The sequence below is a fragment of the Psychrobacillus sp. FSL W7-1457 genome (genome assembly GCF_038593405.1).
Classification (GTDB): domain Bacteria; phylum Bacillota; class Bacilli; order Bacillales_A; family Planococcaceae; genus Psychrobacillus.
Map to the genome: position 1 here is coordinate 1901257 of NZ_CP151993.1, position 57671 is coordinate 1958927.

The 57671-nt window shown below is 36.9% G+C and carries 62 protein-coding genes (2 of these 62 only partly in view); 46 read left to right on the forward strand and 16 right to left on the reverse strand.

Going from position 1 to position 57671, the window contains the following annotated elements; translation table 11 throughout:
- From NSQ95_RS09105 to NSQ95_RS09120, 4 genes are all read left to right on the forward strand, one after another.
- Positions 1-203, forward strand: the final stretch of a protein-coding gene (locus tag NSQ95_RS09105; RefSeq protein ID WP_298469961.1) for an ABC transporter permease subunit. It extends 637 nt beyond the left edge of the window; only the last 203 of its 840 coding nucleotides appear in the window; its start codon lies beyond the left edge, outside the window; the stop codon is at positions 201-203.
- Positions 200-1240, forward strand: a complete 1041-nt coding sequence (locus NSQ95_RS09110) for an ABC transporter permease subunit (RefSeq protein ID WP_340883601.1) — start codon at positions 200-202, stop codon at positions 1238-1240. The genes NSQ95_RS09105 and NSQ95_RS09110 overlap by 4 nt, the downstream gene beginning before the upstream one ends.
- Before the next feature lie 313 nt (positions 1241-1553).
- On the forward strand, positions 1554-1946 hold the full coding sequence (locus NSQ95_RS09115; RefSeq protein WP_340883599.1) for a hypothetical protein: 393 nt from the start codon (positions 1554-1556) through the stop codon (positions 1944-1946).
- 512 nt (positions 1947-2458) lie between these two features.
- Positions 2459-3712: a UV damage repair protein UvrX gene (locus NSQ95_RS09120; protein WP_340883597.1), complete on the forward strand. Its 1254-nt coding sequence runs from the start codon at positions 2459-2461 to the stop codon at positions 3710-3712.
- Positions 3713-3772: 60 nt separating this feature from the next.
- On the opposite strand, the gene NSQ95_RS09125 is transcribed toward NSQ95_RS09120, so the two are convergent.
- Positions 3773-4276, reverse strand: coding sequence for a cytoplasmic protein (locus tag NSQ95_RS09125; protein WP_340883596.1), 504 nt, complete (start codon positions 4274-4276; stop codon positions 3773-3775).
- A 309-nt stretch (positions 4277-4585) separates the two neighbouring features.
- Positions 4586-5020: a GNAT family N-acetyltransferase gene (locus NSQ95_RS09130; RefSeq protein ID WP_340883595.1), complete on the reverse strand. Its 435-nt coding sequence runs from the start codon at positions 5018-5020 to the stop codon at positions 4586-4588.
- Positions 5021-5126: 106 nt separating this feature from the next.
- On the opposite strand from NSQ95_RS09130, the gene NSQ95_RS09135 reads away from it, so the two are divergent.
- The 4 genes from NSQ95_RS09135 to NSQ95_RS09150 all read left to right on the forward strand — a co-directional run bounded on the left by NSQ95_RS09135 (position 5127) and on the right by NSQ95_RS09150 (position 6967).
- The gene (locus NSQ95_RS09135; RefSeq protein ID WP_340883594.1) at positions 5127-5456 is read left to right on the forward strand and encodes an MFS transporter; all 330 of its coding nucleotides are present in this window, start codon (positions 5127-5129) and stop codon (positions 5454-5456) included.
- 54 nt (positions 5457-5510) lie between these two features.
- A complete protein-coding gene (locus NSQ95_RS09140) occupies positions 5511-5942 on the forward strand; it encodes a GNAT family N-acetyltransferase (protein ID WP_340883593.1) in 432 nt (143 codons plus the stop codon).
- A gap of 79 nt (positions 5943-6021) precedes the next feature.
- Positions 6022-6420 (forward strand): VOC family protein, encoded by a 399-nt coding sequence (locus NSQ95_RS09145; RefSeq protein ID WP_340883592.1) that lies wholly within the window; start codon positions 6022-6024, stop codon positions 6418-6420.
- Positions 6421-6451: 31 nt separating this feature from the next.
- Complete coding sequence (locus NSQ95_RS09150) at positions 6452-6967, forward strand: GNAT family N-acetyltransferase (RefSeq protein ID WP_340883590.1); 516 nt, start codon at positions 6452-6454, stop codon at positions 6965-6967.
- A gap of 179 nt (positions 6968-7146) precedes the next feature.
- Here the strand turns inward: NSQ95_RS09150 and NSQ95_RS09155 are convergent, their stop codons facing one another.
- Positions 7147-7893, reverse strand: coding sequence for an SDR family oxidoreductase (locus NSQ95_RS09155; protein ID WP_340883589.1), 747 nt, complete (start codon positions 7891-7893; stop codon positions 7147-7149).
- A gap of 184 nt (positions 7894-8077) precedes the next feature.
- Here NSQ95_RS09155 and NSQ95_RS09160 point away from each other — a divergent pair, with 184 nt between their 5' ends.
- The 5 genes from NSQ95_RS09160 (at position 8078) to NSQ95_RS09180 (ending at position 13326) form a co-directional block, all read left to right on the forward strand.
- Complete coding sequence (locus NSQ95_RS09160; protein ID WP_340883588.1) at positions 8078-9832, forward strand: ABC transporter transmembrane domain-containing protein; 1755 nt, start codon at positions 8078-8080, stop codon at positions 9830-9832.
- Entirely contained in the window at positions 9832-11616 is a 1785-nt protein-coding gene (locus NSQ95_RS09165; RefSeq protein ID WP_340883587.1) for an ABC transporter ATP-binding protein, read from the forward strand. Before NSQ95_RS09160 ends, NSQ95_RS09165 begins: the two co-directional genes overlap by 1 nt.
- Positions 11617-11707: 91 nt before the next feature.
- Complete coding sequence (locus NSQ95_RS09170) at positions 11708-12418, forward strand: cytochrome c biogenesis protein CcdA (protein WP_340883586.1); 711 nt, start codon at positions 11708-11710, stop codon at positions 12416-12418.
- 16 nt (positions 12419-12434) lie between these two features.
- Positions 12435-12800 (forward strand): response regulator, encoded by a 366-nt coding sequence (locus tag NSQ95_RS09175; RefSeq protein WP_340883585.1) that lies wholly within the window; start codon positions 12435-12437, stop codon positions 12798-12800.
- A 40-nt stretch (positions 12801-12840) separates the two neighbouring features.
- Positions 12841-13326, forward strand: coding sequence for a cytochrome c biogenesis protein CcdC (locus NSQ95_RS09180; RefSeq protein ID WP_340883584.1), 486 nt, complete (start codon positions 12841-12843; stop codon positions 13324-13326).
- A gap of 15 nt (positions 13327-13341) precedes the next feature.
- Here the strand turns inward: NSQ95_RS09180 and NSQ95_RS09185 are convergent, their stop codons facing one another.
- Complete coding sequence (locus NSQ95_RS09185) at positions 13342-13785, reverse strand: DUF2621 domain-containing protein (protein WP_169359200.1); 444 nt, start codon at positions 13783-13785, stop codon at positions 13342-13344.
- Between the two features lie 134 nt (positions 13786-13919).
- Here NSQ95_RS09185 and NSQ95_RS09190 point away from each other — a divergent pair, with 134 nt between their 5' ends.
- From NSQ95_RS09190 to NSQ95_RS09205, 4 genes are all read left to right on the forward strand, one after another.
- The gene (locus tag NSQ95_RS09190) at positions 13920-14135 is read left to right on the forward strand and encodes a DUF1659 domain-containing protein (protein WP_340883581.1); all 216 of its coding nucleotides are present in this window, start codon (positions 13920-13922) and stop codon (positions 14133-14135) included.
- 18 nt (positions 14136-14153) lie between these two features.
- On the forward strand, positions 14154-14366 hold the full coding sequence (locus tag NSQ95_RS09195) for a DUF2922 domain-containing protein (RefSeq protein ID WP_340883579.1): 213 nt from the start codon (positions 14154-14156) through the stop codon (positions 14364-14366).
- 167 nt (positions 14367-14533) lie between these two features.
- On the forward strand, positions 14534-14662 hold the full coding sequence (locus NSQ95_RS09200; RefSeq protein ID WP_169359197.1) for a YvrJ family protein: 129 nt from the start codon (positions 14534-14536) through the stop codon (positions 14660-14662).
- Positions 14663-14755: 93 nt separating this feature from the next.
- Entirely contained in the window at positions 14756-15343 is a 588-nt protein-coding gene (locus tag NSQ95_RS09205) for an SCO family protein (RefSeq protein WP_340883576.1), read from the forward strand.
- Between the two features lie 227 nt (positions 15344-15570).
- On the opposite strand, the gene NSQ95_RS09210 is transcribed toward NSQ95_RS09205, so the two are convergent.
- Positions 15571-15819, reverse strand: a complete 249-nt coding sequence (locus NSQ95_RS09210; protein ID WP_340883575.1) for a GlsB/YeaQ/YmgE family stress response membrane protein — start codon at positions 15817-15819, stop codon at positions 15571-15573.
- A gap of 533 nt (positions 15820-16352) precedes the next feature.
- On the opposite strand from NSQ95_RS09210, the gene NSQ95_RS09215 reads away from it, so the two are divergent.
- A complete protein-coding gene (locus NSQ95_RS09215; RefSeq protein ID WP_340883574.1) occupies positions 16353-16856 on the forward strand; it encodes a DinB family protein in 504 nt (167 codons plus the stop codon).
- Between the two features lie 116 nt (positions 16857-16972).
- Positions 16973-19681 carry an aconitate hydratase AcnA gene (gene acnA, locus NSQ95_RS09220; protein ID WP_340883573.1) on the forward strand — a complete coding sequence of 903 codons (2709 nt, stop codon included), beginning with the start codon at positions 16973-16975 and terminating at the stop codon, positions 19679-19681.
- 33 nt (positions 19682-19714) lie between these two features.
- Here the strand turns inward: acnA and NSQ95_RS09225 are convergent, their stop codons facing one another.
- Positions 19715-20038, reverse strand: a complete 324-nt coding sequence (locus NSQ95_RS09225) for a hypothetical protein (protein WP_342560738.1) — start codon at positions 20036-20038, stop codon at positions 19715-19717.
- A gap of 179 nt (positions 20039-20217) precedes the next feature.
- Here NSQ95_RS09225 and NSQ95_RS09230 point away from each other — a divergent pair, with 179 nt between their 5' ends.
- Both NSQ95_RS09230 and NSQ95_RS09235 read left to right on the forward strand, forming a co-directional pair.
- Positions 20218-21258 (forward strand): serine hydrolase domain-containing protein, encoded by a 1041-nt coding sequence (locus tag NSQ95_RS09230; RefSeq protein WP_342560739.1) that lies wholly within the window; start codon positions 20218-20220, stop codon positions 21256-21258.
- Positions 21259-21271: 13 nt separating this feature from the next.
- Complete coding sequence (locus tag NSQ95_RS09235) at positions 21272-21682, forward strand: GNAT family N-acetyltransferase (RefSeq protein ID WP_340883570.1); 411 nt, start codon at positions 21272-21274, stop codon at positions 21680-21682.
- A 625-nt stretch (positions 21683-22307) separates the two neighbouring features.
- On the opposite strand, the gene NSQ95_RS09240 is transcribed toward NSQ95_RS09235, so the two are convergent.
- A complete protein-coding gene (locus NSQ95_RS09240; protein WP_342560740.1) occupies positions 22308-23123 on the reverse strand; it encodes a VanW family protein in 816 nt (271 codons plus the stop codon).
- Between the two features lie 66 nt (positions 23124-23189).
- The gene (locus NSQ95_RS09245) at positions 23190-23732 is read right to left on the reverse strand and encodes a GNAT family N-acetyltransferase (protein ID WP_342560741.1); all 543 of its coding nucleotides are present in this window, start codon (positions 23730-23732) and stop codon (positions 23190-23192) included.
- A 117-nt stretch (positions 23733-23849) separates the two neighbouring features.
- Here NSQ95_RS09245 and NSQ95_RS09250 point away from each other — a divergent pair, with 117 nt between their 5' ends.
- The 12 genes from NSQ95_RS09250 to NSQ95_RS09305 all read left to right on the forward strand — a co-directional run bounded on the left by NSQ95_RS09250 (position 23850) and on the right by NSQ95_RS09305 (position 37055).
- Complete coding sequence (locus tag NSQ95_RS09250; protein WP_342560742.1) at positions 23850-27065, forward strand: BTAD domain-containing putative transcriptional regulator; 3216 nt, start codon at positions 23850-23852, stop codon at positions 27063-27065.
- 355 nt (positions 27066-27420) lie between these two features.
- Positions 27421-28638 (forward strand): substrate-binding domain-containing protein, encoded by a 1218-nt coding sequence (locus NSQ95_RS09255; protein ID WP_342560803.1) that lies wholly within the window; start codon positions 27421-27423, stop codon positions 28636-28638.
- A 113-nt stretch (positions 28639-28751) separates the two neighbouring features.
- Complete coding sequence (locus tag NSQ95_RS09260) at positions 28752-29519, forward strand: ABC transporter ATP-binding protein (protein ID WP_298473165.1); 768 nt, start codon at positions 28752-28754, stop codon at positions 29517-29519.
- Positions 29503-30210, forward strand: a complete 708-nt coding sequence (locus NSQ95_RS09265) for an ABC transporter ATP-binding protein (protein ID WP_298473162.1) — start codon at positions 29503-29505, stop codon at positions 30208-30210. Before NSQ95_RS09260 ends, NSQ95_RS09265 begins: the two co-directional genes overlap by 17 nt.
- Positions 30211-30223: 13 nt before the next feature.
- Positions 30224-31084 carry a branched-chain amino acid ABC transporter permease gene (locus NSQ95_RS09270; protein ID WP_298473158.1) on the forward strand — a complete coding sequence of 287 codons (861 nt, stop codon included), beginning with the start codon at positions 30224-30226 and terminating at the stop codon, positions 31082-31084.
- 7 nt (positions 31085-31091) lie between these two features.
- Positions 31092-32105 carry a branched-chain amino acid ABC transporter permease gene (locus NSQ95_RS09275; protein ID WP_342560743.1) on the forward strand — a complete coding sequence of 338 codons (1014 nt, stop codon included), beginning with the start codon at positions 31092-31094 and terminating at the stop codon, positions 32103-32105.
- Complete coding sequence (locus tag NSQ95_RS09280) at positions 32102-33124, forward strand: 3-oxoacyl-ACP synthase (protein ID WP_342560744.1); 1023 nt, start codon at positions 32102-32104, stop codon at positions 33122-33124. Before NSQ95_RS09275 ends, NSQ95_RS09280 begins: the two co-directional genes overlap by 4 nt.
- A gap of 2 nt (positions 33125-33126) precedes the next feature.
- Positions 33127-34020 carry an alpha/beta hydrolase gene (locus NSQ95_RS09285; RefSeq protein ID WP_342560804.1) on the forward strand — a complete coding sequence of 298 codons (894 nt, stop codon included), beginning with the start codon at positions 33127-33129 and terminating at the stop codon, positions 34018-34020.
- Between the two features lie 2 nt (positions 34021-34022).
- A complete protein-coding gene (fabG, locus tag NSQ95_RS09290; RefSeq protein ID WP_342560805.1) occupies positions 34023-34763 on the forward strand; it encodes a 3-oxoacyl-ACP reductase FabG in 741 nt (246 codons plus the stop codon).
- Positions 34764-34781: 18 nt separating this feature from the next.
- Positions 34782-36266: an AMP-binding protein gene (locus NSQ95_RS09295; protein ID WP_342560745.1), complete on the forward strand. Its 1485-nt coding sequence runs from the start codon at positions 34782-34784 to the stop codon at positions 36264-36266.
- 58 nt (positions 36267-36324) lie between these two features.
- Entirely contained in the window at positions 36325-36747 is a 423-nt protein-coding gene (locus tag NSQ95_RS09300) for a thioesterase family protein (RefSeq protein ID WP_342560746.1), read from the forward strand.
- A 2-nt stretch (positions 36748-36749) separates the two neighbouring features.
- A complete protein-coding gene (locus NSQ95_RS09305) occupies positions 36750-37055 on the forward strand; it encodes a hypothetical protein (RefSeq protein ID WP_342560747.1) in 306 nt (101 codons plus the stop codon).
- A gap of 76 nt (positions 37056-37131) precedes the next feature.
- Here the strand turns inward: NSQ95_RS09305 and NSQ95_RS09310 are convergent, their stop codons facing one another.
- The 3 genes from NSQ95_RS09310 to plsY form a co-directional block, all read right to left on the reverse strand.
- Entirely contained in the window at positions 37132-37482 is a 351-nt protein-coding gene (locus NSQ95_RS09310) for a YciI family protein (protein WP_342560748.1), read from the reverse strand.
- Between the two features lie 780 nt (positions 37483-38262).
- Positions 38263-38556 carry a HesB/YadR/YfhF family protein gene (locus NSQ95_RS09315; RefSeq protein WP_251553143.1) on the reverse strand — a complete coding sequence of 98 codons (294 nt, stop codon included), beginning with the start codon at positions 38554-38556 and terminating at the stop codon, positions 38263-38265.
- A 122-nt stretch (positions 38557-38678) separates the two neighbouring features.
- Positions 38679-39284: a glycerol-3-phosphate 1-O-acyltransferase PlsY gene (gene plsY, locus NSQ95_RS09320; RefSeq protein ID WP_251553142.1), complete on the reverse strand. Its 606-nt coding sequence runs from the start codon at positions 39282-39284 to the stop codon at positions 38679-38681.
- Between the two features lie 443 nt (positions 39285-39727).
- Here plsY and parE point away from each other — a divergent pair, with 443 nt between their 5' ends.
- From parE to NSQ95_RS09335, 3 genes are read left to right on the forward strand one after another with little or no spacing between them, the layout of a single operon-like run.
- Positions 39728-41698: a DNA topoisomerase IV subunit B gene (parE, locus tag NSQ95_RS09325; RefSeq protein WP_251553141.1), complete on the forward strand. Its 1971-nt coding sequence runs from the start codon at positions 39728-39730 to the stop codon at positions 41696-41698.
- The gene (parC, locus tag NSQ95_RS09330; RefSeq protein WP_342560749.1) at positions 41695-44127 is read left to right on the forward strand and encodes a DNA topoisomerase IV subunit A; all 2433 of its coding nucleotides are present in this window, start codon (positions 41695-41697) and stop codon (positions 44125-44127) included. The genes parE and parC overlap by 4 nt, the downstream gene beginning before the upstream one ends.
- Positions 44128-44143: 16 nt before the next feature.
- A complete protein-coding gene (locus tag NSQ95_RS09335; RefSeq protein WP_342560750.1) occupies positions 44144-45346 on the forward strand; it encodes an MFS transporter in 1203 nt (400 codons plus the stop codon).
- Here the strand turns inward: NSQ95_RS09335 and NSQ95_RS09340 are convergent.
- Positions 45328-45552, reverse strand: a complete 225-nt coding sequence (locus tag NSQ95_RS09340; RefSeq protein ID WP_342560751.1) for a hypothetical protein — start codon at positions 45550-45552, stop codon at positions 45328-45330. The two genes, NSQ95_RS09335 and NSQ95_RS09340, sit on opposite strands and share 19 nt — an antisense overlap.
- Positions 45553-45704: 152 nt before the next feature.
- Between NSQ95_RS09340 and NSQ95_RS09345 the strand changes: the two genes are divergently transcribed.
- From NSQ95_RS09345 to NSQ95_RS09365, 5 genes are all read left to right on the forward strand, one after another.
- Positions 45705-46241, forward strand: a complete 537-nt coding sequence (locus NSQ95_RS09345; RefSeq protein ID WP_342560752.1) for a copper resistance CopC family protein — start codon at positions 45705-45707, stop codon at positions 46239-46241.
- Positions 46238-47344 carry a CopD family protein gene (locus NSQ95_RS09350; protein ID WP_342560753.1) on the forward strand — a complete coding sequence of 369 codons (1107 nt, stop codon included), beginning with the start codon at positions 46238-46240 and terminating at the stop codon, positions 47342-47344. The genes NSQ95_RS09345 and NSQ95_RS09350 overlap by 4 nt, the downstream gene beginning before the upstream one ends.
- Before the next feature lie 126 nt (positions 47345-47470).
- Positions 47471-47977 carry an N-acetyltransferase family protein gene (locus tag NSQ95_RS09355; protein ID WP_342560754.1) on the forward strand — a complete coding sequence of 169 codons (507 nt, stop codon included), beginning with the start codon at positions 47471-47473 and terminating at the stop codon, positions 47975-47977.
- Positions 47978-48100: 123 nt separating this feature from the next.
- Positions 48101-48196 (forward strand): putative holin-like toxin, encoded by a 96-nt coding sequence (locus NSQ95_RS09360; RefSeq protein ID WP_222123056.1) that lies wholly within the window; start codon positions 48101-48103, stop codon positions 48194-48196.
- A 183-nt stretch (positions 48197-48379) separates the two neighbouring features.
- Positions 48380-48847: a GNAT family N-acetyltransferase gene (locus tag NSQ95_RS09365; protein WP_342560755.1), complete on the forward strand. Its 468-nt coding sequence runs from the start codon at positions 48380-48382 to the stop codon at positions 48845-48847.
- 13 nt (positions 48848-48860) lie between these two features.
- On the opposite strand, the gene NSQ95_RS09370 is transcribed toward NSQ95_RS09365, so the two are convergent.
- Complete coding sequence (locus NSQ95_RS09370; RefSeq protein ID WP_342560756.1) at positions 48861-49268, reverse strand: DUF2809 domain-containing protein; 408 nt, start codon at positions 49266-49268, stop codon at positions 48861-48863.
- A 153-nt stretch (positions 49269-49421) separates the two neighbouring features.
- Here NSQ95_RS09370 and NSQ95_RS09375 point away from each other — a divergent pair, with 153 nt between their 5' ends.
- The 3 genes from NSQ95_RS09375 (at position 49422) to NSQ95_RS09385 (ending at position 53583) form a co-directional block, all read left to right on the forward strand.
- Positions 49422-49913, forward strand: a complete 492-nt coding sequence (locus NSQ95_RS09375) for an RDD family protein (protein WP_342560757.1) — start codon at positions 49422-49424, stop codon at positions 49911-49913.
- 616 nt (positions 49914-50529) lie between these two features.
- Positions 50530-51981 carry a carbon starvation CstA family protein gene (locus NSQ95_RS09380; protein ID WP_342560758.1) on the forward strand — a complete coding sequence of 484 codons (1452 nt, stop codon included), beginning with the start codon at positions 50530-50532 and terminating at the stop codon, positions 51979-51981.
- Positions 51982-52362: 381 nt separating this feature from the next.
- On the forward strand, positions 52363-53583 hold the full coding sequence (locus tag NSQ95_RS09385) for an MFS transporter (RefSeq protein WP_342560759.1): 1221 nt from the start codon (positions 52363-52365) through the stop codon (positions 53581-53583).
- On the opposite strand, the gene NSQ95_RS09390 is transcribed toward NSQ95_RS09385, so the two are convergent.
- Positions 53530-54357 carry an AraC family transcriptional regulator gene (locus tag NSQ95_RS09390; RefSeq protein ID WP_342560760.1) on the reverse strand — a complete coding sequence of 276 codons (828 nt, stop codon included), beginning with the start codon at positions 54355-54357 and terminating at the stop codon, positions 53530-53532. The genes NSQ95_RS09385 and NSQ95_RS09390 overlap by 54 nt on opposite strands.
- Positions 54358-54464: 107 nt before the next feature.
- Here NSQ95_RS09390 and NSQ95_RS09395 point away from each other — a divergent pair, with 107 nt between their 5' ends.
- Together NSQ95_RS09395 and fosM are read left to right on the forward strand one after the other, a co-directional pair.
- Positions 54465-54950 (forward strand): tetratricopeptide repeat protein, encoded by a 486-nt coding sequence (locus NSQ95_RS09395; protein WP_342560761.1) that lies wholly within the window; start codon positions 54465-54467, stop codon positions 54948-54950.
- A 395-nt stretch (positions 54951-55345) separates the two neighbouring features.
- Complete coding sequence (gene fosM / locus NSQ95_RS09400) at positions 55346-55774, forward strand: FosM family fosfomycin resistance protein (RefSeq protein ID WP_342560762.1); 429 nt, start codon at positions 55346-55348, stop codon at positions 55772-55774.
- 596 nt (positions 55775-56370) lie between these two features.
- Here fosM and NSQ95_RS09405 read toward each other — a convergent pair.
- Together NSQ95_RS09405 and NSQ95_RS09410 are read right to left on the reverse strand one after the other, a co-directional pair.
- Positions 56371-57243 carry a DMT family transporter gene (locus NSQ95_RS09405; RefSeq protein WP_342560763.1) on the reverse strand — a complete coding sequence of 291 codons (873 nt, stop codon included), beginning with the start codon at positions 57241-57243 and terminating at the stop codon, positions 56371-56373.
- Between the two features lie 225 nt (positions 57244-57468).
- A protein-coding gene (locus NSQ95_RS09410; protein WP_340883517.1) for a lipoprotein BA_5634 family protein crosses the window boundary here: on the reverse strand, positions 57469-57671 show its 3' end. The gene runs 373 nt beyond the window's last position; the window shows 203 of its 576 coding nt (coding positions 374-576); the start codon falls outside the window, past its right edge — the gene reads right to left on this strand; the stop codon is at positions 57469-57471.

Genomic DNA, 57671 nt, shown 5'->3' on the forward strand with positions numbered 1-57671 from the left:
CGATGTGGTTTATGCTTTCCAACTTATTTATCCTAGAACGTATGTTTAATATGCCAGGTATTATGTTTTATTTGAGTGCTAATATAACTGGAGAGTTATTTTTTATAACGGTGTGTAGCTTCTTTTTCCCAGTGTTCCTCCTGTATAGCTTTGGTGAATGGTATTTTCTACGTCATGTGAACAAGGGGAGAGCAATAGGATGAAGCAAAAATCAATTTGGAGACAGCCTTATTTTGTGTTTGGATTTATTATATTAGCCTTCTTTTTATTAGGTAGTTTTATATTTGAATGGATTTTTGGACCAGATCCGAAGCAAACCTACTTTTTAATGGAGAATGGCAGAGTTATAGAAGCTGCGCCGTTATCTCCTAGCTGGATGCACCCACTTGGGACGGACCAGTATGGCTATGACATGTTTGCTAAAATCATGCTTGGTGCAAAATATACCATCATTTCGGCAATGGGTGTTGCAGCTGTTCGAATGCTCATCGCAGTACCGCTAGGGTTTGCAATCGGTACTTATTGGCAGAAGAGACGTACGCTTATTAACAGTGCTATTGATCCTCTACATTATATTCCTATGACGATATTCTCTTATCTAATGCTTTACCCTGTGTTATGGGAGCCGATGGAGGGATTTTCTACAACAGTATGGGAGCGAATTATTATTCAAGTAGTATTAATGGCAATCATTACGGTACCGATAGTAGCTTCACTTATAGGTAATGAGGCTAACCTTCTCTATCAGGAGGAATATGTTTTAGCTTCTAAAACACTGGGTGCTGGACGACCGAGAATTATTACTCGTCATCTATTTCCAATGATGAGAGAGAAATTATTTGTTTTATATGGCCAACAGGTAGTAGAAACATTAGTGGTGTTCACTCACCTAGGATTGTTGCAATTATATATTGGAGGTACGGCAGTTAGCTATGACCCTATGTTTGGAGACCCTCCAAAATCGATTGCCTATGAATGGGCTGGACTTTTTGGATCATCTTTCCGATATTTACAAGGTGTGCCTTGGCTCCCACTAGGTCCTGCAATATGCTTTGCCTTAGTTATTTTAGCCATTTCCGCCATGATAGAAGGTTATACTCGGGCTGTGAATGGACAAGTCAGAATTCCAAAGAGAAAGAAAGTGGCGTTTGTATCTGAGGACGTCGTGGAATGGAATAAGCAACAGCTACAGGATAAAATGCAACTTTTACATGAGGGGAAAGAAAAGCAGAAAGTTTAGGAAAACCTATTAACCTCCTCTCATGTAAGCCAGAGGTCACTAAGTAGAATGAATGACAGCTAGGCTCATAATAAAGACAAGTCTATGTTGTAACTAACGAGTTTACTTCAGAGGCGCAAACATAGTAAAACGCACTTGAATTCAAAATGTAATTCACAGTGCGTTTTTACTGTTTTAATTTTGGGGGATTAGTAGGTGAATTACACACTTAGGATAATGGATATTTATGTTAAAATGATATTACGGATCTGGAAAGATTGTAAAAGGGTGTCCTTGCGCTAACCGGGCAGGTTAATAAAATGGAGGGGAATTTTTGAAAAGAAACAAAGTACTAATTTTCATTATATCTGTGATTTTTTTATTGTGCTTAGTGTGGATTTTATTTCCTAATAAAAGTGCAGAAGTAAAAAGGTTCACCTATGAGATAGAGGAAAACAATGATGACCTTATTTTTGAAGTTAACTTTCAATTCATTAATTATACAGGTGATTTTAGTTATGCAACTATTGTTTTAGACAGTTTTTTTTATCAGCGACTTAAGAATCCCGAATCTGTTGAACCCATTTTTTTAAACGGTTTAGTATCTGGTTCTACAACAATAATTATTAACAAAGAGGATTTAACTCCAGACTTTATTGAATCGTTAAAATCAAAGGAAAGAAATCCTTTTCGTGCTATAAGTATCGGGGAAGAAATTATTTTGTAATAAATCGACTAACGGGGCGTTCGTTAAAATAGATAGAAAAGATCTGTGACATAACTAGTCAATAAATTAAAAGATGTGAGATCAGCAACTTGATTTCACGTCTTTACTTTTTTAAAGATAACTGATTTCTAATTAAAAATTATTTCTCTGTTCTCATTGTTTGGAGCAAAGCGACGTGAGGAGATTAAAATCGTGCACCGCAGAAAGCGCCCGCCGGAGCGGAAAACAGCTATATTGTATTTTGAAGAAACTTTTGTTGCAACCTTTTTTATCTGCGAAATATACTGTGATTTATTTTGTGAAATACTGTGTTTTTAAGACGGTGATTTTACGTTTGCACCTCACAAGTAAACCTGTAATTGTAACGAGTTTTTAAATTTAAAATGGCCATCCGAGCAAATGTCAGCCAGTCCGATACAACTCCTCCAATGGTCTACATTACCATTGAATAAGAACGTACGTTTGTATTATACTAAGAGGAACAAATGTTTCTTTTGGGAGGAGAAGCTTTTATGTATGAGGGCTTAGAAGATCGAAGCATTATTTGTATAGACATCCGAAGCTTTTTTGCAAGCTGTGCTGCGGCAGAGGCGGGGCTTGATGTGATGAATACGCCTATTGCGGTTATTGGAAACTTGGAGCAGAAGGGAAGTATTGTGCTTGCTGCTTCACCTCCGATGAAAAAAAGGTTTGGTGTTAAAACGGGGTCCAGATTATTTGAAATACCAGACGATCCTTCCATCCATCTACTAGAGCCGAAAATGGAGTTTTTTGTTCGGGTTTCAATGGAGATAACACGTTATTTAAATCAGTTTGTCCCAAGTGAATCTATTCATGTGTACAGCGTGGATGAATGCTTTGCTGATTTAGGGGGAACCGAAAAGCTTTGGGGACCAATTGAGCGTACAGTCAAACGTATTCAGGATGGCCTGCATTATCAGTTTCAGCTTCCATGTGCAGTGGGGTTGGGGCCGAATATGCTTGTGGCAAAGCTGGCACTTGATTTGGAGGCAAAAAAAACTGGCTTTGCCAAATGGACGTATAAAGACATCCCTAAAAAGCTGTGGCCTGTTTCCCCGTTAAGTGAAATGTGGGGGATAGGATCACGATTGGAAAAAACGTTAAATAATATGGGGATTTTCAATGTAGGGCAGCTCGCAAACACTTCCTTGGATCTACTGGAGGAAAAATTTGGGGTGATGGGAAATCAGCTGTACCACCATGCCTGGGGGATAGATCTCTCGGAACTGGGAGCACCCATTGTAGATGGTCAGATAAGCTATGGAAAGGGTCAAGTATTGTTTCGCGACTATCGAACGAAAAAAGAAGTAATGGCAGTCATACTGGAAATGTGTGAGGACGTGGCCAGAAGAACAAGAGAAGCTAATATGGTTGGACGCACTATTCATCTATCGGTCGGTTATAGTAAGGAAGTTTTTGGTGGTGGATTCAATCGTTCACGCTCTATAGATGAACCAACGAATGCGACCATGAAAATCTATAAAATGTGCGAGCAAATTTTTGATGACTTTTACGACCGCAGCCCGGTAAGGAAACTATCCATTTCGATCACCAATCTAGAGCCAGAGAACTCGATGCAGCTAAGCCTTTTTGAGGAAGGGAAGTGGAAGGAACGAAAGCTTGGGAAAACGATGGATTATCTTCGAAACAAGTATGGTTCAACCGCTGTTTTACGTGCAGTTTCCTATACGGAAGCTGGCACTGCTGTTAAGCGGGCGGGCCTACTTGGAGGACATAAGAAATAAAAAAGGGAGGACTTGGACGTTGGTCACAAGCCTCCTTTTTTACATACTAGAACCATTATTTTAGTCTAGCTTAATCATAATAGTGTCATGAGGCATTACTTTCATACTTGGCTTAATGCATTGGTCATTTACCAAAATAGAACCGCTTTTTATTTTATCAACGACAACAGTCCTACTCCAATCAGGTATTTGTTGAGAAAGAAGAGAGTCAATACGATACACCCCTTCTATAGACTTAATCATTATATGAACTTCCGATACTCGATTTTCTAGATAAAGATGAACGGGTATTTCTGTCAAAATGCTTTTTTGATATACAGGCTCTCGTCCATAAACCCTCTCATGTTTACGAAAAGCTTTATAAATGTCTAGCTTTTTATTCCAAGTGTGGTTTTTTTCGCATTTGTAAATAGCAAATCGGTATATATGCTTCCCATTAGAATTATGTCTTCGTATATTAGTGTCGGTAAACGTAGAGTTTTTCCCACACATTTTGCAATGCTTTATCTCTGAACGAACTGTTTGCTTCTTTAGAATTTCCCAATCATGACGTATAACGGTCATTTCCTTCACCTCATATAAGATAAAGGAACAATTGCATCCGTTTGGACATTGGTAGAATCGTTATTAATTTGTACAACAAAAAAGAGACCCCAAAAGGATCCCTAAAAGCATACGAAACTACTGGTTTGCTCTTGTTCCTTTGTAATGGTAGATGGGCAGACTAATCCCTTGGTTAAAATAATCAGGAAAAGTGCTATCCAATTTAGTTGATCCATTACAAAGTAAATGTTGGCATAAGAGTTTGTATCCTTTCTCCAAACAGATTTAATCGTATTGTAGCATAAATTTTTTATTTTTAGAATAGTTAAATTAATTTAAGTGTTTGGTCATTAAAAGGTGGGGAATACCATCCTCCATGAAAGCATCGGAGGCTGTGTGATAACCAAGTTTCACGTAGAAGCCCTCGGCGTGCGTTTGACCGTGAAGCTTAACCTTAGAAAGACTCATATCCTTCGCTATTTCCTCTAGGGAATGGATAATGACTTTTCCTAATCCGAGTTTACGGAATGGCTCTAAAATGCAGATGCGTTCTAGCTTTCCTACTCCATCGACCGCTCGAATACGACCCGTACCTACTGCTTTATGATCGATGGACACTAAAATATGCTGGCACTGCCCATCCAACTGATCAAATTGATCAAATTCATCCTCTAAAGGAACACCCTGCTCTTCAACAAACACACTTTTTCTTATATTAAAAGCATTTTTTAAAGCTTCTTCCGTTGTAATTTTCTCGACAGTCATTTGCTTCATTCCTTTACATAATAATATAAATCTATTATTTCATAAATTATGTTATTTCGAGAAGAAAAGCAATGGAAAACTATTGGGAGAAGGAGGTATTTAGCTAATGCAAAAAGAATATAAAGCTATGGAGGTGAACGTTTTGTATTTTATTGTTGCAATTATTATATTAATAACCTTTATAGTAACAACCTTCCTGTCCTTGCTCGTGTCAAAAAAGTGGGGGCGCCGTCATGCGATGCTAACGAGTTTTGGAGTAAATGCATGCTTATTAGGAATAGTGGCAGCTATATTGTATGAGATGGACGCAAAAGAATTTTTGAAGAATACAAATAGTTTTAACGTTATGCTGTTGGCGGTGCCTGTTCTTTCATGGATCAATTGCTTTGTTATTATGCAAAAAAGCAAAACTTACACATCTAATAGGATGCAGTGAACTACCTTTCATCAGTACGTTTTAGAGTAATAACCGTGTAGGGATGGTGTTTAATTGGATGAAATTGTAGGAAACCAAATAGACGTACATATTTTTAAGTTACTAGAGCATGCCACATCAACCGAAAGAGTAAGAGAAGAATATAATCTGTATCAACAAATAGAAACAAGAACGCTTTATGGCTGGCAAACCAATGACGTCTATGTTGCATGTATAGGAATAGAAATGATAGAGAGACATCATGCAGAAATAAAGCATATAGCAGTTACCCCGAATAGTCGAAAACAAAAACTAGGAAGCAGAATGATAGATTATGTCGTGCAGGAGTTAGGGCTTCATCGATTAACCGCGGAAACAGACTGCGAATCGGTAGGTTTTTATCGGCGTTACGGGTTTACTGTTTCGAGCCTTGGCGAAAAATATCCTGGGGTGGAACGGTTCTTGTGTGGGTGGGAAGTAAAGACCCTGTCTACCAAACCAAAATAGGTGTGTCCAACTATAAACTTATGAAGAAGGATGCAAACACGAGGGTCCATACAATCAAGTTAAATACGGAGGAATGCTAATGTTTTTTGAAATGACAGTCCAAATAAGAGTATCCGATTTCACAAAAGGTCATCAATGGTATAAAACATTATTAAAAAGAGAGGGAGATCTTATTCCTCATGATGGGTTTGTAGAATGGGAAATAATTTCAGGCTGTTGGCTTCAGGTTTCGGAAGGCACTTCAGCAAAGGGGAGTGGTCCGTTGCGTTTAGCTGTGAAGGATTTGGTTGCAGAACGTGACCGAGTGATGAAGGAACTTAATATAGAATACTTCGAAATTCACTCGAGGGAAGAAGTTGGGGCTAAATGGGCCACTTTTATGGATCCATGGGAAAACCAAATTGGCTTTTTTGAATACATTGATAAACAGGAAGAAAAAGAGCGAATACAGTTGTTGAATAAGAATCAAAGCAATTAATAGCTCGTCTTCAGGGAGAGGGAGTTTTTAAATGAATATTAGTATTGAAAGGCTAAAGATGGAGGACATAGAAGAGCTATATCTTTTTGAATCCAAAAACAGGACTTATTTTGAACAGACAGTACCTTCAAGGGGAGAAGGTTACTATCACCACGAAATATTTATGAGGAAGAATATTGCTTTGTTAGAGGAACAAGCAAGGGAAGAATCCTATTTTTTTCTCATCAAGGAAGGGAAATCTATAATAGGGCGTATTAATTTAATAGATATTGATAAACAACAAAAAAAGGCCAATTTGGGCTACAGAATTGGAGCAGAGCACTCAGGGAAAGGGATTGCTAGTCTAGCAGTAGCATTGTTGCTACAAACCATTTCATGGGAAGAAATTAATCAAGTGAATGCTAAAACCACAGCTAATAACATCGCTTCACAAAAGGTTTTAGAGAAAAATGGATTTCAAAAGGTTCAAGCTAAGGAAAATGGCTTCTACATAGATGGAGAAAATTTAGAGTTCGTTCATTATACGTTAATAGGTGGACATTTTTGATTCCCTATCAGCCCTAAGCAATCCATACATAATAACTTTTACAGAACAATAGCTTTACGCACCTACAATTAATAGTAAAGTCAGTACCTATTGTCATCCTCAAATAACATAAACGATAAAAATCCTTTCACTCTCTTATGTAAAAGAATGAAAGGATTTTATTAGTTTAGAAGAGGGACTCATGCCTCATAGATCATCTTTTTTGTCATGCCACCATCGATTGTTACATTTGTGCCTGTTACAAAGTTGTTAGAAGGATCCGTCAAATATAGACAGGCCTTAGCGATATCACTTGGTTTTCCTACACGACCCGAGAAATGCTGAGCATGGTCTACCTCCCGGAGGTCGTTATAGTCTCCAGTTTCAATCCATCCAGGAGATATACAATTGACTATAATATTGTCCTTAGCCAATGAGCTTGCTAAGGAATGGGTCAGCGAAATAATGCCGCCTTTAGTAGCAGCATAGGACTCGGAGTTGGACTCGGACATAAAAGCTCTTGTAGAAGCCATCGATACGATGGACCCACCGTATTCATTATTTCTCATAATTTTGGCTGCTTCACGACTACAAAGGAAAACGCTTCGTAAATTTGTATGAATGACGTCATCCCACTCATCCAATGATAAGTCGTAAGGCGAGCTCGGTTGAAATTTCCCTGCATTGTTAATCAGTATGTCAATCGTTCCGAATTCTTTAGAAGTTTGTTCCATTAAATTTATAACGTCTTTTTCCACTCGGACATCCGTTTTTATAAAAAGACAAGAGTACCCCTGCTGTAAAAGAGATTCCTCCGTTTGTCTACCAAGCGATTCATTGTTATCAGCTAAAATCACGTGAGCACCATTCTCTGCGTATACTTGCGCAACTCCTCTGCCAATACCCTGAGCTGCGCCAGTAATGATTACTACCTTGTCATCGAACATTTTAATGCCGCCTTCCACTGTGTTTTTATTAAATGTATCATAATTATAATTTCTTGTACGAACCCAAATGATATTATTTAATAAAATATTTCAGATTCCGAATTATTTTGTTTTTCCATCTTTCGTAATGTTCAAACATTTGCTAAACTAGTAAAGTCTTAATTTGTAATATGGGGGAAATATAGTGAAAGTATTCTTGGAGTTGGGCTGGTATTTTAAACAAAGGAAAAAGCAATATTTATTTGGCGTTTTAATGCTTCTATTTGTTGCATTTTTGCAGCTTTTTCCACCAAAAATTATTGGGTTAGTAGTAGACGAGATTCATGCGGGGACACTTACTAACGAGTTTCTATTTAAATGGCTTACTATTTTAGCTTTAGCAGCAATAGGGATGTATGTTCTACGTTATTACTGGCGTATTATGATTTTTGGTTCTTCTATTTATCTCGCTAGGTTATTGAGAGAAAAACTATTTAATCATTTCACCAAAATGGCTCCTTCCTTTTACCAGAAAAAACGGGTTGGAGATCTTATGGCACATGCGACAAACGATTTGTCTGCAGTGCAACAGACGGCTGGGTCAGGTGTTTTAACCTTGGTGGATTCCTTGGCAACGGGGGGCTTTGTTATAGCTGCAATGGCAATTACGATTAACTGGAAGCTTACAATCATTGCCTTACTGCCATTACCGTTGATGGCCATTTCTACTAGTTATTATGGAAAACTGCTCCACCAACGTTTCCGTTTTGCACAGGAGGCTTTTTCTAGTTTAAATGATAAAGCTCAAGAAAGTATTTCCGGGGTAAAAGTCATTAAAACATTCGGACAAGAAAAAGAAGATACAGACGATTTTGTTAATCTATCAAAAGAAGTTGTCGCTAAAAATATGCATGTAGCCAAGGTAGATTCTTTATTTGACCCAACGATTTCTTTAGTCGTGGGAATGTGTTTCTTCTTGTCTATTGTGTTTGGAACACGTTTTATATTAGCTGATGAGATGAGCATTGGAGACCTATTTGCTTTTACTTCCTATTTAGGATTACTAGTTTGGCCGATGCTAGCATTTGGCTATCTATTTAATATTGTAGAGCGTGGAAGAGCTTCCTATGATCGGATAAGAAATATATTAGAGGAAGAAATTGAAATCGATGACCATGTAGGAGCATTGGACGTTAAGCCTAAAGGTGATATTCAATTTAATATTGAAGATTTCAAATTTACTGGTGACGATCGTGTTGCTTTGCACAATATCCAATTTACCCTAAAGCAAGGTGAAACATTAGGAATTGTAGGGAAGACCGGCTCAGGGAAAACAGCGATTTTAAAATTGTTAATGAGAGAGTTTGAGGGGTATCGCGGTAATATTATGTATGGCGACCATTCCATAGTTGCCTATAAGAAGAGAGCTTTGAGAGAGGCGATTGGTTATGTTCCTCAAGATCACTTCCTATTCTCTACGACAGTTGCTGGAAATATAGCGTTCGCAAATGCAGATGCAACGATGGATGAAATCTATGAAGCAGCAAGATTGGCCAATATCCACGAAGATATCCTTCAATTTACGGACGGCTATAACACGATAGTAGGAGAGCGGGGAGTATCGTTATCAGGTGGACAGAAGCAGCGTATTTCTATTGCACGTGCCTTGATGATGAAGCCAGAATTACTAATACTTGATGATTCTCTTTCAGCTGTTGATGCGAGAACAGAGGAAGCAATATTAGAATCATTGAAGAAAAGCCGTACAGATGAAACGACTATTATTACTTCCCATCGTTTAAGTGCCATTGCACATGCACATCAAATTATTGTGATGAATGAAGGTACTATTAAGGAAAAAGGGACGCATGAAGAGCTAATGGAACTAAAAGGGATGTATTATGAAATGTATCAGTTACAGCAATTAGAGAATCTTGTGGAAAAAGGGAGGGATGTCTGATGAATGAAAAACAGCCAACACTGACTGGGAAAGACCAATGGCTAGTTCTTAAAAGACTGCTAACCTACTTAAAACCACATAAAAAAATGATTGCTTTTGCATTGTTTTTATTAATATTAACGGTTACTGGAGATATCCTTGGACCATATCTAATAAAAACGTTTATGGATAATTATTTAACACCCAGAGAATTTCCTACTGGACCACTCGTTGGTCTGGCATTGGGATATATATTTATCCAAATTGGAAATGTTCTCGTAAGTTACTTCCAATTGTTAAAGTTCCAAGAGATTGCATTAAAAATCATTCAACAGATGCGTATTGATGTCTTTTCGAAAGTTCATCGCCTAGGGATGCGTTATTTTGATAAAACTCCTGCAGGTAGCATCGTATCTAGGGTTACCAATGATACCGAGGCCATCAAGGATATGTTTGTTAGTGTATTAGTAGGCTTTGTACAAAGTGGGTTTCTAGTTATTGGAGTCTATATTGCTATGTTCTTACTGAACGTAAAGCTTGCTTTAATTACTACCATTTTATTGCCTATTTTGTTTGTAATCATCATTACCTACCGTCGATACAGTTCGGTAGTATACCAGGACTTGAGGGAACGACTAAGTCAGTTGAATGCAAAGCTGGCAGAGTCTTTACAAGGGATGACTATGATTCAAGCATTTAGACAGGAAGATCGTTTGCAGGATGAGTTCAATGAAATCAATGAATCACATTGGAAGGCTGGAAGAAGAAATATAAAGCTAGACAGCCTGTTACTACGACCAGCAATCGATATGGTATATGCTTTAGCAATTATTATTCTCCTCAGCTATTTTGGAGTCACTTCTATGGATAATATCGTGGAGGTTGGGGTGATCTATGCTTTTGTTACTTATATAGATAGATTTTTTGAGCCAATTAACCAGGTGATGCAAAGGTTATCGATTTTTCAATTAGCGATTGTAGCTGCATCTAGGGTATTTAAACTGTTAGACGAGAGTGATTTGGCTCCTACACAGAAAAATGTGGAAACAGCTACGATTGATAAAGGGAAAATAGAGTTTCAAAATGTTACTTTTTCCTATGATGGAAAAACGAATGTCTTAAAGAATATCTCATTTACTGCTGAGCCTGGCCAAACGGTAGCATTAGTAGGGCATACTGGAAGCGGGAAAAGCTCAATTATAAATCTACTTATGCGTTTCTATGAATTTGAACATGGAGATATAAAAATTGACGGGCACTCTGTAAAAGATTTTCAGACTGCTGAAATTCGAAACAAGATGGGGTTAGTGCTACAAGATCCATTCCTTTTTTATGGGGATATTGAGAGCAACATAAGACTTCATGGTCACAATTTGACTGACGAAGAAGTGAGAGAAGCAGCTGAATTTGTGCAAGCCGATAAGTTTATTGAAAAGTTACCAAATGGATATAAGCAGAAGGTGTCGGAAAGAGGTTCTACGTTCTCGAGTGGTCAAAGACAGCTAATAGCGTTTGCAAGAACTATCGCAACGAATCCTAAAATCCTTGTTTTAGATGAAGCAACTGCAAATATCGATACTGAGACTGAGGTTGCCATCCAAAGTAGCTTAGAAAAAATGCGTAAAGGAAGAACGACTATTGCAATTGCGCATCGTCTAAGTACTATTCAAGATGCAGAATTGATCCTCGTTCTTCACCATGGGGAAATAGTAGAAAGAGGTACGCATCAGCAATTATTGAATGAGAAAGGCCTATATCACAAAATGTACCTGCTTCAAAATGGGGTAGTCGAGGATATAGCATAAAAAAATTCAAAAAGCTGTCACAAGCTTTAATAGGGTAAAAGTAAAGGAAATTTGATACGATAGGAACAGTAATTTGGAAAGGAAGACTGCCGTGAGTACAGATCTTAACTTACTACTGGCGTTCGGTGCTGGGTTTTTAAGCTTTATATCCCCTTGCACTTTACCGTTGTATCCTGCATTTTTATCTTATATAACTGGTATGTCACTAGAAGAAATTAAAACAGATAAAAAGCTAATGCAAAAAAGAGGTATGCTTCATACATTATTTTTCTTGCTTGGTTTCTCTGCTATATTTATCGCATTAGGGTTTGCCACATCGTTAATTGGTACATTTTTTATCCAGTATGATGACTTAATCCGTCAAGTTGGTGCAATTTTTATCATTGTATTTGGATTAATAGTCGTTGGAGTTTTTAAACCGGAATTTTTAATGAAAGAAAAAAAATTACAGTTTAAAAACAGACCATCTGGATACTTAGGGACTTTTTTAATAGGTATGGCTTTTGCAGCAGGCTGGCAGCCTTGTACCGGTCCGATTCTAGCGTCTGTATTATTACTAGCTGGATCTAATCCTGGTTCAGGCGTCTGGTATATGCTTGCATATGTTCTAGGCTTTGCAATCCCATTCTTTGTTCTGTCCTTCTTTATCACTAGATTGAACTGGATTCGTAAAAATAGTAATCTGATTGTTAAAGTCGGTGGCTATATTATGATTGCATTAGGTATTCTATTGTTTTTCGACGGATTAACTTATATAATTCGTATATTAAGCCCGATTTTTGGAGACTTTACTGGATTTTAAATAAGGAGGCAATGATATGCCGACAGTTTTAGTAGTGGATGATGCAGTGTTTATGCGTACAACCATTAAACGAATGCTAGATGATCATCCATTTGAGATAGTGGGCGAAGCCTCTAATGGACTCGAGGCTATCGAACAATATAGAAAGTTAAAACCCGATGTAGTCACAATGGATGTTACTATGCCAACTATGACAGGAATCGAAGCAGTAAAGCATATTATTGCTGAATTTCCAGAAGCCAGGATAGTAATGATCACTGCACTTGGGCAGCAAAAGCTTATTGTCGATGCGTTGGAGTACGGTGCAAAGGATTTCATCACCAAACCGTTTGATCCAGATCAACTCGTGAACGTGTTACGTAATGTAACCGACATATATTAAATCTATTAAATGAAGAAACTAAAAGATATGGGGAATACCAATGTTAGAAAATATTCCGGCCAATGTTATGATCATTGTCTCAACAGTCATTGCGCTCGGTATGGGAATTCTAGTCACAACCTTACGGGCAAAATCTGCAAAAAAACCAGCAAGTGCTAAAAAAATTTTATTACCCCCTTTGTTTATGTCAACCGGGGCAATAATGTTTGTATTTCCTTTCTTCCGAGTAACGTTAGCGCAAATAGGTGAAGCTTTGTTAATAGGAATGTTATTTTCTATCGTTCTAATATGGACGTCTAAGTTTGAACATAAGGATGGAGAAATCTATCTGAAACAGTCAAAAGCATTCATCTTCATATTAATCGGGCTTTTAATCATTCGTTTAGTTGGTAAAATTGCTCTTAGCTCTTCCATTGATGTGGGAGCATTAAGTGGAATGTTTTGGATTTTAGCATTTGGGATGATTGTCCCTTGGAGAATTGCAATGTTCATACAGTTTAAGAAAATGCAAAAACAGCCAATATAAAAACGAGCATCCTTTTTAAGGGGTGCTCGTTTTTTTTCGATCCTCTGACAAAGCAAAATACTTTTCAAATGGTGAAACATCTACTTCCATTTCCTTGAGTTTCTTACGTAAAAACTTATGATCTCTTTTAGGAGTGGCGATGATATATCCACGTATCAACAGTTCCTGTGTGATAGCCTTGGCATTTTCTTTTAAAGCAATTTCTCCAATTTTCCCAGCTATTTTTTGTTTTGCAACAGGTCTGAATAAATCAGGTACTGGAGTAACTAGCTCGTTTAACAAAGCTTTCTGTTCATCGTTCCATAGGTGTATAGTTTTATCTACATAATATTCTTCCCAGTCGAGATCAGATTTACCATCTCTTTTAGGCATCGATTTGAGGAACTTTCGGAACATGAAAAATCCGCCTATTCCCATCAAAGACACTAAGACAACAACCCAAAAAAGTATAAACCACATAAACCATCCTTCTAACAATCTCTTCACCTCATTCTTCTATCTATTAGTATAAGGTGTTTGAAATAATTTTTCATCATGAATGTATCCTTTCGAGTAAAAACTTTCTATATAGAGAGTGAAGGGAGGTGATTCAGATGGCTAATTTAGAACACAAGCATTCCGTATTAAGAATTACTTTTGAAGCTGGTATGGGTGAAAACGGTAAGTTAAAAACAAAGTCAAAAACGTATCGAAATGTAAAGGCTAGTGCTACTGCAGACCAATTAGAAGCTGCGGTAATAATTCTCTCAGGCTTTTCCGCAAGTCCATTTATCATAGCTGAGAAAGTACAAACATCTAATTTAAACTAAAAATAGGGAGGGTAAAACATGGCTAAAACATTACAACTTCAATTTGAAACAGCTAATGGGAAGGAATTGACCCTATCAGTAGACGAGCCTCGTGAAAATCTGACACGTGAGGAAATAGAAGCTGGGATGCAATCACTCATTAACAGCAACACTTTTCATGTAGATAGCTTTAGTTTGAGCGGTATTAAAGGTGCTAAAGTTGTTGAACGTAATGTCAATTCAATAATCTAACATGGGTAAGGGGGGTATTAAGAGAAAACAGCTCTTAATACCTTTTCAAATTTAAAGCGGAGAGTGGAAAAAAGCAGAGAGAATGTTTGGAGAGTGGCTTGGATCTTCTAGTAAATAGTGTTATAGTCGCTTGTACTTTTGGAGAAGATGAAAAGGAGGTTATCCCTATGGACCAGTGGCTTTCGGTTATTCAAGATGTAGGCTTCCCTATTTTTGTGTCATTCTATTTAATGCACAGAGTAGAGAGCAAGCTTGAAGAAATTAAAAATGCACTGTTATCCTTGAGCAACGTATAGACACAAAACTGTTGAAATCTAAAAGACAGAGTAGTTGAACGTAATATCCACATTGGTTAAGATTAGGCTAGGATGTTATAAAGGAGTCATGCAATGAAAAAATTATTGGGTATTATAATGATAAGCTTATTGGTACTAGCCGGTTGTGGAAGCAGTGACTTTAAAGCCCAAACAAACTGGGAAATAGAAGAATTTGAATTTGACAATCAACGAGGCGAAGAAACTTCTTTAGAGGATTTAAAGGGAACGGTTTGGTTGGCTACTTTTATCTTTACAAATTGTGAAACAATTTGTCCGCCAATGACATTTAATCTTGCAGAAATACAAGGAATGTTAAAGGAAAAGGGTATAGAGGATTATAAGATTGTGGGATTCAGTGTAGACCCTGAGGTTGATACTCCGGAAAAATTACAAGAATATTTGGACATGTTTGATGTGCCTGATCAAAGTAACTGGGAGCTTTTAACTGGATATTCTCAAGAATATATCTCCCAATTTGCGGAACAATCGTTTAAAGCGCTTGTTCGAAATAATCCAAACGATGACCAAGTAATTCATGGATCTCGTTTTTATTTGATCGATCAAAACGGTATTGCAGTGAAAAATTATACCGGATTCGAAGATGTACCTAAAGAAGAAATTGTAATTGATATGGAAACATTGATTGAAGAAGGTAAATAAATTCATATTTAAAACCTATTAAAGATTCCTTGGAGTTTTTAATAGGTTTTTTTATGAACTAATTAGAGCGACCTTTCAGCTCAAGTTCAAATCAAACTATTTTAAGGATCCTTAGGCTTTTAAATTCAACAAAAAAGAGGCTGCCTCCAATTTTTGATATTAATCAAAATTTGGGGCAGTCTCTTTTTCAAAAATAACCTTTTAAATCCGTGTTAACTTCATTAAAATTATTTACGCATACTTTTCAAGATTAAACTTAAAATAGCAACTAGGATAATAGCACCGATTAAAGCTGGAATAATTGCCATGTCCCAAATTACTGGTCCCATATCAGGGAAAATCATTCCACCGATCCAAGCACCAATGATACCAGCTACAATGTTTCCTATAATTCCACCAGGGATATCCTTACCAAGAATTAGTCCTGCTAGCCAACCGATGATCCCACCGATGATTAAGTATAAAATTAGTCCCATTTTCTTTCATCTCCTCAAATATTTATTAATTCGATTACACTCTTTGTATAGCCAACATGAGATGACGTTAAACCTCTTGCTTTTAAATTTAAATATTCCGTCTTTATTTTCCCGTAAAATTCATGACAACTGATTTACTTCTGAGACTAATAACTTACTTAGAAACACACAAGCTAAAATAACATAATCATATTTCTCTATATACTTTCTAAGAGTATAATGTAACTGAATTACTAGGATAATCGGTTACTGACTTCTATAGAAGGTCCCAACTATGGAACAAAAAAACGATTAACACGCCATTATAAGAAAAACTAAATGATTGTGTTTCCATGGTGATTGCCTTATCGCATACCAATACCTAGAGTATCCGATCAAACGAAAGGGAAACAATTAATTCATCTATTGAAAAGTACATAGATACCAGTAGTAAACTAAGCGAAGTATAAAGAGTGAAAAGAAATTAGATTGCAAGGTTGTATAGTGGGTATAAGAATAGATATAAACAAAACATAGTGTAGTGGAGGTAAATAATGTTTCTTGAAAAAAACAATACAATACGTGCAGAGCTTTTTAGACTTGTAGATTCATTAAATGAGGAGGAGTTCAATCGAAAACCGGATAATAACTCTTGGTCACCAAAAGAGATTATGGAACACTTAGTCAAAATGGAGAATACGATTGTAAAAGGGATTAAGTCGGAGTTAGCTGATCCTAATAGTCCGCATGCGAAAAAAAAGCCGATTCAGGTTTCGACCCTTCGTTTGATCAAAGTTAAGGCGCCAAAGTATACCGTGCCGAAGCCCGATTACGAGACAAAAGAGGTGATGAAAAGTCAATTACATGCAGCTAGAATGGAATTATTAAAAGTATATGCTAATAATGATTATCAAGTTTTTCAAGATAAGTCACTAAAGCATCCCTTATTTGGCAGGGTACCGCTTGTGCAGTGGTTTCCATTCGTTGGTTTACATGAAAAAAGACATTTAAAGCAATTAGAGAAAACAATTAAAAAGATAAAAGGTCATAAGAATTAATTATTACTTATAATAATTTTAATGTAATTTACTTATCGCTAGAGTTAAGTTATGATTAATGGTGGAGAAAAGTTACTTGAATAGAGTCTTTTCAATAGATATTAGGAGGAATACAAATGGCAAAAGATAGCTTACACAATAGCCGTACTTCTTTCACGCTAAATGGAAAAGAATATACTTATTATCGTTTAGCTGCTTTAGAAGAAGCAGGAATTGCAAACGTATCACGTCTACCATACTCAATTAAAGTATTACTAGAGTCTGTGTTACGTCAACATGATGGATATGTAATTAAAGATGAGCACGTTGAACAATTAGCAAAATGGGGTAAAGATGCGGATCCAGAAGCAGAGGTTCCATTTAAGCCTTCTCGTGTTGTCCTACAAGATTTCACAGGAGTACCAGTAGTAGTTGATTTAGCAGCATTACGTTCTGCGATGAACGAAATGGGCGGAAATCCAGATAAAATCAACCCTGCTATTCCAGTTGACCTTGTTATCGACCACTCCGTACAAGTAGATAAATACGGTACGGCATCAGCTTTACAAGCAAACATGGATCTTGAGTTTGAACGTAATGCAGAACGCTACAATTTCTTGAAATGGGCACAAACTTCATACGATAATTTCCGTGCTGTACCTCCAGCAACTGGTATCGTTCACCAAGTTAACCTAGAGTACTTAGCACCAATCGTTCATGTGAACGAAAGTGCTGACGGAACACTAGAAACATTCCCAGATTCAGTAGTAGGTACTGATTCACATACAACTATGATTAATGGTCTTGGTGTACTTGGATGGGGTGTAGGTGGTATCGAAGCTGAAGCAGGAATGCTTGGTCAACCTTCTTATTTCCCAATCCCAGAAGTTATCGGAGTAAAATTAGTAGGAGATCTTCCAAACGGAACTACTGCAACTGACTTAGCGCTTAAAGTTACTCAAGTACTTCGTCAACGCGGTGTTGTTGGTAAATTTGTTGAGTTCTTTGGTCCTGGTGTATCTAAATTACCACTTGCTGACCGTGCAACAATCGCTAACATGGCTCCAGAATATGGTGCAACATGTGGATACTTCGCAATTGATGAAGAATCTCTTGAATACTTACGTCTAACTGGCCGTGAAGAAGAGCATATCGAAGTAGTTGAAGCTTACCTAAAAGCAAACGACATGTTCTTTGATCCAGCTTTAGAGCCTGTTTATACAGATGTAATTGAAATTGACCTTGGAGAAATTCAAGCCAACCTTTCAGGACCAAAACGTCCACAAGATTTAATTCCTCTTACTGATATGAAATCTCGTTACCGTGAAAGCGTAGTAGCTCCTCAAGGTACACAAGGCTTCGGATTACCAGAGAAAGAATTTGATAAATCTGCAACTGTTAAATTTGAAGACAGAGATGTTGTTATGCCAACTGGTGCTGTAGCTATTGCTGCAATCACTTCTTGTACAAACACATCTAACCCATATGTAATGCTTGCAGCTGGTTTAGTTGCGAAAAAAGCAGTAGAAAAAGGATTGAAAGTTCCTGCTTACGTAAAAACTTCATTAGCACCAGGTTCTAAGGTTGTTACTGGTTATTTACAAGATTCAGGACTAGACAAATTCCTTGATGAAATCGGATTTAACACAGTTGGATACGGTTGTACAACATGTATCGGTAACTCTGGTCCATTATTGCCAGAAATCGAGAAAGCAATTATTGACGAAGATCTTTTCGTAACTTCAGTTCTTTCTGGTAACCGTAACTTTGAAGGCCGTGTACATCCATTAGTAAAAGCTAACTACTTAGCTTCACCACCATTAGTTGTTGCGTATGCTCTTGCTGGTACTGTTGACATCGATTTACAAAAAGATTCATTTGGTAAAGACCAAGATGGCAACGAAGTATTCTTTGCTGATATTTGGCCATCTACAGAAGAAGTTAACCAAGTGCTTTCTAAAGTAGTTACTCGTGAGCTATTCCAAAAAGAATATGCACGCGTATTTGATGAAAACGAAGCATGGAATGCAATTGAAACTTCAACTGAATCATTGTATTCATTTGATGACAAATCAACTTACATTCAAAACCCACCATTCTTCCAAGGATTATCTAAGGAGCCAGGTTCAATTGAAACGCTTGCTGGACTTCGCGTAGTTGCGAAATTCGGTGACTCTATTACAACTGACCATATCTCTCCAGCAGGTGCTATCGGTAAAGATACACCAGCAGGTAAATACTTGCGTGAAAATGGCGTAGAAATTCGTGATTTCAACTCATACGGTTCACGTCGTGGTAACCATGAAGTAATGATGCGTGGTACATTCGCTAATATCCGTATCCGTAACCAAATTGCTCCTGGTACAGAAGGTGGATACACTACTTACTGGCCAACGGGCGAAATCATGTCTATCTATGATGCTGCTATGAAGTACCAAGAAGAAGGTACTGGTTTAGTAGTAATCGGTGGAAAAGATTACGGGATGGGATCATCTCGTGACTGGGCAGCAAAAGGAACAAATCTTTTAGGTATTAAAGCTGTTATTACAGAAAGCTTTGAGCGTATTCACCGTTCAAATCTTGTAATGATGGGTGTTCTACCACTTAACTTCTTGCCAGGAGAAAATGCTGAAACATTAGGATTAACTGGTAAAGAGGAAATCAGCATTAACATTGCTGAGGGAGTTAAACCTCGTGATATTCTGAAAGTAACTGCTAAAGCTGAAGATGGTTCTGTAAAAGAATTCAACGTGCTTGCTCGTTTCGATTCAGAGGTTGAGGTAGATTACTACCGTCATGGTGGTATCCTTCAAATGGTATTACGTAACAAAATGCTAGAAGCTTAATAAATAGATGAAAGAACCTAAATCTTAAATGATTTAGGTTCTTTTTTTGTTGTTTAGGAAATTATAAAATTCTGAACCTGTGGATAAATTGATGTCTAGCTCCATCGCCTTGCCCCTCGGGGTCAAATGGATAAAAGCTCCGGTGGCTGAGAAACTGCCTCCTCGCATTTTCTCCATTTGCCTGTCGGGGCAGTGACAGGCGAATCCGCTTTTGTTGATGTCTAGCTTCATCGCCTTGCCCCTCGGGGTCAAATGGATAAAAGCTCCCGTGGCTGAGAAACTGCCTCCTCGCATTTTCTCCATTTGCCTGTCGGGGCAGTGACAGGCGAATCCGCTTTTGTTGATGTCTAGCTCCATCGCCTTGCCCCTCGGGGTCAAATGGATAAAAGCTCCGGTGGCTGAGGAACTGCCTCCTCGCTTTTCTCCATTTGCCTGTCGGGGCAGACATAGGTGCCTACGTTTTCTTGTATGAATTAACAAAATATTCTTTATAAGAACGTATATTCGTGTTAGTATCTAAATAATGGGGGGATTTTATGAAAATAGAGGATTTTGAGCTGGCAGAGCGAATGAAATTTTATAAGGTACCTGGTATAAGCATTACATTTATTGATCAAGGGCAAATAAGTGAGGGTGTCAATGAAGGCTCCTTAGAAAAGGGATGTGAGAAAAAAATTAAAGAAGATACTCTTTTTAACGCTTGTTCGATAAGCAAGTTTTTAACTGGAATGCTAGTCATGAAGCTCACCGAATTAGGGAAAATTAACCTAGATGAAGATATAAATAAGAAACTTGTAAGTTGGCATTTACCCGAAAATAAATTTACAAAACTAAAATCGGTGACACTACGGAACTTACTAAGCCATCAGTCGGGTATTAAAGATCCTGTTAATAGTTTTGCAGAGCTAAATTCAAATTATAGAGCCCCATCAATGATCAAACTTTTGGAAGGAGAAAGTCATTACAATGCTTACCCTATAAATGTTACATATGAACCTGGAAGTGAATTTCATTATTCAGATGCAGGATATTGTATCATTCAGCAAATTATAGAAGACGTTCTAAAAAAGCCATTTCCTCAAGTAATGGATAAATTCATTTTTCGACCATTAAATATGGAAAATAGTAAATATGTTATTAGTTCGTCTAGTATATGTAAGGAAACCTTTTCATGTGGTCACAGCAAGCACGGAGACGTAGTGGAGGATAAATATACGATCTATCCATACTCAGCTGCTTCAGGATTATGGTCTACATCTAAAGATATTGCCAAGCTAGTCCAAGAACTAATGAATGCACTAAAAGGAGAAAGCATAACAGGCATTTCTTCAACGGTTGCTAAGGAATTGATTACTTCCCAAGGAGGAAAAGAATGGTCTGGACTTAGTGTGTTTCTTGATAAAGTAGGGAATGAGCTAGAAATTACATCACTTGGGTGGGGTGTAGGCTATCAAAGTATGATGGTGGCGTTTCCATATTTAAACAAAGGTGCTGTGATCATGACAAACGCGGATCTCGGTGTTCATCAGCTAGATGGTATCATCGGTGAAATATATCAAGCATGGATTAATTCTTAAGGGAGGGCAATGAATGAGGATAATAATGGCTTCACCAACTGAAATACATAAAGTAAATTCCTTTTTTATAGAGCATTTAAATCCTATTAGCAGCGAGCTATACTCCGCTGAGTTTTTGTGTCCTCTTGGCATACAAGCAGCCATTAGAAGAAATCAAATGGTTGTAGCAGTAGTAGATGGTGAAATAGTTGGAGCGATGCGGTTTTATCCAAAGAAAACAAATAATACTATCTCGCTTTATCAATTCGCTATAAGCAAAGAGCATCGTGGTAAAGGGATTTTAAAAAAAATGTTACTTTTTATAAAGGCTGCACCTATTCTTGCTCTCTGCCCAGTTGCTTCTGAATTTAACAATTACTTTTTAAAAACGGATTGGCAGCTACAGAAAAAAAGAGGCGAGTATAACGAATGGATATTTCAATAAGAGCAGCTCTACAACATTTTTGGTTGGTTAACTCCCAACTATGAATGAACATTTCGTTTATATAGGTTTGTAGAGGTAGGTGGTAACTAGCAAGGGAGTTAAGTAGATAACAGATCATAACACACCCAAAAGCTTCCACCTAGAGCAAAAATATACGAAACTATATGGTACAAATCTTATCTTTTATATTGTCGATTTCATTAAACAACTGTGTCTAAGATTTATTTATTCTTAGCTTTGTTAAAGTTATTGGTTGGTTTTGACTAACAATTCTATAGTGACTGTAAACATTATCAAAGGGACATTCAAATGACTATTATGATTATAAATAGATTATGAAAATGGGATTGGGTACAGTTTTTTGGCTTTGTTTATGCGAGTAAATTTATTAGCGCTTTCTCGATGCTAAAGCTGTTCCCATTTATTGATTGGAGCCCCAGACGGCGACTCCTACGGGATGAGTGAGACAGATAAGACATCACAACCATGCGCGTAAGCGATGGGTGATGGCTTATCGCTCACCCCGAGGAAAGCGTCCGGCTGGTGCGAAAAATCAATGCTACTCTCTGATCTAAGATTTCTTTGGATCATAAATCAACCCTACCCTTTATCATAGCCTTATTCTTTAACAATTCTCTACATGAGCTAAATCTGGTATAGGGTACTTCACTTCCGAAAAGTTATGGATTAGCAACTCTTCTTTTATCATTTGACCTGTTCTTTTATCTATAGTCTTTCTCCAAATCTCGTTTTGACGAAAGTTTTTCCCGTTTTGTTTTAAAAACTGATGATTTCTTTCATCAATATGATAGGAATATGGCATTTCTTCTTTGGAGAAAATGGCACCCTTCAAGTGTTTATCCGTTACCCAAACCTTTATTTGAAATGAGCTAGGTGTCGGATTATAAAATCGTAAATCAACGTAATTGTAAAAAACACTGGCTCCACTACCAAAAGGAAGCGTACGTCCCGAATCAGGAAAAGGATCAAAGCTATGATGATGTCTTTCGGTAACAACAAGAGGTGTGTGTAGCACCATCCAATATAAGAGGTTTGCAAGCTGACATATCCCACCGCCAATTCCCTTCTTCACCTCTCCTCTGGAGAGCTGCATGCCTTCAATATAGCCTTTTGCTTTTGTAGCTTTTCCAACAAGCTTCCAAAAGGAAACAATCTCACCAGGTTTGATAATGATTCCATCTATTTTACTAGAAGCAATCTTCAAGTTTGTTATTTTGTTTTCTTGCAATTGAGGGTCGCTTTCACCTAATGTCCTTCTCAACAATGATTGGTGTTTTTTGCAGGTGTATGGAAATGTGGTTGACAGTAACTTGCTGGTAGCTAGCTTTTGCACATCTTGTAAATTGATTATCGACCTGACTAATCTTTTCTGTTGAATACGTAGGTGATAGAAAATTGGATGGAATTCAGATAATCTCAATTTTATTTTCCTCCCTGCTTTTTACTTGAAGTTTTTATCATGAAAAAGCTAATATAAGTTTCTTACTTATTTCTTCCATTCAGGCTGGGTAATAGAAAAAATAAAAGCGTCATGTGATTCGGTATCTTGATATAGATAACCTTTTAAGACACCTTCTTTTTCAAAGCCCATTTTTAAGAGTAAGGCGAATGATGCTTCATTTTGAGGGAAGGTTACAGCCCCTATACGAAAAAGTTTTAATTCATTAAAGCAATAATCAATCACGGCTTCTACAGCTTCCGTCACAATTCCTTTTCTCCAATGGGCGGGCAATAAATCATAGCCGATTTCTGTTCTTTTGCTATTTAAGGATAGGTTATTTAACCCTACTGTACCGATTAATTCTCCTGTTTCTCTCCAAACGATTCCCCAACGCATGGATCTTTTTTGCTCATACCCATTCCCAAAGGATTTTACCATTGTTGCTGCTTGGTCGATGCTAGTTAATGGGGACATTCCGTAATATTGAATGACTTCTTCATTGGAAAAAATGGAGTAAATGCTAGCCACATGCTCTTCATTTATTTCTATTAAATTTAATCTCTCTGTCTTTAATATTGGAAAACTCATTTCATAACCCCTTTTCTAAAATTCATATATTTTAGCATAACTGTAATTATCTATCTATTCAATTAAATTTTATGTTAGGATATGTTTAAATAAACGGTTTCTTTAGGGGGGGATTCGATGGAACAACCAACAATATTAGTATCTAAGCTCACATCACCGATTCCTTCTTCTAATTACATGAGAAGGTCCTCTCTAATTAAAAAGTTAAAAAGTAAAGCAGATAAAAAGGTTTGTCTTTTACATAGTGGTGCAGGATTTGGAAAAAGCTCTGCGCTTGCTCAATATTTCTACGACACAAAGGAAGCGTTTTCATGGTACTCAATATCCGAGGAGGACGATAATATTCTTCCTTTTCTCCGTTATCTAGTGCATAGCATACGAAGAGTGGTTCCAACGTTCGGGAGTAGTCTACTAGAAGACAATATTCATTTCATTTACCCAAAGGAGACAGAGTTGACTAGGTGGTATTCTCTATTTTGTAACGAACTAGCCATGATTAATACCCCTTTTACCATTGTCTTAGATGATTATCATTTAGTTGACCATGTATTCCATATAAATTATGTAATCGAAAAAATAATAGAATTTCTACCTCCTTCTATTAATCTCGTTATAGCTTCTCGGATTCGACCGAAGTGGACTGTGTTGCTCAAGCTTAAGTTAAACGGTCAACTAGTTGAGCTAAAAGAACAGGATTTTATGTTTAGCGAGGAAGAAATTCAAGTGTTCTTTGAAGATTATCATGAAAAGTCGATTACTAACGTGGAAGCAGAGAATATTTTAAAGCTAACGGAGGGATGGGCGATTGCCATCCAATTGATTGCTGTTCAATTAGTAGAGTCTCAGAAAACGATAGCAGATCTTACTAAATTTGCGCTTAATGATTTGTTTTCCTATCTTTCTGAAGAAGTATTTTCTAATATGTCACCAAAAGATCAGCTTTCTTTATTGAATTTCAGTATATTTCCTGTCTTTTCTGCTGAAGAAATAGATGAATTCTTTGGTAAGGAAGAATTTGCTCAGTTTGAGATATTAACCTCTAGTCATTCTTTTATCCAAAAGTTAAGTGATTCCAATACTTATAGGTTTCACGCTTTGTTTCAACAGTTTTTAGAAGATAAGTGGCTCCATACGAATTCTATAGGTTTTTATGAAACACATAAAGAAGTCGCTAGTTTTTTTAAAGAGAAAAATAACGTCGTGCAAGCTATATATCACGCCGTAAAATGTAAAAACGAACAATTTTTAGCCGAGATGATTATTCCGAACGCCAATTCCATGATTTTGGCTGGTCAATTCGATTGGCTGCTGGAGTTGATGAAGGATCATTTATCTCCTTCTACAAGAGAACATTTTTATGAACTCTATTATTTTGAGGGGGAATGTCATCGATATCGAGCGTTTTATGAAAAAGCGAGGAAATCATATGAAAAGTGCCTAGCAATGGCTCAGGCAAAGCAGAATATTCTTTACATGAGCAGAGCTAATGCAGGGATTGCCCATATTTATCTAGATACGATTCAACCAGCATTAGCAAAATCATTTTTAGAGGAAGCTATTAAATGGGCAAATGATAGCAAAGAAATATCAAATGACGAGCAGAATTCCCTAAAAAGACTCCATGCGGAGAATTTAGTTAATTTAGGTAGGTCGAAAGATGCCAGTGAGTGGGTAACAAGGGAAAAGTTAGATCCATTTATTTTAAGAAATGGTAACTTGGATGCCCGAATATATTTAAGAACTGGAATGTTAAATGATGCTATACGAGTTTTAGAGATGAGACTAGAGGATGAACTAGCAATACCGGATTCTCATCGTGAAACTGCCTTACTGCTCTCCTTCATTTACTCATTGACAGGGGACACCGAAAAAGCGAAAAAAGCAGCTAACAAAGGAATTGAAACTGGCATTAAGGAAAAATCAGGCTTTGTGGAAGCGGTGGGATGGATTAGAAAAGGTCATGCGGAAATATTACATAATCCATTTGACCTTCATACTCCTGAAACACTTTATTTAAAAGCTGTTCAACGTATGGAGGATTTGAATGTTTCGAGAGCTAAAGCTGAGCCTTACTTGGGACTTTCCATTTTAAAGTCCCGGCAAGGAAAATTTCAGGAAGCTATTAGTTATGGTGAAATGGGATTACGTGAAACAATCAGAAGTAATGATTATTGGTTATCTGCATATATAATGCTTGGTCTGTCCATTGTTTATTATGAAAATGAAGATTTAGATAAGGCAGAAGCACGGTGTCAGGAGGCAGCAACATTATTTTATGAAAACGGAGATATATACGGAGAAATGGCCAGTAATTATTGGCTTTCTCGTATTTATGCTGACCTTCAAATGAATGAGTTATTTATAAGTTCCATGGTTACATTCGCAAAAATATGTGTTGAAAATAATTTTCTTTTCTTTTTACAGAAAGAAACAGTATTTGGTCCAGTTGACTTACAGATAAATTTTCCCCTTATAAAAAAGGGCTTACTTCTAACCAAAAATAAAGATACTTTTTTACAAACGCTGAGAGAAAAATTAGTTGTACGAGAGGAGATTGCCTATCCTGGATATTCTTTAAGACTTCAACTTTTAGGCTCCTTTACGTTATATATGGGAATTCATGAAGTAGAGGAAAGAAAGTGGCAAAGGGAAAAATCGAAGGAACTTCTTACTTATTTATATTTGAATAAAAGTCGTTTTGTACCTAAGGAAGAATTAATAAGAAGCTTATGGAAAGAAAACGCCGATGAAAAATCATCTGATCGAGATTTTAAGGTTATTTTAAACGCATTGCTTAAAGTGATCGAACCAAGTAGGGAAGCTAGGGGAGAATCATATTTTATAATCCGAAAGCAATCGATGTATAGGCTAAACCCAGAGTCAGTGGTGAGAAGTGATTTAGAAACTTTCAATGATTACGCTACACTTGGTATGCTTGAAAAAGATGCTTCCTTAGCATTAGAGCACCTATCGAAGGCAGTGAGACTTTATAATGGCAGCCTATTAGAAGGAAAGCCAGCGATTGAGTGGATTTCCCATGAACGGGAGAAAACAGAACAACAGTATATATTGGTATTAGAAAGATTAGCGCAAACGAGTACACGTTTGAAGGACTTTGAGAAGACAATTTACTGGTCCCAGAAGCTTATCCACTTAGATCATACGTGGGAAGAGGCCTATCGTTTGCTCATGTTTGCTTATTATCAGCTTCAAAATAGAACGCAGGCAGTTAAATGGTATGAGCGCTGTGTAGCGACTTTGCACGAGGAGCTTCACGTAGAACCTATGCAAACGACTATTCAAATGTATGAGATGATTATCAATTATGGGTAAATTTTAAGGATATAAATATTTTTGAGCTTTACTAATTTTATTAACACAATGGCATTCATTTTAGACAGGTTTACTGGCGCGAATCGAATAGCTTTAGCAATGGTGCAATAGGCAAGACAAAAATAAATGAAATTATCGACCATGAATTATCTGCTAACGAATAAAACATAAAAAAGGCTTCGAAAATTTACGTACAGTAAAATTTTCGAAGCTTTTTTAATTTTACATGATTGCCCTAGCCAAGAATTTTGCAACTTATTTGTAACTCCGATTTTGTACAGTTAAAACGAAGCATGAGAGCGCTTACAAAATAATTGGGAGGTTAAGAACATTGAAAAAATGGATTCTATTTCTAATGCTATTATCGGTTTTATTTTTTAGTGCGGCTTGTAGTGATGAAGCTGCTGAGACTAGTGAGGAGTCAGGTGAAGCTACTCCTGTTTCAGGCGAGGTGCAGGAAGGCGAGACTATTAAAATTGGTGTACTTGCTTCGTTGACTGGAGCACTTGAGTCGTACGGGAAGCAAACTAGAAACGGTTTTGAACTTGGTTTAGAGTATGCGACTGGCGGGACAATGGAGATAGCTGGCAAGAAAATTGAGGTTGTTTACGAGGATACAGAGACTAAACCTGAGGTTGCTGTTCAAAAAGCGACAAAGCTTTTGGAAGAGGATGAAGTAGACTTCTTAGTTGGTTCTTCTAGTTCTGGGGATACGTTAGCTGTACTGCCACTTGCTGAGGAATATGAAAAGATTATGATCGTAGAACCTGCTGTAGCTGATAGTATCACGGGTTCTGAATTTAATCCATATATATTCCGTACGGCTCGTAATTCTTCTCAGGATGCAGTTGCAGGAGCAGCAGCGATTGCTAAAGAAGGAGTGAAGATAGCGACCTTCGCACCAGATTATTCCTTCGGCTGGGATGGAGTCACAGCATTTAAAGCAGCAGCTGAAAAGCTGGGGGCAGAAATCGTATTAGAGGAATACGCTGACCCTGCTGCAACAGATTTCACATCTAATTTACAAAAGGTAATTCAAGCGAAACCAGATTATCTTTTCGTCGTTTGGGCTGGGGCTAACTCACCTTGGAACCAAATTGCTGACTTAAAATTGCAGGATAAAGGAATAAAAATCTCTACGGGTGCACCAGATATCCCTGCTCTATCTATTATGGAGCCGCTAATTGGTATGGAGGGATTTTCGGTTTATTATCACACATTACCAGACAATGAAATTAATGATTGGTTAGTTGAGGAGCATAAAAAACGTTTTAATGGAGAAGTCCCTGATCTGTTCACTCCTGGTGGTATGTCAGCTGCCATTGCCATCGTAGAAGCACTAAAAAAATCTGAGGGTAATACAGATGCCAATGAGCTCATTAAGTTGATGGAAGGTATGTCTTTTGAAACTGCAAAAGGAAAAATGACGTTCCGTGCGGAAGATCATCAGGCACTTCAATCTTTATATTCTATTAAGCTAGAAAAACAAGATGGTATCCCGTACCCAGTACCGGTTCTGATTCGAGAATTGTCACCAGAAGAAACGGAGCCACCAATTATAAACAAGAAGTAACGATATTAAAGAATTGAAGAAACTGACTGCCTAACATGGATTAGGAATGAAACTAACCTTGTTATAGATTTTTTCTAAAGCAAGGTTAGTGTTTAAGAGAGGAGTCAATTCGAATGGAACCTATATTAAGAACGGAAAACCTGACAATTAAATTTGGAGGTCAAATTGCAGTAGACCATGTGAATTTTACTATGCCCGAAAAACATTTCAAATCGATTATTGGTCCAAATGGAGCTGGAAAGACAACTTTTTTTAATTTAATTAGTGGTGAATTGAAGCCAACAGAAGGCGATGTATTTTATAAAGGTCGATCTTTGGCTAAGTATTCTTCTATCGAGAGGACGCGACAAGGCTTAGGTAGATCCTTTCAAATAACAAATGTATTCCCAAATCTCACTGTCATGGAAAATGTTAGACTTGCGGTGCAATCGAAACAGAAAGTCCGTTATCAAATGCTTCGTCATTTTAGTAGCTACCATAAATTTCAGGAAGAGGCAGAACAGCTGTTGGAGATGGTTTTACTGTCTAAAAAAGCATATGCCTTTGCGAATGAGCTTTCTCATGGGGAAAAAAGAAAATTAGAAATTGCCATGCTTCTTGCTTTAGATACAGAGGTGCTGCTGTTGGATGAGCCGACCGCCGGTATGTCTTTAGAGGAGGTTCCAGCAATATTAGATGTGATCAAGCAGATTAAACAAAAGGGAGACAAAACCATTTTGTTGATTGAACATAAGATGGATATGATTTTGGACCTCTCCGACTCTATTATGGTTTTGTTCAATGGAAGGCTACTTGCAGATGGTAGCCCTGATGAAATCATGAACAATGAAACCGTTCAAAATGCATATTTGGGAGGTTTATACGATGAGCACCTTGCTTAAATTAGAAAACGTTCACACTTATATTGGTCAATATCACATTTTGCAGGGAGTCTCTTTTGAAGCGAGGGAAGGAGAAGTGAGTGTACTGCTTGGTAGAAATGGAGCAGGGAAAACGACCACTTTAAAAACGATTATGGGCCTTACACCCGCCTCCAAAGGAATCATAAAATACGATGACTCATCAATTGCCTCGCACGCTACTCATCAGATTGCCTCAAGTGGTATCGGCTATGTACCCGAGGATCAAGGTATATTCGGAGCATTAACCGTTGAGGAAAATTTAAAAGTAGCCATGAGAAAGGATGACGATGCTGCAAAAGAAAGGCAGGAATATGTCCTAGAGCTATTCCCAGATCTTAAAAAGTATTGGAAGAAGGATGGGGGGCATTTATCCGGAGGACAAAAACAAATGCTTTCGATGGCTAGGGCTTTCGTTAATGAAAGTAAACTTCTCTTAATAGACGAACCTTCAAAAGGTCTTGCACCGGTCGTTATTGAAAAGGTGATGGAAGCAATAATAGAGATGAAGAAGCAGACTACTATTATCCTGGTAGAACAAAATTTTATGATGGCAAGTAAAATCGGGGATACATACACACTAATCGATGATGGAGAAACTGTTCAATCAGGACAAATGAGTGAGCTAATCCAAGATGAAGAATTGAAGAGAAAATACCTCGGTATCGGGTAAAGGAGGAAGCTATATGGAGTTGATCATCAATTTATTGATAAACGGATTGGCAACTGGCATGTTGATATTTTTATTGGCAGCTGGATTAACCTTAATATTTGGGTTAATGGATGTCTTAAACTTTGCGCATGGAGGCTTATTTGCCTGGGGTGCTTTTTCTGGAGTATGGTTTTACAGTTTGACCGATAGCTTTACCTTAGCTCTGGTAGGAGCTGTTTTAACGGGAGCTTTATTGGGATTTATAACCGAAAAGCTAATTATCACACCTGTTTACGGAAACCATGTACAGCAAATATTAATTACTCTAGGTTTCATGATTGTTCTTTCTGAAATGCTGAAAGTCGTTTTCGGACCAAACCAAATTCCAGCAAAAGTACCTCCTCTGTTAGCTGGCAGCTGGGAGGTTGGGGATGTCATCATTATTAAATATCGTTTATTTATCATCACCATTGGATTCATCGTGTTTGGTATTTTCCAATTCATTTTAAAACGAACAAAAATCGGTCTAACTGTACGTGCTGGTGTTATGAACAAGGAAATGGTGCAGGCGTTAGGTATAAATATAAAAAAGGTTTTTTTATATGTTTTTATGACAGGTGCCGCACTTGCAGCATTAGGTGGTGCTTTGATGGCACCCTATTCAGGTGTGGTATACGCTGAAATGGGCATGGAGTATGCAATATTAGCCTTCATTGTAGTAGTCATTGGAGGGATGGGTAGCTTTCCAGGATCATTAATGGCAGCTATTTTAGTAGGTTTGTCGGGGAGCTTCATGGCGTATTATGTTCCAGCTCTATCACTTGCGGTAAATATGCTGCTTATGGCAGTCGTATTAATCTTCCGTCCGCAAGGTTTGTTTACTGCGAAAGGATGATACAAGGATGAAGTTAAAATCTACATTTCAAGTTAAACATGGCGTATTGTTGCTAATTATTGTTGCATTTACCATATTTCCATTTGTCTCAGACTCTCGAACATGGACTATTTTGCTGACTCAAATATTCATCTTTTCCATATTAGCGATGAGCTATGATATTTTGCTCGGTTATACAGGAATTGTATCCTTTGGTCATGCTATGTTCTTCGGTATGGGAGCATATTCCACGGCTATTATGTTAAACCACTTTGAGTCAACAGTTGGAATGTTTATACTTTCAATTGCTGTAGGTATGGTTATTGCAGGGGTTATTAGCTTTTTAGTTGGATTGTTAACGCTACGTCTAAAAAGCCATTTCTTTGCCATGCTTACAATGGCGGTATCGGGACTATTTCTTGTTCTTGCCGAAAAGTGGAGAACTCTTACCTATGGAAATGATGGCTTTACATTTAGAGCTCCTGAAATTTTTAGAGATCGCATGGTGTTCTATCTATTAGTATTGGGGTGCCTCGTCCTAGTCTATCTATTCCTAAGAAGATTTGTAAATTCTCCTCTAGGTAAAGTGTTGATTGGAGTTAGAGAAAACGAACAAAGAACAAAGTCACTTGGATACAACACGCTCTATTATAAGGTAATTGCTTCAGTAGTTGCCGGAGTAATCGCCAGTCTAGCGGGATCGTTATATGCGATATCGTTACGCTTTGTCAATACCAGTGTACTGACGATGGATATCACACTTGATGCATTATTAATGACAATTATAGGGGGGGTAGGCACACTTATTGGTCCTATTATAGGAGCAGGAGTTATTGAATTAGCACAGCATTATCTTTCTGGGCTAGCTAAGGAACACCCGATTTTTGAAAGATGGATCATATTCTTCGGTATTATTTATATTCTCGCCGTTATTTTTTTCCCTAGAGGCATAGTTGGAACCATTCAATATGCTTTCTGGAAAAGGAAAAGCAAAAAAAGTAATGCTGAAGTAGTTACTAAAAGGAGGGAGTTAGCAAAATGACGATAGGGATTGTCAGTACTGGGATATATATCCCAACAGATAAAATGACTGCTGAAGAAATCGCATTTCGTTCCAAACTCCCTATTGAAGTAGTCAAAAACAAAATGGGTATTTCAAAAAAGCCAATTCCAGGTAAAGATGATCATACAGTTGCAATGGGAATATGGGCAGCGGAGAAAGCATTGCAAAAAGGAAATGTCGATCCCAAATCTATCGATTTAATAATCTATATTGGGGAAGAGCACAAGGAATATCCCCTTTGGACAGCTGCCATTAAGATTCAAGAAGAGCTTGGCGCCTTTCACGCGTGGGGTTTTGATGTGGCGCTACGTTGTGGAACAACTATTATGGCAATGAAAGTAGCAAAGAGCATGATGCTCGCTGACCCCTCTATCCAAACAGTTTTGCTTGCGGGAGGTTACAGGAACAGTGACTTTATAGACTATACAAATGATCGGACGCGCTTCATGTTCAACCTAGGTGCAGGTGGAGCAGCAATGATTTTAAAAAGAGATTACGAGAAAAATACTGTTTTAGAGACGGATATAATCACAGATGGCTCTTTTTCAGAGGATGTATTGGTACCTGTTGGAGGAACCAAGCAACCTTTATCACCTGAGCATTTGGAGAAGGGTTTGTATCGATTAGATGTAATGGATCCCAAGGGCATGAAGACAAGATTAGAACAAAAATCGATGGACAATTTTTTAAAGGTTGTTAGGAATGCTCTTTTGAAAAGCGGATACAGTGACAAGGATATCGATTATCTTGCCATCCTTCACATGAAAAGGTCTGCACATGATTATGTGCTAGGTGAGCTAGGTTTGAATACGGAACAATCTATTTATTTAAGTGATTATGGGCATATCGGACAAATGGATCAAATTATATCATTGGAATTAGCTGAAAAATCAGGGAAAATAAAAAGTGGAGATATTGTTGTTCTAGTAAGTGCTGGAATTGGCTATGCGTGGGGAGCAATAGTTATTAAATGGGGAATAGAAGGGAGAAATATATGAACATGACATTACAAAAAGTAACTTTGGCAAACGGGGAGTCAATTACTTATAGGGAAAGAGCAGGAGGTAAACAGATTCTCGTACTTGTTCATGGCAATATGACGTCATCAAAGCACTGGGATGTACTAATGGATACTTTGGATGATTCATTTACTGTAATTGCTTTGGATATGAGAGGTTTTGGAGGCTCTACTTATCATACACGAGTAAATGGGATAAAGGATTTTTCAAATGATCTAAAAAATTTTGTCGACCACCTTTCCCTTAAAAAGTTTGACTTGATTGGCTGGTCTACCGGCGGTGCAGTATGTATGCAGTTTGTTGCTGATTTTCCTGGGTATTGTGAAAAGCTGGTTCTATTGGCGTCAGCATCCACAAGAGGATATCCCTTCTTTGGTACGAATGCAGATGGCACGCCTAATTATGATGAAAGATTACAGACGATCGAGCAAATCGAGGAAGACCCATCAAAAACGAAGGCGATACAAGGATTGTATGATGCAAAAAACAAAGAGGGCTTAAGGGCTGTTTGGAATGCTGCAATCTATACACAAAGTAAACCGGATGAGCAATTATATGAAGAATATCTAGACGATATGCTGACACAACGAAATTTAGCTGATGTGTATCACAGCTTAAATATATTTAATATTGGCAAGGAGCATAATGGAGCCGCAAAAGGAACCAACCAGGCCAAGGATATAACCATACCAGTTCTTGTTCTTCGTGGAGATCGAGATTATGTAGTATCAGAGCAAATGACACAAGAAATCGTTGCGGATTTGGGTGACAATGCTACATATATTCCTTTGGTTAACTGCGGCCATTCTCCCTTAATTGATGATTTGGAGCAATTGTTAAGTGCTATCGAACCATTTTTAAAGGGGGAAAAATAATGATGAGACTACAAGATAAAGTAGCAATTATTACTGGAGCCGCTAACGGTATTGGATCCGCGTCTGTTCAACGGTTTGTTGAGGAAGGAGCTAAAGTAGTTTTGGCTGACTTTGATCATCAAGCCGGCAAATCTCTAGAAAAAGAATTAAGAGAACAAGGTTATTCTGCATTCTTTATCCAAGTGGATGTGGCAGATCGAAAAAGTGTTGATGCCATGGTGGAACAAACGATTGAACGGTTTGGAGAGATTCATATTTTGATAAATAATGCTGGGATCACTCGTGATGCCATGCTAACTAAAATGACAGAAGAAGATTTCAGTCGAGTGTTAGATGTCAATCTTAAAGGTGTATTCAATTGCACGCAGGCAGTTGTTCCACACATGGTAGCAAATCAATATGGGAAAATTATTAATACTTCCTCCGTTAGTGGAGTTTATGGAAATGTAGGTCAGACCAATTACGCTGCTTCAAAGGCTGCGGTCGTAGGAATGACGAAGACATGGGCAAAAGAACTTGGAAGAAAAGGCATCAATGTGAATGCAGTAGCCCCTGGATTCACTTTAACAAAAATGGTAGCGAAAATGCCTGAGAAAATTATTGAACAGATGCAGTCTGTTGTGGCTCTACAACGATTAGCAGAACCACGCGATATTGCAAATGCATATTTATTTTTAGCCTCTGATGAATCTAGTTATGTTCACGGGCATGTACTACAAGTAGATGGCGGTATCATGATGTAAGGAAAGGGCGTTGCCAAAATGTTATCTGAACAAGCATGGATTTATAAAAGGGCTATCCTCTCTCCAACTAAGAAGGCTTTAATAGATAGTAGTACCGGCAAGGAATGGACCTATGAAACATTATGGGAGCAAGTAAGAGGATGGGCCAACTATTTTGAGCAACAAGGATTCAAAGCTGGGGAGAGAATCGTGGTTCTTTCTCATAATAGAATAGAACTATTTGCATTATTGTTTGCCTGTGGTTTAAAAGGACTTATCTATGTGCCGTTAAATTTCCGGTTAAGCACCAAGGAATTACAATATATACTAGATGATTGTTCGCCAGTGGCCGTCATTTATGATGACGAGCATAGATACTTAAGTACATTTTTCTCTACCTTTAAACCAATTATTTTGTCGAGTATAACATTCACCAATAATAGTGACTTTCATCAGAACACGGATTGGAAACCGGATGATCCATGGCTCATTATTTATACAGGCGGGACAACTGGAAGTCCTAAGGGAGCAGTACTATCCTTTGACAATGTCAATTGGAATGCGATCAATACAATCATCAGCTGGGGATTAAACGAAGATGACTGTACACTAAACTATATGCCGATGTTTCATACTGGAGGACTTAACGCATTATGCATACCTATTTTAATGGCGGGGGGTACCGTAGTCACAGGTAACAAGTTTCAAGCAGAGGAAGCTTTAAAATACTTGGACTCCTACAAGACTACTCTGTCTTTGTTTGTGCCGACGATGTATCAAGCGATGTTAGAAACAGAGTATATCAATAAGTCGCTTTTCCCTACAGTTAAGTGTTTTTTATCCGGTGGAGCGCCTTGTCCTCACGCTATCTACAATAAGTTTGAAGAGATTGGAATCTTGTTTAAAGAAGGCTACGGTTTGACGGAGGCAGGACCAAACAACTTCTTCGTCCATCCTGAGACAGCTATGATTAAAAAGGGGACGGTAGGCAAGTGTATGCAATTCAATGAAGTAAAAGTAATAAACGAAAATGGGGAACCTTGTCAAACAAATGAAGTAGGGGAGCTATACGTTTCAGGGAGGCACGTTTTTAAGCACTACTGGAATAATGATGGGGAAACGGAAAATACATTTGAGGGCAATTGGTTAAAAACTGGAGACCTTGCGATTTATGACGAGGATGGAGATTTCTTCATAGTGGGACGTAAAAAGGAAATGATTATTTCAGGAGGAGAGAATATTTATCCTTTAGAGATCGAGCAACGCCTTACGGAGCATCCTAATGTAAAGGAAGCAGCAGTACTAGGATTAGAGGACGTAAAATGGGGAGAGTGTGTGACTGCTTTTATTTCTTATGCTAGCTCATCTGTGTCAGAGCAGGAGCTGATTGATTATTGTAAAGTAACGCTAGGAAGCTATAAGGTTCCTAAGAAGATTTATTTTCTAGAAGAATTGCCAAGGACAGATGTAGGTAAAATTAATAAGAAACTATTAAAAGAGATGGCTTTAAAAGCTGTGGAGTAACACTTTCCAGCTTTTTTTGCTATCTTTTTGTATAATAAACCATGAGGTGACTAACAAAATGTTTATTAGTGAAAAAGAAATTGAAGTACGTTACGCAGAAACTGATCAGATGGGAGTCGTATATCATGCGAACTATTTAGTTTGGTTAGAGATGGGGCGAACTCAGCTTATTCAAGATTTGGGTTTCTCTTATGCCGGTTTAGAGAAGGATGGATACCTATCCCCAGTAACCAATGTCAATATTAATTATAAAACACCGGTAAAGTACGGAGATAAAGTGAAAGTACGCACTTGGATTGAAAAGCATGGAAGACTTAGAACAACCTATGGCTATGAAGTTGTACATACAGATGGCACGCTGTCTTCTACAGCAACAACGGAGCATGTCATCGTTCGAAAAGAGGATTTTAGACCGGTATCACTTGCTAAGATAGATGCAGTTTGGGACAATAAATATAAAGAAATCGTGAAGGAATCTTAACAGTGGCATTTGGTATTAATAGAGATGAGTTAAAAAATTGGAAACAGTCAGTGGAAAACAAGGAAATCGCTTTTCTTACTCACTATTGGTTGGATGAACGCTTTCCAGGATGCAAAACGGTTACTAAGGTTGGATGTAGCGATATTAATAAGCTCATCGAATGGGGAAAGCAGTATGACTTAAAGGAAGAGTGGATTGACTATAAGGAAGGTTACCCCCATTTCGATCTTTTTGGTAAATATGAACTTGAGATTATGGAAAAAGAGAATTTATTGGAACAGTTAAAACGATTTCGTCCATTAAAATAAAAGTGAGCTTGGATTCGCATCCAAGCTCATTTATTTTGTTTTTAAGTAAGAATGCATCCATAGAAGATGGTGTTCGTTAAAAGACTTGACGTAATTCAATCTGACCTTCCCCATATCCTTGAGGGTCAGGCATCTTCATCGCCCACTCAACCGCTTCTTCTTTTGATTCCACTTCAATCAGTATAAACCCTGCAATTAAATCTTGTGTTTCCGTAAATGGACCTTCCGAAACCACTGGCTTTTCCCCGGGTATAGGGAATGAGAGGCGAATCCCATTGGAACTTGGATGTAATCCTTTAGCCATAACACGTACGCCTGCCTTCACTAGATCCTCATTAAATTTTGTCATGGCTTCCATGAGCTCTGGGCTTGGGAGATTTCCGGCTTCTGAATTCCTTGAGGCTTTTACGATTAACATAAATAGCATGATAAATTCCTCCCTCTTTTTAGAAAAGTCATATTCCAAACAAATAAATATTAGTGAAAACTATACTCCCTCAAATTGTACTATAACCCTAATTTTACCACAATTACGATTTTTGTAGTTTTTTATAAAATCAGCCAGGGTAGACAGTATAAAAATTAAAATTCCTTAAATACTTACAATGGAATGTCTAATAACCGCTCTTTTTTGAATGGCTATGTTAAAGGGATAGGTTGATAAAAATACTCATAAAAGATGAGCTAGGATATTTTATCCTGGCTCATTTTACTTTGATATTATTTTTTTCTAACACAACCCGTTAGTTAATTAAGTACCTTCATCATAATATTGTCTATATAAAACTTCATCCATATGATAAAATTTACCAGAAGAGGAGGTTACATGATGATTTCATTTTCATACAAGGCAATGGGCTTTGTTTTCTTATTTTCATTAGGATTTATTTATTCATGTTTACGGATTGGACAACTGACGGGAGAAGTATCCGAAGCAGTAACCTCACATATACTTTTCAAATTATTTTTTTCTGTCTTTTTTATAATAAGTTTAATTATATTTATTTACGGGTTGAAGAAGGATAAGTAAATATATGTCCTAAAGTATTCAACGTATTAATGCTCAATCCTACTTAGACTAACCTATGAAGTTTAAGTGTAACACTTTAAACAAAACTATCTTACGAAAAATCAAACAAGTCATTTAAATAGCCTTTTCAATAAAAAAGGCAGTAACGCTTTTGAAAACGTTACTGCCTTTCGCTATCTAGCTTTTTTTATAGGAATATTCAAGCTCATTTGATTGGTCATTAAATGAAACATAAAGGTCATGTCCAGTGAAATACCATTCATCTCTCTCTTCTATAAAGAACATGATCTCTTCATGTAAGAGAGTTACAGATGGTTCGAATGGAGTATCCTTTGTCACACCTAGTGAGAAAGCCTCTTGTATTGGACTTGAGCCTCCATATCGAGCATAGAAACGAATTTTGTCTCCTTTTTCTGCTTCCATTTCCTCGCGGAACCATTTTAAAGCATCACTAGAGATATTGATTTTCATGCGAACCACCAAGCTTTCTTTAAATTTTACGATGTTTTTCATGGGTTTAGTCTAAAGCTTTTTAATAGGTTCAGCAAAGAATTTGTTTAACTCTTTAGCAGCAGGAAGCTTCGATTCAATAGTTAAATCCACTTGACCTTTGGCTCAGTTCCATTTTTAATGCGCTCTATATTCGAACGATGACGATAGAAAATAAAGATTGCAAGCAAAAGTACGATTACGATTAGTGGCCAATCTTCTTTGACCGTAAAATAGTAAACAATAGAGTAAATGAGTGCAATGATGGCTAAACACATAGAGGTTAGAGATACCATTTTGGTTATTTTTAATATAATAAAAAATCCTACTACTAAAATTACAAATATCGGCCAGTTATAGCCTAATAGGATCCCTCCTGATGTAGCCACTGCTTTTCCGCCTTTAAACCCAGCGAACACAGGATAAATATGTCCAATTACAGCAACTACCCCTAAAATTAGAGGATGCACGTTTGTTGAAGCAAAAAACGGAAGCAAGCCTAACAAAGTGGCTGCTGTCCCTTTAAGAATGTCCATAATTGTTACGGCCAACCCAGCCTTTTTACCGAGCGTTCGGAAAGTGTTAGTTCCACCAAGATTGCCACTACCATGCTCACGTATATCAATGTTATAAAATAGCTTTCCAACCCATAATCCTGATGGAATTGATCCGATTAAATAAGCAAGCAAAAGTAAAATGAATATTGTCATAGTGTGCTCCTTCTATATGTATCTATTAATGAATATAATAACTTTCTTATTTTACCATGTAGACAACTTTTTATTCAATGACAAGTAATGTCGTTATAACGGAGAGTTCGAGCGCAATATAAGTCTTTTTGGACCTCAAAGTAAGTGTAAAACCTATTATAAAAAAAATTTAAGTAGGTTCCTAATGAAAAATTCCAAGTTTATACGATATACTTAATATACAATTGGTCTTTTAAGCAACTGGATGAAAACATTGTTTAAAAGTAAAGAAGGAATTATCTAGGTGAATAGAGAATGCATGAAAAGGGTAGATTGCATTCTAATTGAACTTTCACTACAATTGAAGTCTGGCCTGTCCTTCAGCGCTATTGACATAATGACAATCTGTTTGTAGGCTTAAATAGAAAGAAGAACAAACGTTTTGTTTTTTTGGAGGGAACGAATTGAGTAAAAACAATAATTTAACAAGCTATGGCGATGATGATATTCAGGTGCTTGAGGGCTTGGAGGCCGTAAGAAAAAGACCGGGAATGTATATTGGATCAACAGATTCTAGAGGTCTTCACCATTTGGTCTATGAAATAGTAGATAATGCGGTGGATGAAAGCCTTGCTGGATTCGGTGAACATATTATAGTTACAATCCATTCAGACCAAAGTATAACGGTAAGAGATTTTGGACGAGGTATGCCTACTGGTATGCATAAGACAGGCGTTCCTACTGCGGAAGTAATTTTTACTGTACTACACGCAGGTGGTAAATTTGGACAAGGCGGCTATAAAACAAGTGGAGGTCTACATGGTGTAGGTGCTTCTGTAGTAAATGCTCTCTCCTCATATGTAGATGTAGTCATTCATAGAGATGGGAAAAAATTTGCACAACGCTTTGAAAATGGTGGGAAAGTAGTCGAATCGCTAAACCAAATAGGGACTACAAAAGAAACGGGAACATCCGTACATTTCTTACCAGATACCAAAATCTTCTCTACTACTAAATTTAACTATGAAACACTTTGCGAAAGACTTAGAGAATCCGCTTTCCTCTTAAAAGGATTAAAAATCGAATTATTTGATGAACGTACCGAAGCCCACGATGTGTTTTATTATGAAACAGGCATCGAAGCTTTCGTTGCTTATTTGAATGAAGAGAAAGACGTTTTACATCCAGTGTTTTATATGGAAGGCAGCCACGAAGAAATTGAAGTGGAATTCGCTTTCCAGTTTAATGACGGCTATTCAGAAACGATTTTATCCTTTGTAAATAACGTGAGAACTAGAGACGGCGGTACACATGAAACAGGTGCCAAGTCGGCGTTGACACGTGTATTTAATGATTATGCTAGAAAAACAGGATTATTAAAGGAAAAAGATAAAAACTTAGATGGCTCGGACATTCGTGAAGGAATCTCCGCTATCGTATCTCTTAGAATTCCCGAGAATCTTTTGCAATTCGAAGGGCAAACGAAAGGGAAACTGGGTACTAGTGAAGCAAGAAGTGCGGTAGATTCTGTTGTGTCTGAAAAGCTACAATACATCCTCGAAGAAAACTCCGAGTTGTCCGCCTCTTTAATCCGAAAAGGGATTCGTGCTCAGCATGCTCGAGAAGCAGCAAGAAAAGCACGTGAAGATGCTCGAAATGGGAAAAAGCGCAAACCATCCGAGTTATTATCAGGTAAACTTACTCCTGCTCAATCTAGAAATGCAAAGAAAAACGAGCTTTATCTAGTAGAGGGTGACTCTGCTGGAGGTTCTGCTAAGCAAGGTAGAGATCGAACTTTCCAAGCTATCCTTCCCCTAAGAGGAAAGGTTATAAATACGGAGAAGGCTAAGCTTACTGACATCATGAAGAACATCGAAATTGCTACGATTATCCATGCAATTGGTGGTGGAGTTGGAGCAGACTTCAAAATAGAAGATATTGCTTACGACAAAATCGTCATTATGACCGATGCCGATACAGATGGAGCACATATCCAGGTACTATTGTTGACGTTCTTCTATCGATATATGAAGCCATTGATTGAAAACGGCAAAATCTATATCGCCATGCCTCCTTTGTACAAGGTATATAGAGGAATGGGGAAAAAAGAGGTCTCCGAATATGCATGGACCGAAAAAGAACTCAATGCAGCGATGGAGAGAATTGGAAAAGGCGTTATGCTACAACGTTATAAAGGTCTTGGTGAGATGAATGCCGATCAATTATGGGATACAACTATGAATCCTGACACTCGAACTTTAATACGAGTAACGATTGAAGATGGGGCACGTGCCGAGAGACATATAACAACTCTAATGGGGGATAAAGTAGAACCTCGCAGAAAATGGATAGAAGCAAATGTTGACTTTAGTTTAGATGATGATTCTAACATCTTAGAAAATGACAGAATTCACACGGAGGATGAATTAGTATGACACAAACCGAAAGATATCAAAATTTACCCTTAGAAGAAGTACTAGGTGATCGGTTTGGACGTTATAGTAAATACATCATTCAAGACCGCGCTTTACCTGATGCTAGAGATGGACTTAAGCCAGTTCAGCGTCGTATATTATTTGCCATGCTTCAGGAAGGGAACACCAATGACAAGGCGTTTCGTAAGTCAGCTAAGACCGTTGGAGTTGTAATTGGTAACTACCATCCTCATGGTGACTCTTCAGTCTATGAAGCGATGGTGCGTATGAGTCAGGACTGGAAATTGCGACATATGCTAGTTGAAATGCATGGGAACAACGGTTCAGTGGACGGAGATCCACCCGCTGCTATGCGTTATACAGAAGCAAGGCTTTCTGCGATTTCTCATGAGCTATTAAGAGATATTAATAAGAATACGGTGGATTATATTCCTAACTTCGATGACTCGGACATGGAGCCTATGGTTCTCCCCGCTCGTTTTCCTAATTTACTAGTAAACGGTGCAACTGGGATATCCGCAGGATATGCAACAGATATACCTCCACATGCTCTACACGAGGCGCTTGATGCCGTTTTAATGCGCATGGAGAATCCAGCATGTACTGTGGACGAACTCATGACTGTTATTAAAGGGCCAGATTTTCCAACAGGTGGGATTATCCAAGGCGTAGAGGGGATTAAAAAAGCTTATGAAACGGGCAAAGGCAAAATCGTTGTTCGCTCTAAGGCTGAAATTGAAACCATCAAAGGCGGTAAAGAACAAATCGTCATAACTGAAATTCCATATGAAATCAATAAGGCTAATCTAGTCAAAAAAATTGACGAGCAACGATTAGACAAACGTTTAGATGGAATTGCAGATGTTCGAGATGAATCAGACCGAACTGGATTGCGTATTGTAATAGAGATGAAAAAAGAAATTGATGCTCATGGTATATTACAATACTTATTTAAAAATACAGATTTACAAATCACCTATAATTTTAATATGATCGCCATTCATAATCGTAGACCAACTATGATGACATTGCCTTTATTACTTGATGCATATATCAATCATCAAAAAGAGGTTGTTACTCGTAGAACAATTCATGATCTGAATAAAGCTCAAGAGCGCCTCCATATTGTCTCAGGTTTGATGAAAGCCTTATCTATTTTAGATGAAGTTATTAAGACGATACGTGCTTCTAAGGATAAAAAAGATGCCAAAAACAATCTGATTAAATCCTTTGACTTTTCTGAGGCACAGGCGGAGGCAATCGTTTCCTTGCAGCTATATCGTTTAACTAATACAGATATAACGGAGCTACAAGAGGAAGAGAAAAAATTAAATCTGCTAATCACGAGTTTAGAAAACATACTTGCGAAGGAATCTGTTTTGATGAAAACCATCAAGAAAGAACTACAGGTTGTTCGTAAGCAGTTTGCTGAACAACGTAAATCAGTTATCGAAAATGAAATCGAAGAGATAAAGGTTACTTTAGATGTGCTTATACCATCTGAAGAGGTTATCGTTACGGTTACAAAGGATGGCTACATTAAACGAACAGGCATGAGATCCTTTAACGCATCCAGTGGACAGGACTTTGCTATAAAAGAGTCTGATTATCTTCTTTATCAGGAGTCCATCAATACGCAGCATCACCTGCTATTGTTCACTTCTAAAGGAAATTACATTTATCAGCCGGTGCATGAATTACCTGATATTCGCTGGAAGGATCTTGGACAGCACATATCTAGCATTGTTCCTCTTGATACAAATGAGACCATTATCAATGTTATTGGAATTGAATCATTTGATTTAGACTTATGTGTTTTAACTGCAACAAAAGAAGGTCAGATCAAACGATCACTTCTTTCGGATTATGTAGTGCAACGCTATGCTAGACCTATAAAAACGATTAAACTCAAGTCAACGGATGAGGTTATATTAGCTCAGCTAGTAGCGCCATCAGATGAAATACTTATGACAACGCATTTAAGTTATTCTGTTCGCTTCTCTTTAGACGAAGTGCCAATAACAGGAGTAAAAACTAGTGGCGTTAAAGGGATCAATCTTAAAGAGGATGATTATGTCGTAAGTGTAAACGTAATATCACAACAAAGTACGGAAGACATTATGCTGATCACTCAGCGTGGTTCCATTAAACGAATGCACCTTTCTGAAGTCGAGCCAGGAGCTCGGGCAAAAAGAGGACTTGTGACACTTAGAGAATTAAAAACTAACCCGCATCGCGTGTTTGCAGTTGTTCTAGCTAACAAGTCAGAAGGCTTAGTAGTAGAAACGGTAAAAGGACATCAGGAAACGATTGAAGTGAATAGCTTCCGTCCGACAGATCGTTATTCTAATGGCTCATTTGTGATAGATACAGAGAAGGATGGGCAACTTCTAAGAGCTTGGAAGAAGCCAGTAGAACAAGAATCCTAAAAGAGGGAAAAAGGATATGTGGAGAAATAGAAACGTTTGGATTGTTCTAATAGGGGAATTAGTTGCTGGCTTAGGACTTTGGAGCGGTATAATAGGAAACCTGGAATTTATGCAGGAAAAGGTCCCCTCTGATTTCCATAAGTCCTTGCTGCTTGCTAGTGGTTTACTTGCAGGAATTCTTGTAGGCCCGCTAGCAGGGAGAATCATCGACCAGTCCAATAAAAAAAAGGTATTAATCCTTTCTGGTATCGGTCGACTATTTAGTGTGTTATTTATGTTTGTTGCTATTGCTACAGGATCCATTTGGTGGATGTTATTATTTCTAATAAGTCTGCAGGTATCCGCGTCCTTTTACTTTCCAGCTTTACAGGCTACTCTGCCGTTAATTGTTAAGGATGAGGATTTACTTCAGTTAAATGGTTGGCATATGAATGTTTCCACTATTGCTAGAGTAGCAGGTACTGCAATTGGAGGTCTTGCATTAGTTTACTGGCCCATCCAATCTCTGTATATTATTTCAATGATTGCTTATGCAGGTATTCTTGCATTTACTTTTATGCTCCGAATCGACGAAACTGCTAAAGAAAAAATACTAGTGAGTAATGGACCTAGAAGAGATGGTTTTAAAGAGGTTTTTCCTATGCTTAAAGGGAATATGCCTGTCATGCTTACACTACTCCTAACCTTAATACCTGTTTTATTTTTAGGTTCCTTTAACTTGATCGTCATTAATATTAGTGAGATTCAAGATTCATCTTCTATAAAGGGAGTCATTTATGCAGTCGAGGGTGTAGCCTTCATGATTGGTACCCTTGCTATTAAGTATATTGGGAAAAGATATAGCACTAAATCTATTCTCTTCACTTTCGTATTTGTCATTGGTCTTGCTGAGATATCTATGTATTTTGTTGCAAACCCAATATTAACACTAGTAAGCTTTGCTTTGTTTGGTTTCTCTATTGGCTGTTTTTATCCAACAGCATTAACCATTTTCCAAAAGCAAGTGCCGAAAGAGTATCATGGTCGATTCTTCTCTTTTCGAAATATGCTGGACCGAATTTCGTTCCAAATTGTTTTGTTATCGACAGGTGCCATGTTAGATTTAATTGGTCTTCCGTACATGATGGTCATATTCGGTGTATTTAGTATAGGGTTAACAACTATTTTTCTGTTGCAAATTCAAAAAAGAAAGCTATCGTTTCAGATACCAACTGCATGAACATAATAAAAAGCATTTCCATCGGGGTATAAACCTTGTTGGAAATGCTTTTTATGTTTGTTATGAAGGTGATGCAATTTTTCCTTTTTAGTCTTAGTTTTTCTAACATGAGTGCTGAATTCAATGTCATTTCTCAGCGATGATACATCTTTTCCAGTTGTTCTTAGCTGATGAAGTCTTTTTTTCTTGGCATGTGATTTAGCCATATGAATCTCTCCCTTTATAATAGTTTACATCTTCCATATTAGAGAGATTGATTGTAAAATTCAATCTTTATCGTAATTCTATAGAATGTGGTATAAGTAATAGAGAGCACTATATTTATTTAAGCATACATACTACTTTGGAGGTCAAACTTATGAAAAAAATATTAAGCTTATTTGCGATCTGTTTATTTCTATTTGGAGGGAAAGCTTTTGCTCATACAGGTTTAGAAAGCTCAAATCCTTCGGATGGCAGTACAATCACAGATCCAATAGAAGAAATAACACTTACTTTTTTAACTAAGATAGAACAAACTAGTTCTTTTAAAATAAAAGGAACAAATAATAAAGAGATTCCGGTAAAAGACATTGTTGTGGTCGATGATTTAATGACTGGAACAGTAGAAGGTATGGATAATGGAGAGTATACACTAACATGGAATATCATAGGTGCTGATGGACATCCGATTCAAGGAGACCTATCATTTACCGTAAATCTTCCTGTTGTTGAAAATCCAGTGGAGGTAACTGAAGAAGCTGAGACTGATGTTGAAGAAACTGCTCCTATCGTAGAGACAAACGAGGTGGGAAGTGACTCATCCTCCAACGGTTTCTTTATATGGATGATTATCGGTTTAGTAATTGTTTTAGCGGCTAGTTTTTGGGTGATAAATGGGCGAAATAAAAAATGATGATGCTTTTATCAACCATTAGCGAAGCCTTTCTATATGCCTGCTTTGCATTGTTAATGGGGAGCTTTATATTTTCACTCATCCCAGAAGATCTAAAGCCAACGATTGTAGTTTCTAAAAAGGCAAAGTTAATGGCAGTTGCTGGTATAGCAGTATTTTCCTTTATGCCAGTATTCAATATAATGATTTATTTGCTAGAGGAATACAGTTTTCTCTATGTATTAGAATCAGTATTATTGACGTTTGAAATAGGGAAGGCTTGGATTGTAACGATTGTGATCACCATTTTTCTAGCAGTCTATATTTGTTTATTTGACGATAGAAATTCACCTGCCTATCCTATTTTGGGGATTGGATTACTACTTGCGATGGTCGCAGCAATGAGCTGGACTACTCACTCACACGCTGTTTATGGTATACAAGGATTTATCACGCATTTTATCCATTTTGGGACTGTGATCGTTTGGATAGGTGTATTAACAATGGTAGCTTGGTTTTCTATTAACAAAGAGAATTGGATAGCCTTTTTAAGCTGGTTCCATACAATGGCTGTTTTTTGCTTTGCGATTATCTTTGTGACTGGTCTTACGTTAATGTCATACTCGATGACTATCACGGAATATCCGAATTCATGGATGCAGCCTTATGGTCAAAGCCTTCTGATTAAACATTTACTTATCCTTCCCTTGATAGGCTATGCATTCATTAATGGATTTTTGATGAAAAGAAAGCTACGTGTAAAAGAAAATGTAGATCCGCGACCTTGGACTCGGTTAGAATCTGTTATAGTATTATTCATCTTTGCAGCAACAGGTGCTATGAGCCAGCAGGAGCCACCACACAACAATGTGTTGCTAAGTAATGAAACACTTTTACAAGCCTTCGGTATCTTCCCGTCTAGTGAAGGCTCTTTAGTTCCTTTAACAGTGGAGCTTGTGGCAAATTACAAAGGTATTTCTTTTGGTATTCTAGCTATGGCCTTTTTAGCTATTAGCATCTATTCCTTTATCAAAAAAATGCCACCAATATTTTCATTTATTATGAGTATCTTATTAGTCCTATGTGCGTTATTTGCCATCTCATTTAGCGTAATAGCGTATTAACTAAAAAAGCACTTCTTACAAGGAATTTTTCCTTTGAAGAAGTGTTTTTTTTATTATATTTATATATAAACTCATATTTACTTGTCGTATAATATGAGAAAACATGGAGAAATGAAGGGATTAGGCATGATTCATAAAGAGATAGTCATCAGAAAACTGATGGAGAACGATTGGGAAAAGGTGCGCGCCATTTTTATAGAGGGTATCCAAACCGGAAATGCAACCTTTCAAACAGAGGCTCCTACATGGGAGGAATGGGATGCTAACCATACAGCCAATTGCAGACATGTAGCGGTGTTGGAGGATCAAGTCGTAGGTTGGGTTGCCCTTAGCCCAATTTCAAGTCGAGAGGCATTTTCTGGAGTTGCTGAAGTAAGCATTTATATATCTGGTTCAGCGACCGGTATGGGGATTGGCGGAAAGCTATTAGAGCATCTGATCGAAGAAAGTGAAGAACAAGGATTTTGGACAATTCAATCCATGATCTTCCCAGAAAATGAAGGAAGTATTCACTTACATAAAAAATATGGGTTTGAAACAGTCGGTACGCGAAAACAAATGGGTAAGCTGAACGGTGTCTGGAGAGACGTCGTATTATTAGAAAGAAGAAGCTCTACATTAGGAAAGGATTAAAGTTTATATATGGAAGAGTTATGAGATATAATAGATATCAAATAGATTAGTAATCTCATGGGTGGTTGGCACAATGATCCCTTATGTCACGGCAAAGCGAGACAGGAGGGAGGTGCTGCCTTTTTGACTGTATTTGAATCCCTAGTAATTATGATTAGCTTTGGTTCGCTAATTATTGCTTTAATTACTTTGGCACTTTCAATGACACAAAAAAAGTAACCCACCTGTGAGTTAGCGCTCGGATGGGTTACTTTGCCTTAAGAGCCAATCCCCATTGAAGGGAACTAGTCTATTTTGCCGCTCGGATGCTACCAACATCTAAGCGGTTTTTTTATTTTATACATTTCTTAACACGATTATACCAATATTTTATGCTAGTATCAATTTAAAGGGAGTGGTGAGATGAATATTAAGCTGGCTGAAAGAAATGATCTCGTTTCCATTGTTAATATCCTAGACAAAACGACGCTGAAGCTATTAAGGAAAGGAATTGAGCAATGGTCTTATCCATGGCCAGCATCAATCGTGGAAGAGGAAATAAATCAAGGCTTAGTCTTTAAGATGGAGCTAGATAATGAGATAGTGGGAACTTTTATGATAAAGCCTATCCATCGACTAAATAGCCTTCATATTAACCCAATCAGTCTATATGTAGGAAGAATTGCTATTATACCTGAATACCAAGGTAAAAACCTCGGTGCCTCCATTATTAACTTTTGCCGTGCTATTTCTCAGGAACACAAAAAAGATATGTATTTAGACTGTTGGGCCGGAAATAACAAGCTTAAGTCATTTTATATGAGCTGTGACCTAGATTATTTAGGAGATTTTCCTGAGGATGGTTATCATATAAGTATATTTCAATTTTAAGAAGTGTATTTAGTTAGGAGGTGGTTTGTTTAAGGAACTTGTTCCATAAAGCATCAAACAAATATGCTACAACTACACCTAATGTATATCTCCACAGATCTTCGATTAAAAATCCTCTTCCAAGTATTAAAGCCCCGAGTGTATTTCCTCGAATACTATTCATCCACTGACCTTGATATAACTGACTAAACTCAATTCCAAAACAAAAGAATAAACTGATGCATAAGGAAAGAAGAGGCGGTTTAGTAGCGAAAATAAATCGTGCCCCGAAGTACACCATGGCTGCCCAAAGAGTGTCACCAGCATTATCGGCTACCACTTCTATAAGCAAGTAATCATATCTTCTAGAAGCTAGTCCTAACACGATCATGAGAAAAGTAAGTGCCAAATACGTGATGCGAAAATGAATAAATGGCTTCAAAGTATACACTCCTACAAATGAGTAATAAATATGGAAAACCCTATATTTTCTGACAAAATAATAGTTTATTTATATTTACATAGTATAATTAATATTGTATTTGTCTGAATAAAGAGTTAAATGAAAGATTGCTTAAAGAGAAGGAGAGTGAAAATGGAAAGAATATTATTTAACCTAGCAAGTGCTCCCAGAAGAATTATAGCATTTTTAGTGGATAGCTTACTCTTTTTATTACTGACTATTATCGTTTCATACATTGTCAAAGGTGATTTTGATAGAACTTTTATAGACAGCAAATATTGGGACGCGATCTTTGCATTATATTTAACGATTCTCCCAGTCGTTTGGATCGGCTATACCACTAGCAAGAAAATGTTCAACATTAAAATAGTTCGTGTAGATGGTGAACTGGTAACCTTCAAAAATATGCTATTAAGAGAACTAGTCGGCAGATACTTATTGGGGGTTGTAAGTTTTGGTATAACTAACATTGTAAGCTTTTTTATGATTATATTTCGCAAAGACAAGCGAGCTATACACGATTTAATAGGTGGGACAATAGTAGTTCCAAGTAATAAGAAAAAAATGCATTATTCATCTGAAGAGGAATTATTAACTGGTGAGAGAGAAACTATACGTCTTTAGATTATGAATTTCTTATTGTCTTAGCATACATACTGAGAAATGGTGGGGAGTAGATGAGCGAGCGATTTGATTTGAGTTTTAAAAACAAGGAAGTTAGGATGTGGTTTTATATTATATTGCCGACAGTTGTCGCATGCAGTATAACCTTATTATTTATTAATCCTAATTACACTTACATTCCACAAGTGATAATTTTTATTGCCTGGATCATCTATTACTTATGGAGATTTTTTCATAGACGGCATAGAGATCAACGTGATCCTAATATAGACGGTCATTAATACATTAAATTTTAAGTTGTGCGGTGGAATGGAAATGCTGTCTTTTCAATCATTTGGTCACATACATAGCCAAGAAAGTGATCTATCAATAAAGTGTATTAATCTTATTCTGAGATTGTGTGTGCAATATAATTAATAAATTGCGGGTTCATCAGAGTTCCTCACGGGTTAGATAATAAGAAATTATAATTATATAAAAAGGAATAACTACTTTAGAAGATAAATATAAATACAAGAAAACGGTTACATAATAAAAGGATTTTTGAATAATGTTTCGACTGAGAAATATAGGTTTTAAATTTAAAATTAAAAAATAATTATAGAGGGGGAAAAACATGCTTACCTTTTTAATTGCAATTGTGATCCTTGTGATTGCTTATTTTACGTACGGGAAGTTTATTGAAAAAATATTTGGTCCCAAAGAAGACAGAATGACGCCCGCCTATGCTAATCAAGACGGGGTAGATTATGTACCTATGAGCAAGAATAAAAACGCTTTGATACAATTACTAAACATAGCCGGGACAGGACCAATCTTCGGACCGATCATGGGAGCTTTATATGGACCTGTTGCCTTTATCTGGATTGTCGTAGGAGCTATTTTTGCTGGAGCAGTACATGATTATTTAACAGGCATGATTTCCATTCGGAACCGTGGAGCACATATTCCTGAACTTGCGGGGAAATTCCTAGGAAAGTTTTCCAAACACTTAGTAAATGTTTTTGCACTTTTATTGCTATTACTAGTTGGTACTGTGTTTGTTACTACACCAGCTTCCTTATTTAGCGCACTCCTGGATAATAGAATAGCACTAGGTTATATTATTGCAGCTATCTTTATTTATTATTTCTTATCCACAGTATTACCAATTGACAAAATCATTGGTCGCTTTTACCCAATCTTCGGTGCAGTTTTATTAATCGGGACACTTGGAGTTGGCGGAGCATTAATGTTCTCTGATTATACAATTCCTGAATTGACTTTAACGAATATGCACCCAGCAGGGCTACCTATATTCCCAATTCTATTCTTAACGATTACTTGTGGAGCTTTATCTGGCTTTCACGCAACACAATCTCCGATTATTTCTAGGACTACTCAAAATGAGAGTCAGGGACGGTATATTTTTTACGGAATGATGATTACCGAAGCAGTTATCGCAATGATTTGGGCTGCTGCTGCAATGAGCATGTTCGATGGGCAAGGGTTACAAGGATTAATCAATGAGGGTACTGCTTCTTTAGTAGTTAAAGAGGTATCTATGACCTTACTAGGAGCAGTAGGTGGAACAATTGCTGTATTAGGTGTAATTGTACTACCGATCACATCAGGGGACACAGCATTCCGTGCAGCCCGTTCGATTATTGCTGATTATTTAAATATCAATCAAGCAAAATTAACTAAACGTCTTGCAATCGCGATACCATTGTTTGCAATTTCATTCCTATTAACGAAAATAGATTTTAATATTTTATGGAGATATTTCTCTTTTGCAAACCAAGGAACATCTGCACTAGCTTTATGGATTGCTACGATGTATCTAATGGTAAAAGGGAAGAATTACTATGTCAGCTTAATTCCTGCACTTTTTATTACCGACATGATAGCAGTCTATATACTAAATGACGCAAAGCTTGGGTTTGGATTAGCTTACGGAACAGCACATATTGGTGCTCTAATCTTTACGGTAATTATTACTGTACTCTTCTTTATGAAGGCGAAGAAAAATAAAAAAGAAGGCTTACAAGTTGATTTAGAGGAAACAAAGGGAGTACCAGTTCCTTAAACAAACGAGATGGGTAGTTCGCTGCCCGTCTTTTTTTATGGTTTAAATTATAAAATTCTGAACCTGGCGCTTGCGCTTTTCTTGTGGTCAAACCCTCCATTCTTAAAGTTTATGAAAGTCTGTCCAGGTTAAATTTTCGATAAAAATTTTAACTTTTAATAGTGATTATTTGCAACATCAATCTCTCTTCTATACCTTTAATAAGCCGTGACATAGTAAACGATTAATCAAGCAAACATAGCAGCTATTTAGTACATAGGAGCAGCTTCTGTTGAAATCTCTACCTTGTAAATAAGCTAGTAACTTATTGCGCAAAATGAACACAATATCTGTATAGTTTATATTTGAAATCACCTCTAATCTATAACTAGAGGTGATTTTATGTATAGAAGCATAATGAAAAATCGAAATATCTTATTATATTTGGCTAGCGCAGGTATTTCCCAACTAGGAAATGTATTATCAGGATTAGCATTTTTGTTTTTATCGTATGAGCTCACGGAATCAGGCTCTCTAACGACAATAGTGGCTATCGCACAAGCACTACCTTATCTATTGTTTGGATTGATTGGGGGAGCTTTGGCTGACCGCGTTCAGAAAAAACGTTTAATAATTATATTGGATGTTATCAGAATACCGATTCTTTTACTTTTAGTCGTGCTCTATCACGGGAATCTCTTAAGCTTTTGGTATGTAATCGTAGCCAGTTTTATCATTCAAACTATTGGATGCTTTTACAATCCAGCCTTTCGAGCTATTTTCCCGCAAATAACTCCTCTTGAGGATCAAACTACAGCAAACGGTATGTTAGATACAGTCACTAGAGGGGTTCAGGTTTTAACCCCATTATTTAGTATTAGTTTAATCCATTCTGGACAAATTAGTTATTTCTTTATCATTGATGCTTTAACTTATATTTTGAGTGTGTTATGTATCTTCAAATTAACGTTTAAGGATACTACTCCTAGTCATCAGGAACAGCCAATTGGACTCTTCCGTTCTGTTTTCAGTTTTATTAGCTGGGTAAAAACTAATTATACAATTCGTATACTATTCATCGTTACCTTTCTTATGGTATTTTGCAATACCTGGATATGGCAAGTAGGCTTGCTGCTTCAATTAATAGACTCATTTGACGAGGGAGAGGAATATTATAGTCTTCTTTTAGGTTGGTATGGGCTAGGGGTAATTGTAATAAACTTAATTATCCCTTTTATTTGGAAGAAAATGAGCCTAAAAATCTATTTAATCGGCTCCTTAATATGGGGTACTGGATTATTAGTTCTTGGATTTTCGAACCAATTGGCCGTCTATTTTATTGGAGTTTTTATAGTGGCAATAGGCATACCAATTGTTGGGCTTGCCAGAGTGTATTTAATACAGACCTTGGTACCTGCAGATCGATTAGGCAGGGCTTTTAGTTTTAATGCAGTCCTGCTGTATACTTCAAATGTTATTTCCCTTAGTTTATTCGGGTTCTTATATTCGTTTGTTGGCACCAAGGCTTTATTTATAATGAATGGTGGGTCTATGATTATTATAGCCGCTCTATATTTGTTTCTGGTAATAAGAACGAAAGAAACTTGGCGTCATGCCATATAACTTTTTAAACAGTTGATTGAAAACGGAAACAGAAGAAAAACCACAATCATTAGAGATAGAAATAATGGGTTGATTTGTGTTAGCTAATAATTGCTGACTTTGCAATATACGAAAGCATTGGAGCCAAGAGTACGGGGAAATGCCAAATAGTTCTTTAAAGGTATGGGCAAACTGGAATTTGCTTATATCTAACAGTTTAGCCATTTCCTCCAGACTCCAATTATGCTGGTAGTCATTTTTAATCTTACAGACAGCAACGTAGAAAGCAGGCTGTAACGTTTGCAGCTGTTTAATACTTACATCGGATAAAAATGTACTTATTGCTTGTTTTGAAAGTAATATTGCAAGTTGCGCAAAGCTATGGTCAAGGAAGGTCTCCAAAGAAGAGTCTTGTTCCATCTCATCTAGGTGAATAAGTGGATGAACAAATTGTACCCACTGTGATATGAAAAAGTTTTTTTGGTGTATCTGTGCAAAGTGAATTTGGTTATTATGGTCAGAGAGAGAAGAAGCAACCTCATTCAAATAGGCAGGTTTCAATTCAATTAGAAATTTATGGTGGTCCACCTCTAGTTGTCTATGTCTATCTTGGGGATTAAAGAGGAGGAAAGCTTCTTCATGAATCGAAAAAGTGTTTCTAGCTGACTCGTATCTCATTTTACCTTCCATCGAATATATTAGTTTGAAGCAATCATCTTCTCTCCAATTACTTTCACTTTTTTTAAGATTTGTAGATAAAATTAACCCTTGTGTCGTTTCAATAATTTTATTCATATTCACACCTCTTTTATAATTCACTTTTATACTATAATAAATAGTAAGAAAAATCTGTGCAATGGGATGAAGACAATCTCATACAAAAGTTGGAAAGGGAGGTTACTATGAAACAATTGTTAGAGAAAGCACTTAATTTGAGAAAACAGGGCCATTTGTTAGATTCCAATAATGTTTTACAACAACTGATTAAGGAATTACCAAACGACGCTTATATTAACTATCAATATGCCTGGAGCTACGATGTTCTAGGAGAGGAGTCTAAGGCTGTTCCATTTTATGAGAGGGCGATTAGTCTAGGTCTACCTGAAAAAGACGAGGAAGGGGCCTTTATTGGGCTTGGAAGTACATATAGAACACTAGGAGACTATGATAAGTCTCTAAAAACCTTGGAGCAGGGATTAAAACGATTTCCACATAATAGAGCCATGCAAGTATTTTTAGCAATGACACAATACAATTTAAAAGATCACAAGCAAGCGATGGAACTATTGCTGAAGAACATACTAGACACTACGAATGATGAGAATATACAAAAGTATAGAAAGGCGATTGAATTCTATTCAGATAAGCTAGATGAAACTTGGACTTAAGATATTCGAGGAAGTTCTAAAGAGACGCTACAGGTTGAATATGAATAAATAAACTCGCGTAAATGAGGATCAATAAGCTCTTAATAGACATTTCCATATGAAAAGAAGTATAAGTGACGATAAAAACTGAGTACTTTCTGTAAAAAATGACGATTTTTACGGGAGGAGAACAAATGTTCTTAAAGCGGGATTGTAGAAAGAGAGCTAATAAAACTGTCACGGTCCATTGGATATATAGCTATTTTTAAACAAATTTACAGGAACCAATATAGTATGACAGGGAAGAGAGGAGCAGAGGAGACAGGTTACTCCCTAGTGGATTTCTTCAAACCAATACGCTCAAAAGATTTGAGACTTTAGATAACTAAAATTCTATAATTATTGGAGGGTTAAGTATGCCTATTAACGGACTAAACCATTTGTTGTTCTCAGTATCTAATTTGGAAAAGTCGATTGTATTTTACGAAGAGGTTTTTGAGGCAAAACTGCTCGTAAAGGGAAAACGTACAGCTTATTTTGATATGAATGGAATCTGGCTGGCACTGAATGAAGAAAACGACATTCCACGAAATGACATACACGAGTCATATACACATGTAGCATTTTCTATTAAAGAAGAAGATTTTGATAACATCTACGAAAAGTTAGTGACACAACGGGTACAAATTCTATCTGGAAGACCCAGAGATGAACGAGATAAAAAATCCATATATTTTACAGATCCAGATGGACATAAATTTGAATTTCACACAGGAACATTGCAAGATAGATTGAACTATTACAAGGAAGAAAAAGATCATATGGAATTTTTATATAGAAAGTAAGCCTGCGAATTATCAGTAAATAAAAGATTATAAAATGAAGGATTAATAATAGAACATGATGAAAAGTTCATGGTGATTAATAAATGATAAAATCTTAAAAAAACGAATTTTTCTCAAATATCTCACTGTTTCGAGTATACTTATGTAATGAAACATAACTTCGTATAATTTATATTATGTAAACTAAAATAAAAATTGTGTAACGGAGGGTTACGTACATCAACTCCCCATATTGTTTTTGTCTATACTTTTCAAATTGCATTTGTAAGGCTCCTTATACCCCTTTGATGAATTTGTTTTCTATATTAAGATTGAAGAAAATCATTTAGTTAATACTGTCGGAAGTCCCTAATACAATAATACAACTCTTCTTACTCACTTTTTTAATGATCAATGCTGTTCAAACTATTTAATTTAGATTACGTATACCACTTCCTTTATCAGATATATCGAATCCTTATAAATGCTCTGGACAATTTATTTTTGTTAAGATTGTACACCCTTAGGGTAAAAATCAGACTTATTGATAATTAGGGGTTTACACCATAAAAATAAAAAAACCAGACTCCACATAAAATGCAAGCCCAGTTTTTTTGTTAAGCGTTTATTATAGACTTTTTAAAGGATGGTTTCACTTCCGCGATAATAATAGCAGTAAAAATCAGGCAGCATCCAAAAATCATTCTCCCTGTTAAAATTTCACCTAATAATAATACAGAGAAAAAGGTTCCAAATATGGACTCTGTCGACAGAATTAACGCAGATTTTGTTGGATCTGCATACTGCATTCCAATATTTTGACATACATAAGCAATTAGAGTACAAAAAACAGCCAGATATATTATTGTTAAAACACCCTCTACACTTGCAGAAGAAGGAATTTCTCCAAGTGTAAGAACACCAATCCAACTAAAAATCGAAGCTACGAAGAATTGGACGATTGTTAATGCTAATGCATCTTCTTTTTTTACGAAGATATTCGTATAAAAAATATCAAATGCAAACGCGAATGCACACAGTATTGATAACATATCCCCGAGATTAATTGTAAATGAATCTTGAAGAGATAAGAATCCAATACCTACAATCGCGATGATGGCTGCCAAAATCTCAAAGTGGTCAAATCGACGTTTATAAATGATATAAGCAATAATAGGTACAATGATAACATTAATAGCTGTTAAAAAGGCATTTTTAGAGGGAGTTGTATACTCAAGCCCTAGTGTTTGTAATGAAAACGCAATAAATAAAATAGCACCTAATATAGAACCTTTCCAGAAAACACTTTTAGAAATAAGTTTTAGTTTTTTAGAGAAAATAATGGCTAATAGAACTGTTGCTAATGTAAAACGGAGCGCCATTAATTGCATTACACTCCAATGTTCTAAGCCTACTGACATTCCAACAAATCCGCTACCCCACATAACAGCGGTAATAATCATTAATAATTCACCTTTATACTTCTTCATGTTAAACCTTCTCTCTAATACATAGCAAGAACATTAAGATATAGTCTTTTCAATTTAATCAATATAAGAATCATATTATTACTTTTTCACAATATCAACTAGACAAAAAAAAAAATTATTTTAATTTTTGTTATAAACTATCTCTAAGTAATTACGATAAGCGTTTGATTTTAATAAAATTAGAAAATAAAATAGGACTGCCTATAATAGACAGTCCTTACTGTATTAGTTTTCTATTCTAACTAGCTGAGTTTTTTCTACATCATATTTCAATCCATCAGCACTCGGATCTTTATCATATTCGAGAACAGCCATCGTTTTTTCCGTACCTTTTATGGAATCCCAATCTGCACTATTGACGATTAGGAACATATCTGTGTATGTTCTTCCTTCACCAATGATTAAATTACCTTCATATTTTACTTTTT

Bases quoted from the DNA above. Each gene is read 5' to 3' on its own strand.
- NSQ95_RS09145 (WP_340883592.1), top strand. From the start codon at position 6,022: ATGTTTTTTGAAATGACAGTCCAAATAAGAGTATCCGATTTCACAAAA.
- parC (WP_342560749.1), top strand. From the start codon at position 41,695: ATGACACAAACCGAAAGATATCAAAATTTACCCTTAGAAGAAGTACTA.
- NSQ95_RS09295 (WP_342560745.1), top strand. From the start codon at position 34,782: ATGTTATCTGAACAAGCATGGATTTATAAAAGGGCTATCCTCTCTCCA.
- NSQ95_RS09340 (WP_342560751.1), bottom strand. From the start codon at position 45,552: ATGGCTAAATCACATGCCAAGAAAAAAAGACTTCATCAGCTAAGAACA.
- NSQ95_RS09130 (WP_340883595.1), bottom strand. From the start codon at position 5,020: ATGACTGTCGAGAAAATTACAACGGAAGAAGCTTTAAAAAATGCTTTT.
- acnA (WP_340883573.1), top strand. From the start codon at position 16,973: ATGGCAAAAGATAGCTTACACAATAGCCGTACTTCTTTCACGCTAAAT.
- NSQ95_RS09355 (WP_342560754.1), top strand. From the start codon at position 47,471: ATGATTCATAAAGAGATAGTCATCAGAAAACTGATGGAGAACGATTGG.
- fosM (WP_342560762.1), top strand. From the start codon at position 55,346: ATGCCTATTAACGGACTAAACCATTTGTTGTTCTCAGTATCTAATTTG.
- NSQ95_RS09190 (WP_340883581.1), top strand. From the start codon at position 13,920: ATGGCTAATTTAGAACACAAGCATTCCGTATTAAGAATTACTTTTGAA.
- NSQ95_RS09155 (WP_340883589.1), bottom strand. From the start codon at position 7,893: ATGTTCGATGACAAGGTAGTAATCATTACTGGCGCAGCTCAGGGTATT.
- NSQ95_RS09180 (WP_340883584.1), top strand. From the start codon at position 12,841: ATGTTAGAAAATATTCCGGCCAATGTTATGATCATTGTCTCAACAGTC.
- NSQ95_RS09215 (WP_340883574.1), top strand. From the start codon at position 16,353: ATGTTTCTTGAAAAAAACAATACAATACGTGCAGAGCTTTTTAGACTT.
- NSQ95_RS09385 (WP_342560759.1), top strand. From the start codon at position 52,363: ATGTATAGAAGCATAATGAAAAATCGAAATATCTTATTATATTTGGCT.
- NSQ95_RS09125 (WP_340883596.1), bottom strand. From the start codon at position 4,276: ATGACCGTTATACGTCATGATTGGGAAATTCTAAAGAAGCAAACAGTT.
- NSQ95_RS09260 (WP_298473165.1), top strand. From the start codon at position 28,752: ATGGAACCTATATTAAGAACGGAAAACCTGACAATTAAATTTGGAGGT.
- NSQ95_RS09275 (WP_342560743.1), top strand. From the start codon at position 31,092: ATGAAGTTAAAATCTACATTTCAAGTTAAACATGGCGTATTGTTGCTA.
- fabG (WP_342560805.1), top strand. From the start codon at position 34,023: ATGAGACTACAAGATAAAGTAGCAATTATTACTGGAGCCGCTAACGGT.
- NSQ95_RS09405 (WP_342560763.1), bottom strand. From the start codon at position 57,243: ATGAAGAAGTATAAAGGTGAATTATTAATGATTATTACCGCTGTTATG.
- NSQ95_RS09300 (WP_342560746.1), top strand. From the start codon at position 36,325: ATGTTTATTAGTGAAAAAGAAATTGAAGTACGTTACGCAGAAACTGAT.
- NSQ95_RS09365 (WP_342560755.1), top strand. From the start codon at position 48,380: ATGAATATTAAGCTGGCTGAAAGAAATGATCTCGTTTCCATTGTTAAT.
- NSQ95_RS09235 (WP_340883570.1), top strand. From the start codon at position 21,272: ATGAGGATAATAATGGCTTCACCAACTGAAATACATAAAGTAAATTCC.
- NSQ95_RS09135 (WP_340883594.1), top strand. From the start codon at position 5,127: ATGCAAAAAGAATATAAAGCTATGGAGGTGAACGTTTTGTATTTTATT.
- NSQ95_RS09345 (WP_342560752.1), top strand. From the start codon at position 45,705: ATGAAAAAAATATTAAGCTTATTTGCGATCTGTTTATTTCTATTTGGA.
- NSQ95_RS09205 (WP_340883576.1), top strand. From the start codon at position 14,756: ATGAAAAAATTATTGGGTATTATAATGATAAGCTTATTGGTACTAGCC.
- NSQ95_RS09150 (WP_340883590.1), top strand. From the start codon at position 6,452: ATGAATATTAGTATTGAAAGGCTAAAGATGGAGGACATAGAAGAGCTA.
- NSQ95_RS09185 (WP_169359200.1), bottom strand. From the start codon at position 13,785: ATGTGGTTTATACTTTTTTGGGTTGTTGTCTTAGTGTCTTTGATGGGA.
- NSQ95_RS09315 (WP_251553143.1), bottom strand. From the start codon at position 38,556: ATGAAAATCAATATCTCTAGTGATGCTTTAAAATGGTTCCGCGAGGAA.
- NSQ95_RS09380 (WP_342560758.1), top strand. From the start codon at position 50,530: ATGCTTACCTTTTTAATTGCAATTGTGATCCTTGTGATTGCTTATTTT.
- NSQ95_RS09285 (WP_342560804.1), top strand. From the start codon at position 33,127: ATGACATTACAAAAAGTAACTTTGGCAAACGGGGAGTCAATTACTTAT.
- NSQ95_RS09395 (WP_342560761.1), top strand. From the start codon at position 54,465: ATGAAACAATTGTTAGAGAAAGCACTTAATTTGAGAAAACAGGGCCAT.
- NSQ95_RS09335 (WP_342560750.1), top strand. From the start codon at position 44,144: ATGTGGAGAAATAGAAACGTTTGGATTGTTCTAATAGGGGAATTAGTT.
- NSQ95_RS09280 (WP_342560744.1), top strand. From the start codon at position 32,102: ATGACGATAGGGATTGTCAGTACTGGGATATATATCCCAACAGATAAA.
- NSQ95_RS09265 (WP_298473162.1), top strand. From the start codon at position 29,503: ATGAGCACCTTGCTTAAATTAGAAAACGTTCACACTTATATTGGTCAA.
- NSQ95_RS09230 (WP_342560739.1), top strand. From the start codon at position 20,218: ATGAAAATAGAGGATTTTGAGCTGGCAGAGCGAATGAAATTTTATAAG.
- NSQ95_RS09270 (WP_298473158.1), top strand. From the start codon at position 30,224: ATGGAGTTGATCATCAATTTATTGATAAACGGATTGGCAACTGGCATG.
- NSQ95_RS09390 (WP_342560760.1), bottom strand. From the start codon at position 54,357: ATGAATAAAATTATTGAAACGACACAAGGGTTAATTTTATCTACAAAT.
- NSQ95_RS09245 (WP_342560741.1), bottom strand. From the start codon at position 23,732: ATGAGTTTTCCAATATTAAAGACAGAGAGATTAAATTTAATAGAAATA.
- NSQ95_RS09110 (WP_340883601.1), top strand. From the start codon at position 200: ATGAAGCAAAAATCAATTTGGAGACAGCCTTATTTTGTGTTTGGATTT.
- plsY (WP_251553142.1), bottom strand. From the start codon at position 39,284: ATGACAATATTCATTTTACTTTTGCTTGCTTATTTAATCGGATCAATT.
- NSQ95_RS09200 (WP_169359197.1), top strand. From the start codon at position 14,534: ATGGACCAGTGGCTTTCGGTTATTCAAGATGTAGGCTTCCCTATTTTT.
- NSQ95_RS09120 (WP_340883597.1), top strand. From the start codon at position 2,459: ATGTATGAGGGCTTAGAAGATCGAAGCATTATTTGTATAGACATCCGA.
- NSQ95_RS09255 (WP_342560803.1), top strand. From the start codon at position 27,421: ATGCTATTATCGGTTTTATTTTTTAGTGCGGCTTGTAGTGATGAAGCT.
- NSQ95_RS09165 (WP_340883587.1), top strand. From the start codon at position 9,832: ATGAATGAAAAACAGCCAACACTGACTGGGAAAGACCAATGGCTAGTT.
- NSQ95_RS09195 (WP_340883579.1), top strand. From the start codon at position 14,154: ATGGCTAAAACATTACAACTTCAATTTGAAACAGCTAATGGGAAGGAA.
- NSQ95_RS09310 (WP_342560748.1), bottom strand. From the start codon at position 37,482: ATGCTATTTATGTTAATCGTAAAAGCCTCAAGGAATTCAGAAGCCGGA.
- NSQ95_RS09225 (WP_342560738.1), bottom strand. From the start codon at position 20,038: ATGGAGCTAGACATCAACAAAAGCGGATTCGCCTGTCACTGCCCCGAC.
- NSQ95_RS09250 (WP_342560742.1), top strand. From the start codon at position 23,850: ATGGAACAACCAACAATATTAGTATCTAAGCTCACATCACCGATTCCT.
- NSQ95_RS09350 (WP_342560753.1), top strand. From the start codon at position 46,238: ATGATGATGCTTTTATCAACCATTAGCGAAGCCTTTCTATATGCCTGC.
- NSQ95_RS09175 (WP_340883585.1), top strand. From the start codon at position 12,435: ATGCCGACAGTTTTAGTAGTGGATGATGCAGTGTTTATGCGTACAACC.
- NSQ95_RS09375 (WP_342560757.1), top strand. From the start codon at position 49,422: ATGGAAAGAATATTATTTAACCTAGCAAGTGCTCCCAGAAGAATTATA.
- NSQ95_RS09210 (WP_340883575.1), bottom strand. From the start codon at position 15,819: ATGGGACTAATTTTATACTTAATCATCGGTGGGATCATCGGTTGGCTA.